At 62.8% G+C, this 57,017-nt stretch carries 50 protein-coding genes and 2 pseudogenes (1 of these 52 running past the window's edge); 25 read left to right on the forward strand and 27 right to left on the reverse strand.

The annotated features are described in order from the left end of the window. Positions 1-118 precede the first annotated feature (118 nt). Positions 119-259: pseudogene (locus tag AC5RUJ_RS00275) on the forward strand (PKD domain-containing protein); the annotation flags it as partial. Here the strand turns inward: AC5RUJ_RS00275 and AC5RUJ_RS00280 are convergent. Continuing rightward, complete coding sequence (locus AC5RUJ_RS00280; protein ID WP_494155539.1) at positions 250-399, reverse strand: hypothetical protein; 150 nt, start codon at positions 397-399, stop codon at positions 250-252. The pseudogene AC5RUJ_RS00275 and the gene AC5RUJ_RS00280 overlap by 10 nt on opposite strands. On the opposite strand from AC5RUJ_RS00280, the gene AC5RUJ_RS00285 reads away from it, so the two are divergent. Further along, positions 398-979, forward strand: coding sequence for a hypothetical protein (locus AC5RUJ_RS00285; RefSeq protein ID WP_494155540.1), 582 nt, complete (start codon positions 398-400; stop codon positions 977-979). The two genes, AC5RUJ_RS00280 and AC5RUJ_RS00285, sit on opposite strands and share 2 nt — an antisense overlap. A 52-nt stretch (positions 980-1,031) precedes the next feature. Here AC5RUJ_RS00285 and AC5RUJ_RS00290 read toward each other — a convergent pair whose 3' ends face one another. Then, positions 1,032-2,675, reverse strand: a complete 1,644-nt coding sequence (locus AC5RUJ_RS00290) for a RecQ family ATP-dependent DNA helicase (protein WP_494100708.1) — start codon at positions 2,673-2,675, stop codon at positions 1,032-1,034. Between the two features lie 248 nt (positions 2,676-2,923). On the opposite strand from AC5RUJ_RS00290, the gene AC5RUJ_RS00295 reads away from it, so the two are divergent. After that, on the forward strand, positions 2,924-3,517 hold the full coding sequence (locus AC5RUJ_RS00295; protein WP_494100707.1) for an arsenate reductase/protein-tyrosine-phosphatase family protein: 594 nt from the start codon (positions 2,924-2,926) through the stop codon (positions 3,515-3,517). Between the two features lie 207 nt (positions 3,518-3,724). Further along, a complete protein-coding gene (locus AC5RUJ_RS00300) occupies positions 3,725-5,110 on the forward strand; it encodes a sugar transferase (protein ID WP_494100706.1) in 1,386 nt (461 codons plus the stop codon). A gap of 54 nt (positions 5,111-5,164) precedes the next feature. Here AC5RUJ_RS00300 and AC5RUJ_RS00305 read toward each other — a convergent pair whose 3' ends face one another. Further along, on the reverse strand, positions 5,165-6,724 hold the full coding sequence (locus AC5RUJ_RS00305) for a tyrosine-protein kinase domain-containing protein (protein WP_494100705.1): 1,560 nt from the start codon (positions 6,722-6,724) through the stop codon (positions 5,165-5,167). A 321-nt stretch (positions 6,725-7,045) separates the two neighbouring features. Here AC5RUJ_RS00305 and AC5RUJ_RS00310 point away from each other — a divergent pair, with 321 nt between their 5' ends. Together AC5RUJ_RS00310 and sufU are read left to right on the forward strand one after the other, a co-directional pair. Continuing rightward, positions 7,046-8,362 carry a cysteine desulfurase gene (locus AC5RUJ_RS00310; protein WP_494127941.1) on the forward strand — a complete coding sequence of 439 codons (1,317 nt, stop codon included), beginning with the start codon at positions 7,046-7,048 and terminating at the stop codon, positions 8,360-8,362. A 1-nt stretch (position 8,363) separates the two neighbouring features. Beyond that, positions 8,364-8,825 carry a Fe-S cluster assembly sulfur transfer protein SufU gene (sufU, locus tag AC5RUJ_RS00315; RefSeq protein WP_494127942.1) on the forward strand — a complete coding sequence of 154 codons (462 nt, stop codon included), beginning with the start codon at positions 8,364-8,366 and terminating at the stop codon, positions 8,823-8,825. A 55-nt stretch (positions 8,826-8,880) separates the two neighbouring features. Here sufU and AC5RUJ_RS00320 read toward each other — a convergent pair whose 3' ends face one another. From AC5RUJ_RS00320 to AC5RUJ_RS00330, 3 genes are all read right to left on the reverse strand, one after another. After that, positions 8,881-9,819: a hypothetical protein gene (locus tag AC5RUJ_RS00320; protein WP_494127943.1), complete on the reverse strand. Its 939-nt coding sequence runs from the start codon at positions 9,817-9,819 to the stop codon at positions 8,881-8,883. A gap of 876 nt (positions 9,820-10,695) precedes the next feature. Beyond that, positions 10,696-10,917 carry an SCO4848 family membrane protein gene (locus AC5RUJ_RS00325; RefSeq protein ID WP_494001375.1) on the reverse strand — a complete coding sequence of 74 codons (222 nt, stop codon included), beginning with the start codon at positions 10,915-10,917 and terminating at the stop codon, positions 10,696-10,698. 16 nt (positions 10,918-10,933) lie between these two features. Further along, positions 10,934-11,434: a DUF2505 domain-containing protein gene (locus AC5RUJ_RS00330; protein ID WP_494127944.1), complete on the reverse strand. Its 501-nt coding sequence runs from the start codon at positions 11,432-11,434 to the stop codon at positions 10,934-10,936. 435 nt (positions 11,435-11,869) lie between these two features. Here AC5RUJ_RS00330 and mfd point away from each other — a divergent pair, with 435 nt between their 5' ends. From mfd to AC5RUJ_RS00355, 5 genes are all read left to right on the forward strand, one after another. Continuing rightward, on the forward strand, positions 11,870-15,484 hold the full coding sequence (mfd, locus tag AC5RUJ_RS00335) for a transcription-repair coupling factor (RefSeq protein ID WP_494127945.1): 3,615 nt from the start codon (positions 11,870-11,872) through the stop codon (positions 15,482-15,484). 901 nt (positions 15,485-16,385) lie between these two features. Further along, entirely contained in the window at positions 16,386-17,525 is a 1,140-nt protein-coding gene (locus AC5RUJ_RS00340; protein ID WP_494127947.1) for a DUF1972 domain-containing protein, read from the forward strand. After that, a complete protein-coding gene (locus tag AC5RUJ_RS00345) occupies positions 17,522-18,688 on the forward strand; it encodes a glycosyltransferase (protein WP_494155532.1) in 1,167 nt (388 codons plus the stop codon). The genes AC5RUJ_RS00340 and AC5RUJ_RS00345 overlap by 4 nt, the downstream gene beginning before the upstream one ends. A gap of 32 nt (positions 18,689-18,720) precedes the next feature. After that, on the forward strand, positions 18,721-20,607 hold the full coding sequence (locus tag AC5RUJ_RS00350; protein WP_494127949.1) for a glycosyltransferase: 1,887 nt from the start codon (positions 18,721-18,723) through the stop codon (positions 20,605-20,607). A gap of 301 nt (positions 20,608-20,908) precedes the next feature. Next, positions 20,909-21,556, forward strand: a complete 648-nt coding sequence (locus AC5RUJ_RS00355; protein WP_494155533.1) for a hypothetical protein — start codon at positions 20,909-20,911, stop codon at positions 21,554-21,556. Positions 21,557-21,651: 95 nt separating this feature from the next. On the opposite strand, the pseudogene AC5RUJ_RS00360 reads toward AC5RUJ_RS00355, so the two are convergent. Beyond that, a pseudogene (locus AC5RUJ_RS00360) lies at positions 21,652-22,009 on the reverse strand (transposase); the annotation flags it as partial. A gap of 645 nt (positions 22,010-22,654) precedes the next feature. Here AC5RUJ_RS00360 and AC5RUJ_RS00365 point away from each other — a divergent pair. Then, entirely contained in the window at positions 22,655-23,650 is a 996-nt protein-coding gene (locus tag AC5RUJ_RS00365) for a hypothetical protein (RefSeq protein WP_494155534.1), read from the forward strand. Positions 23,651-24,000: 350 nt separating this feature from the next. Further along, complete coding sequence (locus AC5RUJ_RS00370; protein ID WP_494127952.1) at positions 24,001-25,044, forward strand: acyltransferase family protein; 1,044 nt, start codon at positions 24,001-24,003, stop codon at positions 25,042-25,044. A gap of 530 nt (positions 25,045-25,574) precedes the next feature. Here AC5RUJ_RS00370 and AC5RUJ_RS00375 read toward each other — a convergent pair. Then, positions 25,575-25,745, reverse strand: a complete 171-nt coding sequence (locus AC5RUJ_RS00375) for a hypothetical protein (protein WP_494127953.1) — start codon at positions 25,743-25,745, stop codon at positions 25,575-25,577. Between the two features lie 207 nt (positions 25,746-25,952). Further along, positions 25,953-26,399: a hypothetical protein gene (locus AC5RUJ_RS00380; protein WP_494127954.1), complete on the reverse strand. Its 447-nt coding sequence runs from the start codon at positions 26,397-26,399 to the stop codon at positions 25,953-25,955. Positions 26,400-26,571: 172 nt separating this feature from the next. Between AC5RUJ_RS00380 and AC5RUJ_RS00385 the strand changes: the two genes are divergently transcribed. Further along, positions 26,572-27,219, forward strand: coding sequence for a CatB-related O-acetyltransferase (locus tag AC5RUJ_RS00385; protein ID WP_494127955.1), 648 nt, complete (start codon positions 26,572-26,574; stop codon positions 27,217-27,219). A 42-nt stretch (positions 27,220-27,261) separates the two neighbouring features. Here AC5RUJ_RS00385 and AC5RUJ_RS00390 read toward each other — a convergent pair whose 3' ends face one another. Beyond that, positions 27,262-28,278 carry an O-antigen ligase family protein gene (locus AC5RUJ_RS00390; RefSeq protein WP_494155535.1) on the reverse strand — a complete coding sequence of 339 codons (1,017 nt, stop codon included), beginning with the start codon at positions 28,276-28,278 and terminating at the stop codon, positions 27,262-27,264. Positions 28,279-28,582: 304 nt separating this feature from the next. On the opposite strand from AC5RUJ_RS00390, the gene AC5RUJ_RS00395 reads away from it, so the two are divergent. After that, entirely contained in the window at positions 28,583-28,762 is a 180-nt protein-coding gene (locus AC5RUJ_RS00395) for a hypothetical protein (protein WP_494127957.1), read from the forward strand. A gap of 649 nt (positions 28,763-29,411) precedes the next feature. Here AC5RUJ_RS00395 and AC5RUJ_RS00400 read toward each other — a convergent pair. Further along, positions 29,412-29,900 carry a hypothetical protein gene (locus tag AC5RUJ_RS00400; protein WP_494127959.1) on the reverse strand — a complete coding sequence of 163 codons (489 nt, stop codon included), beginning with the start codon at positions 29,898-29,900 and terminating at the stop codon, positions 29,412-29,414. Between the two features lie 69 nt (positions 29,901-29,969). Continuing rightward, positions 29,970-30,380 (reverse strand): hypothetical protein, encoded by a 411-nt coding sequence (locus AC5RUJ_RS00405; protein WP_494127960.1) that lies wholly within the window; start codon positions 30,378-30,380, stop codon positions 29,970-29,972. A gap of 345 nt (positions 30,381-30,725) precedes the next feature. Between AC5RUJ_RS00405 and rfbA the strand changes: the two genes are divergently transcribed. Further along, entirely contained in the window at positions 30,726-31,604 is an 879-nt protein-coding gene (gene rfbA, locus AC5RUJ_RS00410) for a glucose-1-phosphate thymidylyltransferase RfbA (RefSeq protein ID WP_494127961.1), read from the forward strand. Here rfbA and AC5RUJ_RS00415 read toward each other — a convergent pair whose 3' ends face one another. The 4 genes from AC5RUJ_RS00415 to AC5RUJ_RS00430 all read right to left on the reverse strand — a co-directional run bounded on the left by AC5RUJ_RS00415 (position 31,605) and on the right by AC5RUJ_RS00430 (position 37,702). Next, entirely contained in the window at positions 31,605-33,014 is a 1,410-nt protein-coding gene (locus AC5RUJ_RS00415) for a sugar nucleotide-binding protein (RefSeq protein ID WP_494127962.1), read from the reverse strand. 2 nt (positions 33,015-33,016) lie between these two features. Next, on the reverse strand, positions 33,017-34,015 hold the full coding sequence (gene rfbB / locus AC5RUJ_RS00420) for a dTDP-glucose 4,6-dehydratase (protein WP_494127963.1): 999 nt from the start codon (positions 34,013-34,015) through the stop codon (positions 33,017-33,019). A 776-nt stretch (positions 34,016-34,791) separates the two neighbouring features. Then, on the reverse strand, positions 34,792-35,802 hold the full coding sequence (locus AC5RUJ_RS00425) for an LCP family protein (RefSeq protein WP_494127964.1): 1,011 nt from the start codon (positions 35,800-35,802) through the stop codon (positions 34,792-34,794). A 55-nt stretch (positions 35,803-35,857) separates the two neighbouring features. Then, entirely contained in the window at positions 35,858-37,702 is a 1,845-nt protein-coding gene (locus tag AC5RUJ_RS00430) for an ABC transporter ATP-binding protein (RefSeq protein WP_494127965.1), read from the reverse strand. 127 nt (positions 37,703-37,829) lie between these two features. On the opposite strand from AC5RUJ_RS00430, the gene AC5RUJ_RS00435 reads away from it, so the two are divergent. Beyond that, complete coding sequence (locus AC5RUJ_RS00435; RefSeq protein ID WP_494100689.1) at positions 37,830-38,174, forward strand: MarR family winged helix-turn-helix transcriptional regulator; 345 nt, start codon at positions 37,830-37,832, stop codon at positions 38,172-38,174. A gap of 7 nt (positions 38,175-38,181) precedes the next feature. On the opposite strand, the gene AC5RUJ_RS00440 is transcribed toward AC5RUJ_RS00435, so the two are convergent. Next, positions 38,182-38,436: a hypothetical protein gene (locus AC5RUJ_RS00440; RefSeq protein ID WP_494155536.1), complete on the reverse strand. Its 255-nt coding sequence runs from the start codon at positions 38,434-38,436 to the stop codon at positions 38,182-38,184. Between the two features lie 328 nt (positions 38,437-38,764). On the opposite strand from AC5RUJ_RS00440, the gene AC5RUJ_RS00445 reads away from it, so the two are divergent. Further along, complete coding sequence (locus AC5RUJ_RS00445) at positions 38,765-39,229, forward strand: hypothetical protein (RefSeq protein WP_494100687.1); 465 nt, start codon at positions 38,765-38,767, stop codon at positions 39,227-39,229. Here AC5RUJ_RS00445 and AC5RUJ_RS00450 read toward each other — a convergent pair. After that, complete coding sequence (locus AC5RUJ_RS00450; protein WP_494127966.1) at positions 39,196-40,080, reverse strand: response regulator transcription factor; 885 nt, start codon at positions 40,078-40,080, stop codon at positions 39,196-39,198. The two genes, AC5RUJ_RS00445 and AC5RUJ_RS00450, sit on opposite strands and share 34 nt — an antisense overlap. A 375-nt stretch (positions 40,081-40,455) precedes the next feature. Here AC5RUJ_RS00450 and AC5RUJ_RS00455 point away from each other — a divergent pair, with 375 nt between their 5' ends. The 5 genes from AC5RUJ_RS00455 (at position 40,456) to AC5RUJ_RS00475 (ending at position 44,050) form a co-directional block, all read left to right on the forward strand. Continuing rightward, entirely contained in the window at positions 40,456-41,001 is a 546-nt protein-coding gene (locus AC5RUJ_RS00455; RefSeq protein WP_494127967.1) for an alternate-type signal peptide domain-containing protein, read from the forward strand. Between the two features lie 77 nt (positions 41,002-41,078). Then, positions 41,079-41,660 (forward strand): hypothetical protein, encoded by a 582-nt coding sequence (locus AC5RUJ_RS00460; protein ID WP_494127968.1) that lies wholly within the window; start codon positions 41,079-41,081, stop codon positions 41,658-41,660. Between the two features lie 11 nt (positions 41,661-41,671). Continuing rightward, positions 41,672-42,271: a signal peptidase I gene (locus tag AC5RUJ_RS00465; protein ID WP_494127969.1), complete on the forward strand. Its 600-nt coding sequence runs from the start codon at positions 41,672-41,674 to the stop codon at positions 42,269-42,271. A 64-nt stretch (positions 42,272-42,335) separates the two neighbouring features. Beyond that, entirely contained in the window at positions 42,336-43,085 is a 750-nt protein-coding gene (locus AC5RUJ_RS00470) for a hypothetical protein (RefSeq protein ID WP_494127970.1), read from the forward strand. A 281-nt stretch (positions 43,086-43,366) separates the two neighbouring features. Further along, positions 43,367-44,050 carry a hypothetical protein gene (locus AC5RUJ_RS00475; RefSeq protein WP_494155537.1) on the forward strand — a complete coding sequence of 228 codons (684 nt, stop codon included), beginning with the start codon at positions 43,367-43,369 and terminating at the stop codon, positions 44,048-44,050. A gap of 96 nt (positions 44,051-44,146) precedes the next feature. Here AC5RUJ_RS00475 and AC5RUJ_RS00480 read toward each other — a convergent pair whose 3' ends face one another. Continuing rightward, positions 44,147-46,315 carry an acyltransferase family protein gene (locus AC5RUJ_RS00480; protein ID WP_494127972.1) on the reverse strand — a complete coding sequence of 723 codons (2,169 nt, stop codon included), beginning with the start codon at positions 46,313-46,315 and terminating at the stop codon, positions 44,147-44,149. 223 nt (positions 46,316-46,538) lie between these two features. On the opposite strand from AC5RUJ_RS00480, the gene AC5RUJ_RS00485 reads away from it, so the two are divergent. Then, positions 46,539-46,799: an SHOCT domain-containing protein gene (locus AC5RUJ_RS00485; RefSeq protein ID WP_494100680.1), complete on the forward strand. Its 261-nt coding sequence runs from the start codon at positions 46,539-46,541 to the stop codon at positions 46,797-46,799. A gap of 58 nt (positions 46,800-46,857) precedes the next feature. Here the strand turns inward: AC5RUJ_RS00485 and AC5RUJ_RS00490 are convergent, their stop codons facing one another. The 3 genes from AC5RUJ_RS00490 to AC5RUJ_RS00500 form a co-directional block, all read right to left on the reverse strand. Then, positions 46,858-48,894 (reverse strand): M1 family aminopeptidase, encoded by a 2,037-nt coding sequence (locus AC5RUJ_RS00490; RefSeq protein ID WP_494127973.1) that lies wholly within the window; start codon positions 48,892-48,894, stop codon positions 46,858-46,860. Positions 48,895-49,072: 178 nt separating this feature from the next. Beyond that, a complete protein-coding gene (locus AC5RUJ_RS00495; RefSeq protein ID WP_494100678.1) occupies positions 49,073-50,386 on the reverse strand; it encodes a UDP-glucose dehydrogenase family protein in 1,314 nt (437 codons plus the stop codon). A gap of 83 nt (positions 50,387-50,469) precedes the next feature. Continuing rightward, complete coding sequence (locus AC5RUJ_RS00500; protein WP_494001350.1) at positions 50,470-50,913, reverse strand: VanZ family protein; 444 nt, start codon at positions 50,911-50,913, stop codon at positions 50,470-50,472. Positions 50,914-51,216: 303 nt separating this feature from the next. Between AC5RUJ_RS00500 and AC5RUJ_RS00505 the strand changes: the two genes are divergently transcribed. Continuing rightward, complete coding sequence (locus tag AC5RUJ_RS00505; RefSeq protein WP_494127974.1) at positions 51,217-52,731, forward strand: M20/M25/M40 family metallo-hydrolase; 1,515 nt, start codon at positions 51,217-51,219, stop codon at positions 52,729-52,731. A gap of 23 nt (positions 52,732-52,754) precedes the next feature. Here the strand turns inward: AC5RUJ_RS00505 and AC5RUJ_RS00510 are convergent, their stop codons facing one another. The 5 genes from AC5RUJ_RS00510 to AC5RUJ_RS00530 form a co-directional block, all read right to left on the reverse strand. Further along, positions 52,755-54,470 carry a sensor histidine kinase gene (locus AC5RUJ_RS00510; RefSeq protein ID WP_494127975.1) on the reverse strand — a complete coding sequence of 572 codons (1,716 nt, stop codon included), beginning with the start codon at positions 54,468-54,470 and terminating at the stop codon, positions 52,755-52,757. Between the two features lie 302 nt (positions 54,471-54,772). After that, complete coding sequence (locus AC5RUJ_RS00515) at positions 54,773-55,000, reverse strand: hypothetical protein (protein ID WP_494001347.1); 228 nt, start codon at positions 54,998-55,000, stop codon at positions 54,773-54,775. Positions 55,001-55,032: 32 nt separating this feature from the next. Further along, on the reverse strand, positions 55,033-55,755 hold the full coding sequence (gene deoC, locus AC5RUJ_RS00520; RefSeq protein ID WP_494127976.1) for a deoxyribose-phosphate aldolase: 723 nt from the start codon (positions 55,753-55,755) through the stop codon (positions 55,033-55,035). A gap of 122 nt (positions 55,756-55,877) precedes the next feature. Then, on the reverse strand, positions 55,878-56,102 hold the full coding sequence (locus AC5RUJ_RS00525) for a hypothetical protein (RefSeq protein WP_494026429.1): 225 nt from the start codon (positions 56,100-56,102) through the stop codon (positions 55,878-55,880). Between the two features lie 174 nt (positions 56,103-56,276). Further along, positions 56,277-57,017 carry part of the coding region annotated (locus AC5RUJ_RS00530) for a phospho-sugar mutase (protein WP_494155538.1) on the reverse strand (this coding region is incomplete at its 5' end). The annotated region continues 800 nt past the right edge of the window, so 741 of the 1,541 annotated nt are shown.

Raw genomic sequence — 57,017 nt, forward strand, 5'->3', positions numbered from 1 at the left:
CGGCCCGGGCCTGGACGGCGCCAACTGGGCCGCCCGGTCGCTGATCGCACGAACCAGCACGTCCGCTCCGCCGCAGAACCAGGCGCCGGTCGCGTCGTTCACGGCGGAGTGCAACGGGTTGAGCTGCGTCTTTGACGGCTCGGGGTCATCCGATCCTGACGGTACGATCGCATCTCATGCCTGGCGGGTCGCGGGCGGACCTTCGGCCACGGGCGAGGTGTTCTCGCACACCTTCACCGCGGCTGGCAGTTACGGGGTGACCCTGACGGTGACGGATGCCGCCGGTGCAACCGCGTCGGTGACCCGGACGGTGACCGTATCGGGTTCCTCGCAGCCGCCTCCCTCTGCCAGGGTTGCGTTCGTGGGTTCGGTGGCAAGCTCCAACACCGGATCGGCCATGAACCACAGCGTCCAGTTGCCGGCGCAGGTAGCGGCCGGCGACGTGCTGGTCGCGGCGTTCTCGGCGAACTCGGCCACGGTCGGCCTGACGCCGCCGGCCGGGTGGACCCTGGCTGCGGAGGTAGGGACGACGTCCATGCGCTCGGTGCTGTACTCGAAGGTTGCCACGGCGCAGGATGCCGGGGCGACGGTGACGGTACGCACCGCCGACTGGGCGCGTGGTTCGCTGGCGGTCTCGGCCTACCGCGGGGCACAGATCAGTGCCGCGTCCTTCGGGTTCGAGCGGGAAACCGTGAGCCGGGCAACCCACACCACTCCGGTGATGACTGCCGCGGCCGGTGACTGGGTTCTGTCGTACTGGGCGGATAAGACCGCTTCGACGACGTCCTGGACGGCACCTGCCGGTGTGACGGTCCGCCAGACCGGCGCCGGGACGGGCACCGGACACCTGAGCTGGCTGGTCGCCGACAGCAACGGCCCGGTGTCCGGTACCAGGGCCGGTGGCCTGACCGCTACCGCTGACAGCGCCACCGCCAACGCCGTCATGGGCACCATCGTCATCCGCCCGGCGACGCCGTAGCAACAACTGGCAGCAAACAGACCCCGCCGGCTCACCAGCCGGCGGGGTCTGCCTATGTCAATAGGCCGTCGTCCGCCTCGATGGCCGAAAGGGCGATGTCCTTGTAGCCGACCGATTCGAACAGGATCGTGATGCGGTCCGGCTGGGTGCCCATGACGATGCCGGGCCCCCACTCGCGGTGCTTCACCGGACGCTGGATCTCGTAGCCCTCCGGCATCTCCGCTTCCCGCGCTTCAACCTCCGTTTCGGACGTAGCCTCGCAGTTGTCGCAATTGCCGCAGTAGCCGTCCGTCTCCTCGCCGAAGTAGTTCAGCAACCAGTCGCGGCGGCAATGATCCGTCTCGGCGTAGCCGCGGGCCATTTCAATCCGCGACTCGTCGATCCGGTGCCGCGCGTCGGCTTCTGCCAGTGCCTTTTCCGCGGCGGAAGCGGGGTCCGCGCCGCCGACCGCCCGGTAGCCCTTGCGGTTCACGGTGATGCTGCCGCTGTGCTCCAGGAAGTTGAGCAGGCGGGATTGTTTCCGCTGCGACAGGCCGGTGTGTTCGCGCAGCGCCGCGGGCCGGAGGGGGCCGTGGTCCCGGACGGCGTTGAAGACACCCGCGAGCTCATCGGGGTCGGGGGCGCCGCCGGCGAAGAACCGCTGCAGGCCCAGGTCCTCGGACCGATAGTGCAAGATGGTCCGCGCCGGTTCGCCGTCCCGGCCTGCGCGGCCGATCTCCTGGTAGTAACTGTCCAGCGAATCCGGGATGTCGGCGTGAACCACGAACCGCACATCCGGCTTGTCGATACCCATGCCGAAGGCGGAGGTAGCCACGACCACGTCCACCCCGTTCGCCTGGAAACGCTCATGGATCGCCTCCCGGTCCGCGGCCGTCCGGCCCGCGTGGTAGGCGTCGGTCCGCAGGCCGCGCTCGGCCAGCTCGGCGGCGTATCTCTCGGTGTCCCTGCGGGTGGCCGTGTACAGCAGGCCGGGCCCGCCGAGTTCTGCCACCTGGTCCACCACGGCCCGCCGCTTGCCGCCGTCCTCGTGATGCCGCAGGACCTGAAGGTGCAGGTTCGGCCGGTCGAAACTCTGCACGTTGATGAACGGGTCGCGCATGCCCAGCCGGTCGACGATCTCCGTCCGCGTGTGCGGTGATGCGGTGGCGGTCAGCGCGACGACCGGCGGGTGCCCCAGCCGCTTCACCACCGAGGTCAGCATCAGGTAGTCGGGCCGGAAATCGTGTCCCCAGGACGAGATGCAGTGTGCCTCGTCCACCACCAACAGCGAGATGTCCTGTTCGGCCAACCGCCGCAGGGTCTCTTCGCGGGCCAGTTGTTCGGGCGCCAGGAACAGGAACTTCGCCTCCCCGCCGGCCACCGCGTCCCACGCCGCCCGTTCCGCGGAGGACCTCACGTGCGAATTCACCGCGAAGGCCCGCTGCGCGCCCAGATCGCCGTTGATGGCATCCACCTGGTCGTGCTGCAGCGCAATCAGCGGAGAAATCACGACGGCGGTGCCCGGCAACGCCACGGCAGGAACCTGATAGATGGCGGACTTTCCGTGCCCGGAGGGCATCACGGCCAGGACGTCCTCACCGCGGGCGGCCGCCGCCATGGCGTCCAACTGCCCCTCGCGGAGCAGGTCCCAGCCGAAGGATTCTTCGGCCACCCTGCGCAATTCGTCGTGGTCGGGCGTCTGGGAATGTTCGGGCATCAGGCTCCTAGTGACTCGGGCCGGCTGGCGGCCTGGCGTCTTTCCTTTGTACAGAGAGAGAGACCGGCTGCCAAGAGGGCACTCGGAGCAGACGAGGGGATGCCCGGTGTCGGGATTGGTTGCGATCGCGGAAGGTTTCCGTCAAATATGACGCAGGAACGGCTTAAGATTCACCAAAAAATCCTCGTCGCCGCCCAGGGGAGCGTTGCGTGAGCTTTGGCTCAGCCGTACCGGGTTAGAGTTCGAATATGATCCGGATCCTGACTGTCTGCACCGGCAACGTCTGCCGGTCGCCTCTGGCGGAGCGCCTGCTCCAAACCCGTCTCGACGCCGTCCGGCCCGGGATGTTTGAGGTCAGCAGTGCCGGCATCCAGGCGCTGGCGGGAGCTCCCATGGACGCCCGCGCCGCCGGGCTGCTGCACGTTTTCGGCGGCACCTCCCACGGCTTTGTTGCCCGACACCTGACGGAGCGTCATCTGGCCGATCCGGCGCTGGTGCTCGCTATGTCCACGGAACATCGTGACCGCGTACTCAAACTGGCTCCCCGTCTCCTGAAGCGCACCTTCACTCTACGGGAGCTGGCACGTATGCTCGATGCTGTCGATGCGGATCCCGAGCTGGAGATTCCGGGCGGCAGCAGCGTCGAGGACGTCCAGGCGCGCTGGAAACGGCTGCCGCACCTCGCGGCGCTGAAGCGTTTTGAGACCCGGCCCGAGGACCCCAGCGACGACGATATCGTGGATCCCTACCGCCGCGAAGACAGTATCTACCAGCAGATGGCCCGCGAACTCGTTCCGGCCGTCGACCGGCTGGTCGCGGTGGAGCAGTCGGAACTTTCCTAGGCGGCGATACGGCACTGGATCAGTCTGAGTAATACGAATTTGCGGGACAGTTTGCTGAACATGAAAGGCAATGGGGGTATGGCGATCGGCTTGCGCATCAAGGAGTTAATCGATCCACCAGACGCGCAACCCGGGGACCGGGCCGAGCCTGCCGGAGGCTCACCTCGCTTGCGGTCGTGGGGGCGGATAGTTCAGCGCCGCCTCGTCGTGACCGACCTTTTGGTGGTGGCCGGGGCCCTGCTTGCCGCCCAGATCATCCGCTTCGGTGTCACCGAAGCCGACCTGAATTTCAGCGGCGTGGCCGGCGCTTACTGGGGTGTTTCGTTTGTACTGGGCGCGTTGTGGATTTCCGCGCTGGCCATGACGCGCAGCCGGGCGCTTCCCGCTCTGGGGATCGGCAACGACGAGTATCGTCGCGTCATCAGCGCCACCATCGGAACCTTCGGGGTGTTTGCCATCGGCACCATGCTGGTCGATTTCCCCATCGCACGGGGATATCTGGCCATCGCCCTGCCCTTGGGCCTGGTCCTGCTGTTGCTCACCCGTCGCCTGTGGCGGCAGGAATTGCTCCGGCAACGCGGACGCGGCGAATACATGGAGCGGACCCTCATTGTCGGCGAGATGGCGGACGTCCGGTATGTAGCGCGGAAAGTTCTTAAGACTCCGGAGTCCGGCTACCTCCTGGCCGGTGCAGCGGTGAGGTCTGCTGTGGAGCGGGCAGTCGACCTGCCGGAGGGAGTGACCGTTCCCATCGTCGGTAGACCGGAGGACGTGGTTGCGCTCGTTAAGGAGCAGGATTTTGACACAGTGATCGTTGCCGGCGCCCCGGTCGAAAGCCAACGGTACGTTAAGGAACTCAGTTGGCAGCTCGAGGGCACGCAAGCCTCGCTGGTAGTGGCCAGCAAGCTGGTGGACGTGGCTGGTCCCCGGATTCATTGGCGGCCGGTGGAAGGCCTGCCGCTGATGAGCGTCGAGCTGCCCCACTATGAAGGGTCGAAGTTTGCCTGGAAGCGCCTGTTGGACGTGGTGGCCAGCGCACTCGCTCTGGTGTTCCTATCGCCGCTGATGCTGCTCATTGCGCTGGCCGTCCGTATGGACAGCAGCGGCCCGGTATTCTTCCACCAGGAGCGCGTCGGCGTCAGGGGCAGCCGGTTCCTGATGCATAAGTTCCGCTCCATGGTTCCCAACGCCGAAGAATGCCTGCACGAGCTCTCGGCCCGGAACGAGCACGACGGCGTGCTGTTCAAGATGAAGAGCGACCCCCGCATCACCAGGGTCGGGGCCTTTATCCGCCGCTATTCACTCGATGAGCTGCCCCAGCTGTGGAACGTGCTCGTCGGCGATATGTCCTTGGTAGGCCCCCGCCCGCCCCTCCCCAGCGAGGTGGAAGGCTACGAGCAGTACACGCACCGCAGGCTCCTCGTGCGGCCGGGCCTTACCGGTCTGTGGCAGGTCAGCGGCAGGTCCGACCTCTCGTGGGAAGACAGCGTCAGGCTGGACCTCTACTACGTGGAAAACTGGTCCTTTGCAGGGGACCTGACCATCATGATGAAGACAGTCAAGGCCGTCATCGGCAAGGATGGCGCCTACTAGCCGAAATGAGAGAAGCCCCTCGCACCGATTGGGTACGAGGGGCTTCCTATGCAATCAGCGCAGTCGAGAGGGCGACCGCTCGTCGCCGCTGAGCACGGCTTGGAAATCATCCGTCGCGCGGGCGTGCCGGACCGGACCGGCCTTTGCCCTGGAGCCGCGGCGTTTTTTGGCGGGCCGGCGTCCCGGAGCCGCCTCTTCCTGCTGGTAGTACTGGCCGTAGTAGCCGTACTGGGCGGCATCCGCGCCCTGCGTGGGAACACGGTTCAGAATGACGCCGAGAACGTGGGCCTCCACGCGGCGCAGGTTGCCCAGGGCCTTTCCTACTTCGTCCTCGGTGGTCTTGCCGGCGCTGATGACCACCAGCGAGCCATCGGCAATCTTGGACAGTACGGCAGCATCCGTGACCGGCAGCAGTGGCGGCGCGTCGATGAGCACAATGGCATGCTCGGCAAGGCGCTGGAGCAGCTCGTTCATGGCTTGGGACCCCAGCAGCTCGCTGGGATTGGGCGGCACGCGTCCCGAACCGAGGACGGCGAGGTTCGGTGCCGGGCCCCACAGCTGGAGCACGTCCTCGAGCTCCGCGCTGCCGGTGAGCACATCCGTGACACCGGCTCCCGGTACCAGGCCGAACATGTCCACGACCACCGGCCGGCGGAGGTCACCGTCCACTACCACCACACGGTGGCCCGAGGCGGCGATGGTGACCGCCAGGTTGGCAGTAACGCTCGATTTGCCTTCCGCCGGCACCGAGCTCGTGACCACGATGATCCGCGGCGGATTGTCCACATCCACGAAGGTGAGGTTGGTGCGCAGCTCGCGGAGCGCCTCGGACATCGCATGGGCGGCCCGGTCCCCGTTGGTCTCCAGCGAGCCCGTCTCTACCACCTTCCGGGACGAGGCCAGCCGCTTGTCTTCGGGAAGCGTGCCGATCACGGAAACGCCGAATTCGCGTTCCAGCCGTTCCGCCGACCGGATCCGGCGGTCCAGGTGGTTGCGGATCAAGGCGTACGCGAGCCCGAGCATGAGACCCAGGACCACGCCAATAGCCAGGGTGAGCTTGACGTTGGGGGAGGCCGGCGCCGTCGGCAAGCCCGCCTCAGCCAACGGTGCGACCCGGACCCCGGCCTCGGCCCCCGCATCCCCACCGGTTTCAATCTCCTCCACCTGCTCCGCCAGGGCCGAAACCCAGGCATCCGCCAGCTCCCGGGCTTCCACCGCATTCGGGGCGGCCGCCGTGATCCGCAGCTCCGCGGTATCCAACGGGGTCTCCACGGTGATTTCCTCGATGAGGTCCTCTGCGGTCACATTCAGCCCGAGTTGCTGAATGACGTTCTCGGCCACCGGACGGGACTCGGCCACGCTGGCATAGCTTTTGACCTTGGATTTGGCCAGATTGTCAGCGGCAAGTGCATCGATATCGGCGTCCGCCGCCGCAATGACCATACCGGTGGACTGCGCCTCGTAAACGGGCTTTTGCAGCAGGGTCCAGCCAAACGCCATCAGCGTGACCAGCATGGTGATCACAGATATTCCGCGCCAGTGCGTATGGAGGATGTGCAAGTAATCCCGGAGTTGCAGTCCTTGAGGCTGTTCCTCGGTGTAGTTGTGTTCCACGAGCCTGGTGTGGTCCTTCCCCTAGCCAACAAGCCTCAAACCCTGCAAGTCTAGCCGAGGACAGGGTTATATAGACCCCGTCGAGGGGCAAATGGTGAATCGTTCATTCAAAAAGGGTGGAACTTAGCTAAAAATGCGTTGTAAGCCTTTCCACCGGAGCCCTGAAAGCCGTTCCACGAGTCAGCGGTAAGGCTTGGCTCAGGTGACCGACGCCTGGTGAAGTGGGATGATTAGCGCAGACTTGTCTTGCGTATTGTCGGCCCGGCCGAGTAGCCGACGGGACAAGCTGGTTTCAGCCATCAATTCAAGGAGCACCCCCAGGTGTCTGTGGTTTCCACTCCCGCAACGCTCAAACATGCCGCCGGCATGATCGACAATGCCGAAGCGTGGCGCATCCGCAACGACTTCCCCATCCTTAACCAGCAGGTGAACGGCTCGCCGCTGGTCTACCTGGATTCGGGCGCCACGTCGCAGAATCCGCTCACCGTGCTGGAAGCGGAGCAGGAGTATTACGAACAGCGCAACGCCGCCGTCCACCGCGGCGCGCACATGCTGGCCGTCTCAGCCACCGATGCTTTCGAGAACGCGCGGGAAACGGTCGCCGGGTTCATCAATGCCGGGATCGACGAAGTGGTCTGGACGTCCAACGCCACCGAAGCCATCAACCTGGTCGCCTACGCCTTTTCCAACGCCAGCGCCGGCCGCGGCGGGGAGGCCGCATCGCGGTTTGCGCTGGGGCCCGGCGACGAGCTGGTGGTAACCGAGATGGAGCACCACGCGAACCTGATCCCCTGGCAGGAGCTCGCCTTCCGCACCGGCGCCACGTTGCGCTACATCCCGGTGGACGACGCCGGTGCGCTGCGCCTCGACGAGGCGGCGCAGGTCATTGGTCCGCGCACCAAGGTCGTGGCGTTTACCCATGCCTCCAATGTGCTGGGGACCATCAACCCGGTGGAGGAGTTGGTGCGGCTCGCCCGGGAGGCGGGGGCCGTCGTCGTGCTCGACGCCTGCCAATCGGTGCCGCACATGGCCGTGGACGTGAAATCGCTGGACGTGGACTTTGCCGCCTTCTCCGGCCACAAGATGCTGGGCCCCACCGGCATCGGCGCGCTGTACGGGAAGGCGGAGCTGCTCAACGCCATGCCGCCGTTCCTGACCGGTGGGTCCATGATCACCACCGTGACCATGGAGCAGGCTGAGTATCTGCCGCCCCCGCAACGATTCGAAGCCGGCACCCAACGCATCTCGCAGGCGGTGGCGCTGGCCGCGGCGGTCGACTACCTCCAGGAGACCGGGATGGACCGTATCCATGCCTGGGAGGCGGAACTGGGGCAGCGGCTGGTGGAAGGGCTCGCCGCGATCGACGGTGTCCGGGTGCTCGGCCCCGCCGCTGGTGCCGAACGGATCGGGCTGGCCGCCTTTGATGTCGAGGGCGTCCATGCCCACGATGTCGGCCAGTTTTTGGACGACAAGGGTATCGCCGTGCGTGTCGGCCACCACTGCGCGCAGCCGCTGCACCGGCGCCTTGGCCTGGTGGCGACCACCCGCGTCAGCACCTACCTGTACAACACCACGGACGACGTCGACGCCTTCCTGGCGGCTGTCGCCGGGGTCCGCCCGTTCTTTGGAGTTAACTGACGTGAGTGCTGAACTGCAGCAGCTGTACCAGCAGATCATCCTGGAGCACGCCAAGAAACGGCACGGCGCGCCCCTGGCCTATCCGCCGCCGGGAGACAAGTCGGGCGAGTCGCACATGCTCAATCCCACCTGTGGAGACGAAATCACGCTCCGGGCCGCCGTGCACAAGGACGGCGCCGCAACCGTGCTCTCCGGCGTCAGCTGGGACGGCCAGGGTTGCTCCATCTCGATGGCCTCCGCATCGGTGCTGAGCGACCTGGCGCAAGGCATGGAGCGGGAGGAACTGCTGAAGGTGGTGGACAACTTTCGCGAACTGATGCGCTCACGGGGCAGTGTCGAGGCCGACGAAGAAATCCTCGGAGATGCGGCCGCCTTCTCCGGCGTCTCCCGGTACCCCGCGCGGGTCAAGTGCGCCATGCTCGCCTGGGTGGCGCTGGAGGAAGCCTTGCTGGCGGCGAACTGAGCGGATCAAAAAGGGGTGACGGGCAGGCGCGAAGCGCGGACTCCTTGAGAGAGAATTAGTTCCGCACAGTTATGGCCGCGGAGGCTGAGGACTTAGCCTGGTAGTTCTTCTTGGTCCCGGTAACTTTCACCGCGATCTTGCGGCCCTTGTCGGCTACGGTGACGTTGTAGGTGGCTTTGGTGGCACCCTTGATCGCCTTTCCGTTCCGGTACCACTGGTAGGAGTATTTGCTGGGCGATCCGCCCCACTTGGCAAATTTCGCGGTCAACGTTCTCCCGGACGCGGCGGTGCCGGAAATCTGAATCTTGTGCGCCTTGAACCCGTATTGCCCCTTAGCGGTGGCCGTGAGCGTGACCGAGTATGGTGCGATTTTGATCCAAGGGTGGCTGGCTCGATCCGTGCGGTCAGTGGCCTTGACCGTAATTTTCTTGCCCAGGTCTGCCGTGGTCAACTTGTAGGTTTTCTTGCTCGCACCCTTGATGGCGACGCCGTTGCGGTACCACTGGTAGGCGTCAATGTAGGACTTGGACTTGTCGTTGAGACGTGCGGTGACCGTGTTGCCGATGAATGGGGCACCGGTGAGCTGTAATTTTGCCTTCTTGTCCCTGGCCCATTCGGAAAGACCTGAAACAATCAGATTGCGGTCGAACTCGATGCGGACTTCTTTCAGCTTTGGCTGAGCCGCGGTTGGTTTTGTGAAATGCAGATAGGAATTGAAGTCCCGTTCCTGGCCCATGTTGAAACGTATTCGTGACGTCTTGGCATCATAGTCGAATTCACGCTTCTGGAGATATTTCCCCAGCTTGTCATGTGCGCGGCCGTTGGGAGGCAGAATGGTCTGGCCGTTCAAACCTTTGGGGAAGGTGATCGAAGTCCACACCGATTCGGTAGCCCGGACATCGGGAAACGTGCCGGTGAGCATCAATAGTTCCAGGTGTTTTAGCTTTTCCAGCGGGGACGCATCAACGGCAGTTGTGTAGGGGGAGATGAGCAATGTCTTCAGCTTGGGGTTGCCGGCGGCGATGTTCGCGAACTTCAGCCCCTTCGTGGGGGAATTGATGCTGAGTCAGTCCAAGTTTTTGGCGCTGCCCAAGGCCGAGTAATCGGTCATCTTGGGTGCATTGAGCATGAGTGTTTTGAGTGATGCCGGGAGCATCGGCAGTTTGGTCATCGCACCGTTCGGCGGCCTGTCAGGCTCGACGCTGCCAATGTCGAGCCTGTCCAGCTTAATGAACTGCGTGAAGTTCGCACCATTGGCCGTCGTCCTGCATTCGAGGTGAGAGACTTCCTCTAGGGACGCTGAGGACAAAGCTGGCCCTCCTGCATACTCCACGGAAATGCAGCCTGCCGGGAGTGAGACGGCAGCGTGCGCCGGCGTCGCTGTGATAGCACCTGCCGCCAAAGTAAAAGCGGCAGCAACCGGCATCATTGCTCTTGCTAATTTCAAGGATCCCCCCGGCCGAAGCGTGTTCAAGACATACGCTTGAGCACGGTGATGTGCGGCATATCAGCCGCCGAGAATCAACCTAGCAGATTAGTAAGCCGTTCTTCAGGCTTTTCCCACATAAAGCAGGATTGTCACGTGCCAAGCGCTTTGTTTGGTCCAATGCCGGCGTTGCCTGCTGCAGTTAAGTGTTCGTGCTGCCGGCTTGGCTGCCTTGGCCAGTACCGATATCGATCGGTAGTTCTTGGCGTTGCAGTGCCCGGTCGACTCGTTTTCTGGCCTCAATACTGACGATGACTGATTCGGCCGTGACCGCCGTTGTTCCCGTGACAATGGGAACCTCGATCGATTGACTGGGCGCAGCACAAGGGGGCCGGGCGGCGCACTCGCGCGGCCCGGCCCCTTCTCTGGCCTGCTGGCGGCAGACTAGCCCGCGAGGCCGCGGGCGCCGATCACCAGCGTGGCGATGCCCAGGATCATGGAGGTGGTCGCCTTCATGAACTCCATGGTGAAGTAGCGGGTCATGGCGCCCTTCTCGTCTTTGGAGCGGGGGTCCTTTGACACCCGGACGAGATGCGGGGCCCAGACAAGCAAAGCCCAGACGCCGGCAAGGATCAGCACCCAGGCCAGGGCAGCCGGAATATTCACTGCAGTGGCTCCCGGGTCAGGCGCGGCCGGACAGCCAGGCCTCGGCCTGCTGCGCCTGGATGTTCAGGGCCTTGCCGAGCATCGGCTCGGCGGCGGCGGCGATCTTGCCGCCCAGGAACGGAATGGAAGACTTCACGTCTCCGCTGAGGTCCACCCGGGTGGAGTCTCCGTCGGCAACGAGCTGCTGTACGGCGTTGACGTCCACCGGCGCGCCCGCCACCTTCATGCTGACGTCGGCAGTGCGGGAACCATCGGCCGCCGGCGCCTGCCACCGTTCCGTCTGGGTGACGGTGAGCGAGTCGCCCAGCATTTTCTTCGCAATCTCCGGCAGCCGCGCGCTGGGAACCTTGCGGACCACGGTGATCGTGAAGGCGCCCGATACATCGCCGTCGCGCTGCACCGACTCCAAGGTGCCGCCGACCAACTCGCTGATGTGGCGCAGGAACGCCTCGTCGGTGAAGGCTTCGGTGACCTTGGCTGTTGGGTAGGGGAGGGTGGTGGAAGCGCTGAGCGCCATGAAGACTCCAGACGGTGGTTGGGAACAGAGACCAGCACTCATCTTACGCGGCTGCCACGCACAACGGCTGTATAACTTTTCACCTGTCCACGACCGTTTTGTAGAAAGGCCTTGTAGGTTCTTCACATTGGGTAAAGCCCGCCGCCTCGGGAAAGGCGGCGGCCGAACAGTGGGGGCTGTATGGCTTTGAATCGACTCACCCGCAGCTGGCGCCGGATGCCGGCCGAGAGGCAGCACCGGGTCGGCAACACGGTTGTTGCCATACTCGCCATTTGCGTAGTTGCGGTGCTCGTCTACGCTCTGGTCCGGTAGGAGGGCTGCATCCTTCCGGCGAAGGAACAGAGAGAGCTTTCGCGGTAAAGTTGAACGGTCGCCCCGGGGTTCTGAAGAACTTCGGGTGTTTGTGTTGCACGTCGACCGGGAGAATTTACCACCATGAGCCTGAACGGACTGCTGGCTGCCCTTGCCGAGGACCAATCGTTCGCGCGGGTACGGGTGCAAGCCGCCCGGCCGGTGAGCGAGCGCAGCGAGGACCTGCAGATCGGCGCACCGCCCGGGCTGCGGGCAGCGTTGCTGGCCGAAATGGTGCAGGGGCTCGAATCGGGCGCCAGGGAGGGAACCTCGGGCGGCGACGATTTCGGCGTCGGCGTGGTGCTGGCGGTGACGGCGACCGGGCGGGAGACCGAAGACTTGGCGGCGGCGCTGCGCAGCTATCTGCCGGATGAGTCGATCGAGGAGTTCCCCAGCTGGGAGACCTTGCCGCACGAGCGGCTCTCGCCGCGCTCGGACACGGTGGGGCGCAGGCTATCGGTGCTGCGCCGGCTGAAGCACGACGACGGGGCTGCGCCGCTGCGGGTGGTGGTGGCGCCGGTGCGCGCGGTGCTCCAGCCGTTGGTGCAGGGGTTGGGGGAGCTGCAACCGGTGTCGCTGACCGTGGGCGACGAGGTCGCTTTCACCGACGTGGTCCGGCGGCTGTCCGAAGCCGCCTATGCCCGCGTGGACATGGTGAGCCGACGCGGCGAGTTCGCCGTGCGCGGCGGAATCCTGGACGTCTTTTCGCCCACCGACGACCACCCCGTCCGGATCGAGTTCTTCGGTGACGAGGTTGAATCGATGCGCTGGTTTGCCGTCGCCGACCAGCGGTCCCTTGCCGGCGAGAACGTCAAGCACCCGTCCCGGCTGTTCGCTCCGCCGTGCCGGGAGCTGCTGATCACCCCCTCGGTCATGAGCCGCGCCGCAAAGCTGAAGGACCAGATGCCGGCGGCGGCCGACATGCTGGAGAAGATCGCCGGGGGCGTCGCCGTCGAAGGCATGGAATCGCTGTCGCCGGTGCTGGTGGACGCCATGGTGCCGTTCATCGGGGAGCTTCCGCCCGGTTCCATCGCCGTCGTCATTGAGCCGGAGAAGGTGCGCGGCCGCGCCCATGACCTCGAGACGACGAACGACGAGTTCCTGGCCGCCGCGTGGGCGACGGCCTCCGAGGGCGGGGACGCGCCGCTGGACCTGGCGCTGCAGGGGGATCTGGAGCAGGCCGGCTTCCGGTCGCTGGGGGACACCCGAGCCAAGGCCGCGGAACAGCAGGTGTCGTGGTGGTCCATCACCTCGTTCAATCCGGACGACGAAACCGTGCTGGACATCGACACGTTGACCATCGCGGCCAGGGAACCCAGGGGCTACCAGGGCGATGTGGCCGAAATGATGGAGTTCATCGGTTCCCGCGTGCGCGACCAATGGCGCGTAGTGGTGGCCACCGAAGGTCCCGGCCCCGCCGCCCGCATGGCCGAACTCTTCCACGATGCCCAAATCCCCGCCTCCCGCGTCGAATCGCTGGAGAACGAGCCGCAGCCCGGGATCATCGAAATCACCACGGCCAGCACGGGCAAGGGATTCGTCTTCGACGGGCTGAAGCTCGGCCTGCTGACCGAAGCCGACCTGCTGGGCCGGGCCACCGCACGCTCTACCAAGGACATGCGGAAGATGCCGTCGCGGCGGCGCAACGCCGTGGATCCGCTGCAGCTGACCGAGGGCGACTACGTGGTGCACGAGCAGCACGGCGTGGGCAAGTTCATTGAACTGGTGCAGCGCTCCACCGGCGCCGGACCCGCCAAGGCCATGCGCGAATACCTAGTGCTGGAATACGCCTCGTCCAAGCGCGGCGCCCCCGGGGACCGGCTGTTCGTGCCGACGGACCAGTTGGACCAGGTCACCCGGTACGTGGGTGGCGAGACCCCCGTCCTGTCCAAGATGGGCGGATCCGACTGGGCAAAGACCAAGAGCCAGGCCCGCAAGGCCGTCAAGGAGATCGCCGGGGAGCTGATCCGGCTGTACTCGGCCCGGATGGCCTCCCGGGGGCACGCCTTCGGACCGGACACCCCGTGGCAGCGCGAGTTGGAAGAAGCCTTCCCCTACATCGAAACGCCGGACCAGCTGACCACCATCAACGAGGTCAAGGCAGACATGGAGCGGGAAGTCCCGATGGACCGGCTGATCTCGGGCGACGTGGGCTACGGCAAGACCGAGATCGCGGTGCGGGCCGCGTTCAAGGCGGTCCAGGACGGCAAGCAGGTTGCCGTCTTGGTTCCCACCACCTTGCTGTCCCAGCAGCACTTCGAGACGTTCAGCGAACGCTTCTCCGGGTTCCCCGTCAGGGTCAAGGCGTTGTCCCGCTTCCAGACCCCCAAGGAAGCCAAAGACACGATGGAAGGCATCAAGAACGGCAGCATCGACGTCGTCATCGGAACGCACCGGCTGTTGTCCAAGGAGGTCCAGTTCAAGGACGTGGGCCTGGTCATCGTGGACGAGGAGCAGCGCTTCGGCGTCGAGCACAAGGAAGCGTTGAAGAAGATGCGCACCAACGTGGACGTCCTGGCCATGTCCGCGACGCCAATCCCGCGCACCCTGGAGATGTCCCTGACCGGCATCCGCGAGACCTCCACGCTGGCCACCCCGCCGGAAGAGCGCCATCCGGTGCTGACCTATGTCGGCCCGTACACCGACAAGCAGACGACCGCGGCCATCCGGCGCGAGCTGATGCGCGAGGGTCAGGTCTTCTTCGTGCACAATCGAGTGTCGTCCATCGAGCGCCAGGCGGCGCGGATCCGGGAGCTGGTGCCCGAGGCGCGGGTGGAAGTGGCGCACGGGCAGATGAGCGAGTCACGGCTGGAGCAGATCATTGTTGACTTCTGGGAGAAGCGCTTCGACGTCCTGGTCTGCACCACGATCATCGAGACCGGGCTGGACATTTCCAACGCGAACACCCTGATCGTTGACCGGGCGGACCGGTACGGCCTCTCCCAGCTGCACCAGCTGCGCGGGCGGGTGGGCCGCGGCCGGGAACGGGCCTACGCCTATTTCCTGTTCGACGCAGAGAAACCACTGGGCGAAGTTGCCCTCGAGCGGCTGAAAGCCGTGGCCGCGCACAACGAGCTGGGCGCCGGCATGCAGTTGGCCCTGAAGGATTTGGAGATCCGCGGCGCGGGCAACCTGCTGGGCGGAGAACAGTCCGGACATATTGCCGGCGTCGGCTTTGATCTGTACATCCGGCTGGTCGGCGAGGCGGTGGCCGACTTCCGCGGCGACGCCGAGCAAAAGGTCGCCGAGATGAAGATCGAGCTCCCGGTGAACGCGCACCTGCCGCACGATTACGTGCCGGGGGAGCGGCTGCGGCTGGAGGCGTATCGGAAGCTGGCGCAGGCGACCACCGGCGAAGCCATCGACGAAGTGGTGGCCGAGCTCACGGACCGCTACGGCGAGTTGCCGGAACCCGTGCAAAATTTGGTAGCCGTGGCACGCTTCCGGGTGCAGGCCCGTGCAGCCGGACTGACCGACGTGGCCGTGCAGGGCAACTTCATCAAGTTCGCGCCGGCATCGCTGCGGGAGTCCAAGGTGATGCGGCTGAACCGGATGTACCCGGGTTCCCAGGTGAAACCGGCGCTGGACTTTATCCTCATTCCTAAGCCCAAAACCGCCCGGATCGGCGGCAAGGACCTGGCCGACCTGGCCATCCTTGAGTGGGCGCAGGGCGTGATCGACGCGGTGTTCAAGGATTAGGAGCGTATGACCCCGTGCAGCGACTCTCCAGACCGTCACCGTACCTAGGCTCTACTAGATGGGTCTTGGGCTGGACTAAAGCGCCACGGTCGGTGAACCGCACCCTGTTCCGTTGGCTCCCGACATATGACGACTCATTCATTGCAGCAGGATGTTCCTCGCTCGAGCCCTACTACCCGCCGAGTTTGGCCGCAATTTCAGCGTAGCGCGGAAACATGAAGCCCCGCTGGCGCAGGTATCAAGGAGTTCGGCATCTCCCAGGTGGCCCTGCATTTCTGGCTAAAGAAGTGCGTCATCGAAGACGGCGTCCGGCCCTAGCCTAACGGAGAAGGGAAGCCTGAGCTACGCGACGAGAAGAAACGGATACGGCTGCTGCAGCAGGAAAACGATGCGCCGGGCCGCGGTGTTCTTCGCCCAGGAGTTGCTCCCAGAATTGAATTTACGTTGATCCTCGACCTTACCGTCGGACTGAGTCCCCCGTCGCGGCGGTCTGCCGGTGCTGGCTTGCTCCAAGGAGGCCTTCTACAAATGGAAGGCCAATCCGGTCCCCGATAGGGGATTGGGATGATCCACATCAAGCATCGCAGCACTGGACATTAATGTCGACGATCCGGCCTTCGTGTACCGGTTCATGGCCGACGATCGCGCCCTTGTGCATCAGCGCGGTGAGATTCGGGCGCAGCGATGTTCAGTTGGCGCACCTGGTCCATCTTCGTCAAGAAGAGGGGAATCAGCGGCAAGGCAGACAACTTGCAGATCGCGCGTGCATCATCGAATTTTTGCAGTCTTTCCCTTCTGTAGAATCTGGGAGGAGGCCAGCTGCGCCTAGGTCTCCGCTCGGGTGGGTCACAGGCATTGGTGTGCAAGCCGTGAACAAGAACTTTATGAAAAGGCTGGCTGAATGACGAAATCTGTCGCTATCATCGGAACGCGAGGCTATCCCAGCTACTATGGGGGCTTTGAAACCGCAGTGCGAAAGCTAGCGCCCTATTTGGCTGCACGTGGCTGGGACGTCACCGTTTATGGTCGAAACGGATCAACGTTGGAAGATGATCCCGACCGCGACCCAGCGGTGCGGACTGTTATAACTCGGGGTATCGAGAATAAATCCCTCAGCACTTTGTCTTTTGGTCTAACTTCTGTCATGCATGCCCTGATAGAAAAGCCCGATGTAGCACTGGTTATGAACGTTGCGAACGGTTTTTGGGTTCCATTGCTCACTATGCGCGGCATCCCAGTGGCCGTCATCGTGGACGGAATTGAATGGGAGCGGGCTAAGTGGGGTAAGTTAGCGAGGATGGTCTTCAAGCTTGGCGCTAAATTCACCGCCCGCTTCGCCAAGCAACTCATCACAGATTCCAAGGAGATACAGAGGGTCTGGCAGGCGGCGTTCAATAGAGAAAGCGTCTTTATACCATACGGCGCAGAATTCCCGGAGGACCTGCCTGTCGAAGACGGACTTGAACACAGGGGATACATACTCGCGGTAGCTAGATTTGTTCCAGAAAACACCATTCCTCAGTTTTTTGACGCAGTGCAAGATATGGCGCACGACTATAAGATTGTGATTGTCGGGTCGTCTGGATATGGTGGCGAACTGGATGAAAGAGCTCAGCAGCTACATGATGCTAACGAGAATGTCGTTTGGCTGGGGCACCTAAGCGACGACCGCCGCTTACTCTCGCTATGGCAGCATGCCGGTGCTTACTTCCATGGACACAGTGTGGGCGGAACAAATCCTGCTTTGGTTCAAGCCATGGCGTGTGGAGCTCCGATTGTGGCCCGGGACACGGTGTACAACCGTGAGGTTCTCGGTGCCGTTGCCGTGTACGTGCCACCGTTCTCGGACGCAATCCGAAGCGCCCTCCAGCGGACTATGATTGGAGCGGCGGAAGCCAGCAGTGAAGCATCGATTGAACGTGCACTGGAACAATATTCATGGGATGGCGTTTGTCAGAAATACGATCGCATCCTGGCGGACTTGGCTCGATGCGAAGCACGCAAAGAGGCAAGAACCTACGCGGATATCAAGCAACGGTGAAAGCTATCAGAAAGATTGGTCTTCGGGCAAACCGTGGAAAAGAAGAGCCGGACCCAACGATTTCCGTGCCAGTAATCGATGCCGAACATAGTATCCGCGTAATTCCCGAGCTTCGAGCAGCACACGTTGAGCACAATAGTCATTTCGCTGCTCCAGGCGAGTTATACTTCTTCGGCACAAAATTCGACCTCGCAGGAACGACCGTACCCAGCTGGGCAACGAGAGTGAGTCTAGTTGAGTGCCTCAGCATGCTCGCTAAATCTGATGCTGCGATTCTCGAACTGCCGGAGCCCCTGTGGGTGCGGTTCCTTCCGAGATCGATTTTGATGGCAATAGTGTGGAAGCTGAGCGCAGTCATGAGCTTCAAGCGCCGCCGCATTGTCTCCTTTGCTATTGAAAACAACAACCTCGAAACGCTTGTTTGCCCCAACCGCCGAATTGGTCAGCTACTGACCCGGCCATTTGGGTTGTTTCTCGGGGTCTACATCAGAGTATTCTTTGACCGTATCGCTTATGGCAGCAATGGTTCCATCGAGACTTACCATCGTATCCCGTTCGTCAGAAGCGTGCCTTGGCGCCTCATTCCGAGACTGCCAATATCAAAATATACTGGCGATCCAGAGGTTGGCGGGACTGATCTTCGCTTTTTGTTCGTTGGTCAACTGGAAGAGCGAAAAGGATTACGCGAATTAATGACAGCCTGGCCATCGGTAGAAATACAAATGCCGACGGCTAAATTGTCAATAGTCGGTTCCGGCTATCTTGAGCAGGAAGTTAAGCAGTGGGTGAGTGAGAACCCCTTGGCTCGCGATTACAGAGGTTTTTTGCCTCATGCCGAAACGGAGCATGTGATGCGCCGGTCTCACGTCCTAATTGCCCCTTCGAAACGCTACGGGCGGTGGCGTGAGCAAATCGGCCTTCCTATCACTGAAGCCCTTTCGCACGGACTGACAGTGGTGACAACAGACGAGACGGGATTAAGTCATTGGTTAAGCGACAACGGCCACGTTGTGGTTCCATCTTCCGCCACGGCGACTCAACTGGCCACAGCCATTGTGCTGGCTGGAAGGTCGGTAAGACCCAAATCTGAGGTCGTAGCTGTGTTACCCGATGTACCGGGAAGGATACAAGCCGACTTGTGGTTGCATGGGGTAGCCGAGTGAACCTGAATCACTGTTGAACGAGGGCAGGACGAATGACGTTGGAAAACACTGCAGCGGTTATTGTTCATTATCGCAACTATGCTGCCATTGCTAATACTGTGCAACGTTTGATAGAAGAAGGTATTGGTGCTGATAGGATTCTTGTCGTTGACAACAGCGAACAGCCTGAGCGGCGCACCGAATTCATTGAATCATTGCCAAACGGGGTGCTGATCGAGTTTAGCGAGAATATTGGGTACGGAGCAGCGGCGAACAAAGGATTTCAGTTCTGGAATAGAGCCATCGACTCTCCAGAATTCATTCTCGTCAGCACACACGAGTCTGTCCCGGAGATGGGAGCGATTCGGGAACTTCTCATGCATATGGAAAGTAGTCCCCGAGCCGCAGTAGCGGGACCAATGCTGGTAACGGGCGCAAGTTCCCAATGTGTTTGGTCTATGGGCGGTTACTTGACCCGACAATTAGGTTTACCACGTCATAAAATGCATATGTCGGACCGACGATTCGTAATGAAAGAGTCGCCGCGGCGCGCTGATTGGCTAGACGGTGCCTTTCTTCTTTTTCGGTCGTCTGTGGTATTCCGGAATGCTTTCGACGAAGACTTTTTCATGTACATGGAAGAAACATTCTTTCAAATGAAACTCGCCCGCTCCGGGTGGGAGTGCTGGCTTGTCCCCACTGCAGTTGTTTGGCAAAGTTCAAATGGCGTCCCACCGTATTTTCTGACCAGAAACCTTCTGATACTGAATCGAAAGCTGGGGCGCCCGATCCGGGGGCTCGCTGCATCGAGTTACTCCCTCCTTCGTGCGCTTCTTGCTGACACTTTGCACCGGCGTCCCAGGGACGGATGGGCGGACCTCTTTAAGGGATTCTGTGACGGGTTGCGGTTCAAGGAGGCTGAAGCGAGCCTCCCGAAAAGTGTAGTCTTAATCAATCCCCTGGGGGGTGCTCTCAAACATTATGCCGAGGCCTTGAGAGAAACCTTCATGGCACAAGGAACTGATGTTCGAGTCATATCCATGTATGAGCCATCTGTGTCGAAAGGTTCCCGCCTCCGATGGGTCATTGACTACTTTAGGAGCCTCCTTGAGGCTCGGGAAGAGGTAGCGCGCGGTCAGCCTACGGCCACGCTCATCACGTGGCCCGTATTGGGATTTATCGACCTTTTGCTCGTCAAGATGATTGTTCGCGGGCGAATAAGCGTAGTTATGCACGATCCTAAACCGTTAGTGCGTTCGCTCGGCTATGGGAAGAAGTGTGCATCGGCTGTTCGCCGTTTCAATCGGCGGGCCGGCATGATTGTTCACAGTGCAGCGGCCGCTGAGGAATTGAAACGCTCGGGCTGGGATGATTCCAGTTTTCACATTCTTCCTCATCCCGTTATGATGCCACTCGCATCAAAACTTGGGGATGGCCAGAAAAAAGCACGCCCCCTCATACGAGTGCTTGGCCAATACAAAGCGGATCGGGACCTGGATGCACTGCACGGAATCGCTGAAGCCTTCCGGAATAAAGCAGATCTCGAAATTTGGGGACGCGGATGGCCTCAACTGCCAGGATGGTTTGTGCAGTCTCGATTCGTTTCCGAGCATGAACTGGACAGGCTGATAGACACTAGCAGCGCGGTGGTAATTCCATATAGCCGCTTTTATCAAAGCGGAATTGCGTTCAGGTGTTTGGAGCGAGGAACTCCTTTCGTAGGACCTGCTGGAACCAATCTCGCGGAGATACTTGGAATCGGGTCTCGGCTGCTCGTCACGTCACCGCAAGCGGAAGATGAGGGATCATGGGTCGGGGCGCTGAGATTTGCCTGTTCAGGAGGAACCGAAGAGATTTTGAAAGCAGCCAAAATATGGCGTCTCGGCGCAGAAGATGCGTGGTCTGCATGGGTTGGTGGTAATCCCCGTGCAGGACACTAGGTATGTAATGTTGGTCCTAGGGGAGACCACCGCTGAAAGCGATGAAGCCTGGCTAAAGAGCTCGAAAGTTAGCCGAGTGGTTCGCCTCAATCATGTCAGCCAGGGTGGACGCAGATGCGGAAGCCGCATGCTCGGAATAGGCCTTGACGCCTTAAGGCTTGCCCTACGCGTCCGGTTGTCATGCATCCAAGGGCCCTTTTTAGCTACTAACCCCTGGATAGCGGCCGCACTGAAAGTGCTCGGTGAGTCCCGGTTTGTTGTTACTGGGATCTATTCCCACCGGGGAAGCCGAAGTTGGCAGTTGCTGCGCATGTTAATTGCAGATGCCCCTGTTATAACTCTATCTGCGGTTGAATCTAGTTTCTGGAACGAAGCCGGTGGAAACGCCCAATTTATGCGTTACGGAAATACTTTCGCTTATGATTATCCTGCAGTCAGAACCAGCGACCTTAGAATCTTTGTCGGCGGGTCTTCGGACCGCGACCTTGATATGGTTGCTGCTTTGGAAGATGAGATCAAACAAGCGTCAGAGCCCGTAAGTCTCGTTGTGTCGGCAGGGACCGAGAAACGTTCATGGCGCGCCGGTACGCGATCCATTGACCATAGCGGTCCGATAAGTCAGAGTGAGTTCGGGCAGCTAATGGGAGAAAGTTCTGTAGTGTTCTTGCCTCTTAGGGAGAATTATCGAGCTGCGGGGCACATGGTTCTAATTGGCGCACTTCAACTTGGCATTCCTGTAGTCACGACGCACACGACGGGCATGGCAGAGTATTGGGCCTGCACTGGCGTTAGGTTACTTGATCCCGAAGCGCCGCTCATCCCACAATTAAGGCAAGCGTCCGAAGCTGCATCACCGAATCATGAGGAGATTCGGAGGTATTGGAGTAGCGAATTGAGTCGTGAGTCCTATATCAAGCGGGTTAAAGCAGTTCTTGACTCTATTCAATAAGCAAAGCGTCAGAGGTTGTGCGCATATCGTGTGCCAGCAGCGGCGTGATCGGGTGCGGGAATTGGTAACGTGTCCCTATGTTCTTCGTCAAGGGGTCAGGCTGCCTTGATCGGGCGTGCTACGTAGAGGGTCATATCGCGGAGCATTGCGAAGAGGACATCGCACCGCTCTCGGGAGAGAGGTGAGCGAAGGCGGAGGGGAACAGGGCGCGTTTGAGGACTTTGTTGCCCTTCTTCGACGGATGGTCGCCGCGGATAGAGGTGCCCGATCTCCAGGTCACGGGGCGAAACCGGAGTAGGAGGTCAGATGTCCTGCGGAGGCGAGGTCTTTGCCGACGATCTCGGTGATGATTCGTGCTTCCGTCCTGACGCCGGCCGCCGGCATAAATGACAGGACGAGGTTAAGGGGGTGGGCCTTCACGAGTTCTTCCGTCCGGGCCAGCGCCTGGGCACGCTTGGCCGGCTGCGGGGGTTGCGGTCATTGGGAAAACGTCGACCGATGCTGGTATCGTCACCTTCAACTCTGATTTTTTCCAGCTCTGCGAAAAGACTGCATCGCGCTGAGTGAACTCGATCGGCTGGTTTTCTTGACAGAAATATTCAGAAACTTGAACTCATTAAGAACCTCGTGTATGAATTTCTGGGCCTCCACTTCCAGCGGAACGAGGGTACCGCGAAAGCACTGAATTAGGTATGGTATTGATGCACAGAGCCATTGTGATCGCAGTCTTAGAAGAGGACCGTCGCCGAGGGGTGGCTTCAATCGCTAAGGGCACTGCTTCACGTGCCCGCGCTCTCCGACATGTCATTTAGCGCGACAATCGATCGTGCCCGCGCAAAGTTTGTGCGCGGCGGCAGGCATCTAGGTGCACCCGCGCTGTCGTTGGCCTCTCAACTTTCCGGCCTCGTTCAGTTGGCAGCGCTTCTCTGGAGACATGGCCCGAGCAACGCAACGGATGCTTACTTTTATCTCTTCAACCTGGGTAATTTACCGACCCAGATTCTGATTGTTGGCGTTCTCTATCCTATGATGCTCAGCGCAAACCGCGTGACGCGAAGGGGGGCGGTTCGCTTCGGATGGTGCGTCCCGCTAGCAGCCTTGATTGCGGTGGCAGGCGGCGCCGGATGGTTATGGGCACAGGGCCGGGTAAGTGACGCGCTCCTACCCATACTAGTTCTCGCTGCGGTCAACGCCATCCTTCAGGCAAGGCTGTGGTACATGGCAGTAGCTGCAGAAGCAGAGGGAGATCCTCGGTGGGTGGCAGCCGTCGCCCTCCCGGCCAATGCGCTGGCCACGCTCGTTCTCCTAGTGCCCTGGTCCTCATCGGATGACACAGTGACCGCGATGATGGGGGCCCTTTGCTCAGCCAATGCGCTCTTTTTGGTCGTGATGACTAGGAAAAAAGTCGGACACACGGCACTAAACCGTTTGCCGGCCCAATCAGTACGTAGGCACACGGCGCACTGGTGGTTCCTCACGAAGTCATTCGTGGGCTACGGGGGCCTGATGATAGTGCAGTCGATCGCACTCGTGCTTCCACCAGCGGTACTTACTCTTCTGTCGTTGCCGATGAAGATCGTGGGGTCAGTCGCCGCTACCTTCGTAAACGCGGTGATGCCGCTGTTGGTTCATCAAGGCACTGAGTCCCCACAGGCTGCTCGGAGCTTCCTACGACAGTTGGGCGTGTTGCTTGGGACCGTTGCTCTGGTCGGCTCCGCGGGAGCTTACATCCTGTTCCCGCAATACTTCGTGATAGCGGCAATCGTAGCCCTCTGGCTCGTAGTTTCCGCAGCGTCCTCGGTGGCACAACGCATGACATTCAGGTTCCTCTCGCCGAGTGCTTCAAAGGTTACTATTATCGTCGTCCCCGTCATCGTGGTGGCCGTAGCACTTTCCGCACAGGCAGACAGGTTCGGCCTGGTGGCACTACTCTCCGCATACGCTCTTGTAGATGCTGCCTCGTCCTTTCTCCTCCTGCTGTTCCTTCGAGATCGGTTGATGGCTTTCGTAACTGGGCTAATCGCAGCCGTCCTGTCCCTCATTTGGGTAGCTAGCCTTCTCTTGCCAGTCACTGCATATGGGGTGGTGCAATAAGAACGCATGCCTCGAGTACTTGCTTGAGGAGCAGTTGGCACGTCGAAATGGGGATAGCCTGACTGGGTCCCGTCTCAGCCATCGCATCTGGACTGACTGATGGAGTTCGGTAGGAAAGGGCCTTCGCACGACGCCAGAGGCTTCTGGGCGAGTATCCCAGCTGTTTCGGGGCGAGCACCGGAGTATTTTGGCGGCGAGCATCTTTTCGCCCCTACGGTACATCCGCGACCACTTCCAAGAACTGGAACCCCGCCCTGTCGCGGCCATCCAACCGAGTGTCCTATTCCGTCGTTCGGTGAAACGTTGCCGCTAAACTGTGAGCTGTCCCAAATTCAGGCTCAGGGGGAATCATGGAAACCATCAACCAGCGGTTAAATACGCGCCATAATTCGCTGAACCTGCTTCGGCTTGCGTTTGCCACGGTGGTCATAGTTTCCCATGCATCATCTATCGGCGGATTCGATGCTGAACTGCAGGTTGGCGGGTTATCGATTGGCAGTCTTGCCGTGGGCGGATTCTTCGCCATCAGTGGCTACCTGATAACCAGAAGCCGTTTCAGGACGGACTTCGTTTCGTACATGTGGCGGCGGCTGCTGAGGATCATGCCCGGTTATTGGGGCTGCCTGTTTGCCGTGGGTTTTGGGTTCGCTGCCGTCTCGGGCTTGTTCCGTGGCGGGTGGACCCCGGAAATGGGCTTTTTCTATGTGGCGGGCAACGCCAGCATGGTCTTTGGCATGAACCCACTGGGGCCGACGCTGGCAGACGCACCGTTTCCCGACAACTGGAACGGCTCACTGTGGACCCTGCGCTACGAGTTGTTCTGCTATGTGGCGGTTGGGTTGGCACTTTTCATCCCGGCGCTGCGCAAGGTGAAGTCTTTAGCGTTGGCAGCCTTCGTATTCATGACTGTCGGCAGTTTCGTCGTTGACCTCTGCGACTTTGAAGGGATTCCAGGTGACTTGGCATTCCTTGTTCCATACTTCGCGGCTGGCGCGGTTATCTACCTTTATGCCGACCGCATACCCGTGAGTTGGCCGCTGGCAGGCACTTCGGTGGTCCTGTTGACCTGCGCCCTTGTTTTCGGGTTCGGACGCAGCCTCACTGCATTGCCCGTCGCCTACCTATGCCTATGGCTGGGCATCATGCTTCCTGCTTGGTGCCGCAAGGTCGGGGCTACAAACGATATTTCCTACGGCATGTACCTCTATGGCTTCCCGGTTCAGCAGACGCTCGTCCTTGCGAGCGCGCACCATCTGGGTCTGTTCGCATACACGGTGCTGGGCGTGCTGCTAACCATCCCAGTGGCGGCTGCTAGTTGGTTTATTATAGAGCGCCCGGCGTTGTCTCTGAAGGGCCTTCGCTGGGGGCGCCAGCCTGTTCCCGTTGGGCCGTGAGCAGATCTTCCCTGCTGTTAGACTCTGTGGTTGTGGGGATGATTCTTGATGCCGCACGCCGCATCTGAGCGGAGTCAAACTCGACCCGGCGTGCTGCGCCTGTGTTAGCGTCCCTTGTGTGTTGACTGCCAGTCCCACACTGCTCGCACCTTCCTACTAAGGCCACCAGTACGCCCGCGGAATATGACTAGCCAAATCGAGCTGACTCAGCGGTTGTTACATGCCCTGTTCGCCGCTGTGACCCTCCGTAACCGGCCTCGAACGGCACTGGCAAGCTGGCTCATGACCCTGTGCCTTCTACCGGTTTGGATCAGCCTCACCTTCATCACGAGCTGGTCCCCTGCAAGGTCTCGCGTTCTTCGTTATCCTCCCAGCCATCCTCCAGACGAAAAAGTCTCCGCAACGAAGTTGATTGGCTGCTGCTGGTAGTAATCTTTGCGGCGACCTGCGCAACAATGCTTCTTGGATACACCCGAGTATGCATATGCCGCCATCTTTAGGACATAGGGAGACGAGCTGCCTGCGGGCCCCTAACCATTGACATGGGTGATGACGCCTTCGAAGGTCGGCTTCTTTTTCGGGACGTCCCACCAATGGATGATGTCTTCCAGCACCTCGCGGGTGTGACCAAACAATGCTGGGACGTTCGCGGCCGTCGTGCAGGCCGGGAAGTTGTACTTGGCATTGTATTCGTATCCCATGGTGTTGCCTCCTCAGGCGGTGGTTTCGGGGCAGGAAAAATGCGCCCCGGTGAGGCGATAACGGTTTCCGGTGTAACCGGTCGTGGAGCGGGTGGTTTGACCCCGGGCAGGTGTTCCTCGATCACGCGAGCGCCTTAAACGCGGCCACAATGGCGGTGACGCGACAGCCGTCTAGCAGGGTGGAAGCGAGCGCGACTGCGATTTCGTTCATGCGCCGGGTTCATCCTTCCGCGGTGCTTCCCGCAACGCCTGCAACTGGGCGCGGGCGTCAATAGCGAGGTCCCGGGCTCTAACCCCGCATCCCAATCCGAAGAAGAGCAGCAGGATGATGACGAGCGTTGCCCGAGGGTTAGTCCCGGCGATCAGCGCGGTGACCCCGTACGGGGTGAAGGCCATGCTGGCGAGCCACATGCCGGATTGCTCCATGGAGGACGCCCAACGGTGGGACCAGCGGAGCAAGCCGCCAAGGATCAGTAGGCCGGCGGCCAGGAGCATGATGCGGTATCCGAGGCCGAGCAGTTCGGGCAGGTCTTGGATGCTCGACGGCATAGCATCGGGCTCGAACAGGATGATGCACGCCGCGGCCGCGACAAAGTCGAAGGGGTAGGCGTAGAGGACGGCTGGGAGGCGACGCCCCTGATACCTGATGGGCATGGGAGCCACCCTATGTAGTTGTGAGCGGTTGGCTCGCCAACGGCCCTCGTTGGCGGGTGCCGCTGCCATGGCTCCGTTAAACATCAAAATTCCTGGCGCGACGGACTGGCCTACTGATCGAAGCCGCGTAATCGACGCAGTTGAAGTCGGTCAATACGGTTAGGCTGCATTTATGAATGAGGAAGCGAAGTTCAAGGCCCGGTTGCTGGCGCGAAAAGTGTTGGCGAAAACACCGAAATTCATGACTCGGGCGCTTCCACTCCCCGGACGCCCGCCGACAGTGGCTGAGCTCATGCGTCAGGGGGTTATCACCGTTGGACGCCACACTTATCCGGCCACCCCGCCTGTTGCCTACTACAAGGGCGACACTGCTCGAGTAACTATTGGTTCGTTTACGAGCATCGCTGCTGGTGCAGAGATTCTTGCCGGCGGTGAGCATAACCCTGATTGGGTCACCACGTTCCCGATGCGCATCCGCATGGACCTGCCTGGCAAGCTGACGGACGGGCAACCCGGATCCAAGGGTGACATCACGATTGGCAACGATGTCTGGCTTGGCCGTCACAGCAGGATCATGAGCGGGGTGACCGTTGGCGACGGCGCGATTGTTGCCGCGGGTGCCGTCGTGACACGCGACGTTCCGCCATATGCCGTTGTCGGTGGCGTCGCCGCCAAGGTCCTCCGCTACCGGTTTACAGAGGAGCAAATCCGCGGATTGCTAGGCATGCGCTGGTGGGATTGGTCGGACGAGACTATCAGAGCAAGAGTCAATGACCTGTCGTCGCCGGACATCGATGCTTTTATAGCCAGGTACAGCTAGGGCAAGGCGCCAGCCGCCCTACACGAGGTGTGACGGGCCACTCTAATAAGCCCGCTCTAAAGTGCTGTCAATTCGGCAGGAGCCCTTCCTATGAAAGGCTCCTCTTGTCACGATTGTTTGAGTTGCAACAAGTGCCAAACCAAGTGCCAGCCACGTCACGGGGAAGTACAAGGCGTTGGAAAATAGGCTGTTGACCAAGATGAATAAGAGGGCCTTGCCGGGAATAGTGCGTATCATGCGAAATGCGAAATAAAGCAGGAATAAGGCGAGTGGCAAGGCGAGTAGCCCGCCATCGACCCACAACCCAAGTAGCCAATTGCTTGCCACATTGTTCTGAGAACTGTTGTGGCGGTCCACTTCACCCCACACACTGACTCGCCCTGCGGCACTTAGCCCGTGGCCGTAGAGGGGTGATGTTTGGGCTAACTCAAGGAGCCCGTTGATTTGTCGGATTCGCGCTTCACCGGAGATGTCGTCAGCTTCGGATTCGCCTACGAGTGTGAGCATGCGGTTGGTTAGGTCCTGCCGCAAATCAGGTATGGCAGCTAAGGCCACACCACCGATGGTTGCGGTAGCAACTACAGCTGCCTTGATGCCTCTTTGAGTGCGCGCCTTGCTACGCATAGTCACCTTGACAACCGTCGCCACAATAATGACAACGGCCAGAGCGACCCACGCCGCCCGAGCAAACGCCAGAACAAACACTGCCGCGTGGAGCGGAATGAGTATTGTCTTGACTTTGGGTTTCAGCTTCATTTGCCAGGCCACGAGCAGCCCGATCCCGGCGTATAGTCCAAGCCAGTCCGGCTCCGGGTAAATTCCAGTAGGGCGGCCAATCGAACTAACGCTGGCGTGCCACAGGTCAGAGGGGATTAGGCCGACGAGTTGCATCAGGGCAACGCTCGCGCCAACAGTTGTTGACGCTAGCAGTCCCGCTAGCATGGCGTAAGCATCTGCCAAGCTGGCCCGGAATGCGATGACTAAAGCTGAAGTCGATAACGCCAGGAGTTGTAGCGCCAAGGTTGGGCTATTTACTAGATCCCCGATCAAGGCGGTCATGGCCAGTAGGAGAGTGGCTGCACCCAGGTATAGGAGCTTTGGCACTAGGGCCGTCCTCTTTTCCCCTCCCGACCATATAGCCCATACGAGCGCCACTGCGGTGAAGATGTGCATGTTCCCGATCTGGATGCCCGTGAGCCCTCCGGCAACACCGACAAGGAAACTGAGGATGCGTCTACTATCCTTCGCTGTTCCTATGAGTGCTAGGAGGAGGAGCGCAGCCCCCGCGACCGCGACCATGATCAAATCCATGTGCCTCAGTCTAATGGCCGCGCATATATCGTTTCGCCCGTAGGCTTGCCCCATGTCTACTCTTCAAGCCAAGCGCACCACTATTTGCGAGAGCGCGATTCTCGGTGGCGTATTGGCGTTTTTTGGCTGCCTCACATTTGAAGCGAAACCGGTGACCACGGCGGTGACAATGACTGCCGCCGCCGTGGCTGGCGGCTTTGTCAATCGTGTGGACGCCAGATTCAAAGAGTGATGCTATTTGGCGTCCGCCGCTGACTGACCCCTTCTGGGAAAGTGCTTCTCTGAGCCTCCCGTTTTCTTCGGTGAGTGCGACGATTTGCCCGTACAGGTCGCTGTGTAGGGCGAGGATTGCTGAGGGGCTCGTTAGACGATCGCTCCTGATGCTAGGTTTTCCAGTTTGTGCCATCTGAAAAGATCATTTTATTGAGGGTGGAGTCGTGGCAGATGGCTCCCGCCATGGCGCTGGCCGCTGACATTCTGGTGGCGGTGGTGGTTGTCGGAACACCGAAAGCTTTGGCATTTTCGCACCGCTAATAGCGGGTCGGATGTGCGGGCGATGTCCGGGCCTGTGGACGCGAATTGGATGCCGGCGTAGCCGTTGGCCATCTGACCAAGTTTGACGCTGTTGGTTCCTTCCCGGGCGGTGAAGTCGGCGGACGATATGACAGCGCCGTCGTTGCCGACCCGGAACCGCCGATTGACGCCTACATAGTCGTACAGGGCGATGGGAGAATGCGGCCCCCGCCGTGTCCAGGGGTGCCCACACTTGTAGCGCGTTCTCCGCTTTGTTGCCGCTGATGATCTGCAGGTTGTCCGTCTTGGACTGTCCCGTCTTGACGAACAGGGCGTAGGATTCCCCGGCGTTCGGGGTGGGATCGCCCTCAATGTGCATCCCGTAGGACTTGCCTACTGTCGCCCCGGAGCGGTTGACATTGGCTTTGACGTGGTGGCCCATGACTACCCCAACGGTCGCACCAGTTGCGGACGCCTCCACCGCCACTTCTGAACTGCTGGCCCTTGATGGTGTTGAGCGTTGCACCCGGCGTGTAAAGTTGCACTTCCATCAGGCGCCCGAAGATGTTGTCTATGCCGTCAACGTCGCCGCTTGCCTTGCCCGTGGTCAAGAAGTCGTTAGCGCCGAACAGGAAGTTGTGGTCAGCAGCAAGAGTGCCAATGACCTGGGCGCCGGTTACGGTTGTGGAAGCAGGAACGCTCAGTGTCGCCTTCGTGTTGCTTTCGATGGAAACAATCTGTGCTTTGAGGTCTCCGCCGCCAGATGCTGCACCTTTGACCCAAACGGTGTATCCGACCTTCACCGGCAGGGTAAATGTTCCTGCGCTCAGGGTCAGTGCCGTTGACCCGCTGATCATGGCCGCGGTAAGGATGGATTTCAGGCCGGCGAAGCCGCCTTGAAAGGTGACGTTGATCTGGTGGCCTACCTAGTCGTCCCCGCCGCCGGAAGGTAGGTCGTTTGTGAGGTTCGAGCCGTTAATGATGCTGTTCTGGTAGAACGGCATTCGGTCGGCACCCTTGCCCGCGCCCAGCCCGAACCAGGTGGTCGAGCGGAGGCCTTCGGGGCTGGTGAAAGTTTCTGCGACATCAATGCTTTCGGTTGCGTTCTTCCCGCCTCCATATGTGTCTTTCAGTGCAGCTGCGGTGAGGCTGTCCGGGTCCTCGATGAGGTTCTTGTTCATCTGGTCGGTGGGGGCTTCGGCACGGTAGCCGCTGCCTTCGTCTCCGTCGCCTTCTGCATGGCGGTGTCGGCCCAGTTCTGCATCATCGGCGCCGTGGTTTCCGGCGGTGAACCGGGGGAGCTGCGTGTACGGGACCGCTCCCGTCCCGGCGGGCACGCCGATCAGTTCCGACTATCCCCGGCCGGACTGGTGATCACGGATGGTCACCTTGAAGCCCACGCCGGCTCCGCCCGTCCGGTAAGGTGCCGAGTGGAGCGATGCTTTGAACCGTTGGCGATACCGATCTTCGACGGCGTTCACTGAGCATTAAGTTTAGGTTTAGTCGTTGCTGCCGCTTTGGTTTCATTGATATGCCCGTAGTAATTTGGTGAAGAGGTTTTAGCTGACGCGTTCTCAGCGCTTGAGATATGCACAGTGAACCGCATAAGTGGAGCGTAGGCTCCGGTTATGCCCAGGGGCCACCGGTGGGAACCGATCCAGTTAACTAGGAGTCTTTGTCGCATGCGCGGAATCATTTTGGCCGGAGGCACGGGATCCCGTTTGCATCCGATTACCCAGGGCGTGAGCAAGCAGCTGATGCCGGTGTATGACAAGCCGATGATCTACTATCCGCTGTCCACGCTGATCCTGGCGGGCATCCGGGACATCCTGGTCATCACCACGCCGCATGATGCCGAGCACTTCAAGGCTCTGCTCGGTGACGGCTCCCGGTTCGGCATTTCGCTGTCCTACTCGACCCAGCCGAGCCCGGATGGGCTGGCGCAGGCGTTTCTGCTGGGCGAGGAGCATATTGGCTCTGAGCCGGCGGCGCTTATCCTGGGGGACAACATTTTCTACGGCCCCGGCCTGGGCACCCGGCTGCAGCGCTTCGCGCAGATCGACGGCGCGGCGGTGTTCGGGTATCAGGTCGCGGATCCTACCGCCTACGGTGTGGTGGAGTTCGACGAGTTTGGCAGGGCGCTGAGTTTGGAGGAGAAACCGACAGCGCCGAGAAGCAACTACGCCGTTCCGGGCCTCTATTTCTACGACAACGAGGTGGTGGAAATTGCGAAGGGCCTGAAGCCCTCGGCGCGCGGGGAGCTGGAAATCACGGACCTGAACCGGGTGTACCTGGACGCCGGCAAGCTCTCCGTGGACATCCTGCCGCGCGGGACGGCCTGGCTGGACACTGGAACATTCGAGTCGCTGTACGAGGCCTCGGGGTTTATCCGGGCGCTGGAGCACCGGCAGGGGCTGAAGGTCGGCTCACCGGAGGAAGTCGCCTGGCGCCAGGGGTTCCTCACGGACGAGGAGCTGCGCGAGCGGGCGGAGGCCCTAATCAAAAGCGGCTACGGGAGCTACCTGCTCGGCCTGCTGCAGCAGCCCGTCCTTCAGCGCTAGTTACTCCGCCAGATAGGCTTTGAGCCGATCCGACGATAGTGCCGGGTGGAACCCCAGGGCCTGGATCTTGGTCAGGTCAAAGTTGGAGTTCAGCGGCCTCGGTGCGGCCTTCTTGCCGGCGAAGTACTGGGCCGTCGTTACTCCCGTGACGTCCCCGGGGTCGTGACCGGTCTGCGCGTAGATGCGCCGCGCCACGGTCGCCCAGGATTCGAGTTCGCCGTCGTTGCTGAGGTTGTACGTGCCGTAGGGCGCGCCGGTCTCGAGCAGGTGCCGGATACCGGCGGCCAAATCCGCGGTGAAGGTGAGCCGGCCGACTTGGTCATCCACCACCGAGGGAGCGATGCCGCGTTCGGCCAAGGACGCCATGGTGCGCACGAAGTTGTTCCCATCGCCGACCACCCAGCTAGTCCGCACGATATAGTGTCGCGGCACCACGGAGACCACGGCGTCCCCGGCGGCCTTGGTCGCCCCGTAGACGCCGAGCGGGCTGAACGGCTCGTCCTCGGGGTGAACCCTTTCGATGCCGTCGAAGACGTAGTCGCTGGAGACATGGACCAGCGTGATGCCCTGCCCCGCGGCGACCTTGGCCAGTCCGGTCACGGCTCCGACGTTGACCGCCCATGCAGCGCGGCGCCCCTCAGCTGTCTCCGCCTGATCAACGTCAGTGTAGGCGGCGGCATTGATAATGGCCGAGTAGCCGCGCCAGTTCCGGCTTGCCCAGGAGGCCGGCGCAGTGAGGTCGAAGTCGGCGCGGGAGGCGAATTCTACATGGGCGGCATCGGCGTACTCGCCGCGCAATGCCCTGCCCAATTGACCGTTGGCCCCGAGGACTAGGATCTTCTTCGACGGCATCGGAGTCACCCCGGCCAGCCGGGGGTGGGCTCTATCCTTCTCTGACAGCTCCGCCTCGTCCAGAGGTATGGGCCAGGCGATGGCGGCGGTTTCGTCCGCCAGGTTCAGGAAGGTGTACTCATCCTGCGCATCCGCGCTCCAGTGATCGTTGACCAGGTAAGTGTACGCGGTGCCGTCCTGAAGGGTTTGGAAGGCGTTGCCGACGCCGCGCGGGACAAAGATGGCCTTGGAAGGATCCAGTTCGGCGGTGAACACCGTGCCGAAGCTCTGGCCCTCCCGCAGGTCCACCCAGGCGCCGAAGATCTTGCCGGTGGCCACGGATATGAACTTGTCCCACGGCTCGGCGTGGATGCCGCGGGTGGTTCCTGCTTTTTCGTTGAAGGAAATATTGTTCTGGACCGGGGAGAAGTCGGGCAGCCCCTGGGCAAGCATTTTCTCCCGCTGCCAGTTTTCCTTAAACCAGCCGCGGTTGTCCCCGTGCACAGGCAGGTCGAACAGCAGCATTCCGGGGATCGGGGTGTCCCTGGGACGCAGTGCCTTGGAGAATTCGATCGCCACGGTTATCGGCCCTGCTCCTGGTACCTGGCCTCCGTGGCGGACTTCTGCGGTCGCCACCAAGGCTCGTTGTCCAGATACCACTTGATGGTGTTCGCCAGGCCTTCCTCGAAGTTGGAATATAGCGGGGTCCAGCCCAGTTCGTTGCGCAGCTTAGTTGAGTCGATGGCGTAGCGCAGGTCGTGGCCGGGCCGGTCCACCACGTGCTCGTAAGCGTCGCGCGGCTGGCCCATGGCCTCGAGGATCAACTCCACCACGTCTCTGTTGTTCTTCTCGCTGTCGGCGCCGATCAGGTAGGTTTCGCCGATCCGACCCGTCTCCAAGATGGTTAGGACGGCGGAGGAATGGTCGTCGGCGTGGATCCAGTCCCGCACGTTTTCGCCCCGGCCGTAGAGTTTGGGCTTCACGCCGTCGATCACGTTGGTGACCTGCCGCGGGATGAACTTTTCCACGTGCTGGTAGGGACCGTAGTTGTTGGAGCAGTTACTGATGGTTGCCTGCACGCCGAAGGACCGCACCCAGGCGCGGACCAGCAGGTCCGAGCCGGCCTTGGTGGAGGAGTAGGGGCTCGAGGGGTTGTACGGCGTCGTCTCGGTGAACCGGTTAGGGTCATCCAGTTCCAGGTCTCCGTACACCTCGTCGGTGGAGATGTGGTGGAACCGCTTGCCGTAACGGCGGACGGCCTCCAGCAGTGTGTACGTTCCGATGATGTTGGTGTCCAGGAACGGGCGTGCGTCGTGCAGCGAGTTGTCGTTGTGTGACTCGGCCGCATAGTGGACTACGGCATCGGCTTCGGCCACCAGCGGATTGACAGCGTCGGCGTCCGCAATGTCCCCGCGCACCAGCCGGAACCGGTTCTCCGGCAGCCCTGCCAGCGACGCCTCATTGCCGGCGTAGGTCAGCTTGTCCAGGACCGTGACGCTCGCGTCTGTCTTCTCCAGCACATAGTGAACAAAGTTGGAACCGATAAAGCCGGCTCCGCCGGTCACCAAAAGTTTCTGCATGCAACCCACCCTACCGAGGTAGCTGTCGAATGCATGTAATCGTTTCATCCGAAAAGGCGCACTTATTTATGGACCGTCCACCCCGTGCGCGACGTCTATCAGTTGCACTGCAACTTGACGTACTTCGGCAACCAACGCAGGAATCTGCACATGGTACCGAGGCCGGGCGTGACGTCCTTGTCTAGACCGGCTGCTTCCCATCATTCTGATTATGTATCCCAAGAGGCAGCGGTGGTCGACTTACCTTTGCACGCGAAACTTCCCATTTGTCTAGGATGTGCGCTGTGCATTCTAGATACAGTCAGCAACGTAGTAGTCTTCACACTCTGCTGAGCACCATGGTCGCACTTTGCGGTCGGCAATAACCCGGCGGCATTGGATGCACTTGTTTCTGAACTTGCGCCACTTCTTCGTAAACATCTGACTCCTCCTCCGCGACAGACGTGAGACCGCTACTGCTCCTACCCCTCCTTGCGCTTTCATGGTGGTGTAGAGGCTAGTAAAGGTGACCTCTCTGCCCTAGGGCTTTAGGAAAGTCCAGTAGCACGATTCACAAGTCGAGTAGCCGGCACCGGGCGAGATGGGGACGACGGGCCCTCGTCAGGGGCACCGCAGGGTCACCGGGTGGGTGGAGATTTTCGAAAGCGGCCGGGCTGCGCTGCAGCCCGAGACGGGCAAGGCCTGCTTTTAATCGGGCGTTGGCGTAAGGGAGTCAACCCTGGCGCTGAGTGATGGAGCGGTAATTCGAGGACGCCCCTGGTCATCCGTTGTTGGGCTCAGTTGTCTGCGGGCAGTGCCTGCCAGTATTCGTCGATATTGCCGCTGCCTAGAGCCGCTGCGATCTCCTCAGCGGCCTGTTCGTCCTTGAGCACGATGGACTGGCCGTCGGCCGACGTTCCTGTGCCCTTGGTGGGCAGCGTGAACATGTGGATATCCTCCTTGCGAACGCTGTTGAGACTCAGGCCCAGCGATCCGATGGTTCCCGCATTCAGGCCCTCATCCACCGTGACGTAAGGGGCGAATTCATTGACTGTGGAGCCGATACGCGCCGGGTTGGTCAAGGTGCCCGCGGAAAGGAATTTGGAGATGACGGCACCGACGAAGGCGCGTTGGTTGCGGACGCGCTGGTAGTCGCCATCGGAGTAGGCGTAGCGTTCGCGGACGAAAGCAAGGGCTTCCTCGCCGTTCATGAGGGTGGGGCCAGCGGCGAAATGTTTGCCGCCCAGATGGGATGAGTTGAAGGCTGGATTGACATTGATTTCCACACCGCCGAGCGCGTCGGTCAGGCCACGGAAGCCTTCGAAGTCGATGATGGCCACGTGGTCGATCCTGGTGTCGAAGAGTCCCTCGACCGTCTGGACCGTCAAAGGGACCCCGCCCAGCGCGTAGGCCGCGTTAATTTTGCGCTCGCCGTGGCCCGGAATTTCCGTCCAGACGTCGCGCATGATGGACATGACGTAGACGCCGGAGCGGTCCGAGGGCACATGCAGCAGCATCAGCGCATCAGTGCGGGCGTCTGCCGAAACGCCTGCCAACGCGTCGGTGCCACCGTTGCCGGCGCGGGTGTCCGAGCCCATCAGCAAGATGTTGACGGAATCCATGGCTTCCGGCTTCTTTGTGGGGCGGGTTGCCTCGTCGGGAAACGCCGCGGCGATCTTCTCGCTCTTGGAATCAAACGAGCTCGCCAAGCTCCAGAGGTACCCTCCGGCCGTCAGGCCGGCCACGATGAGTAGGCCGACGAGGACGCAAACGGTGATCAGGGCGGGACGTTTCTTTAGACCGGACACCGCAACAGTCTATGGGCGCCCGGGCCCTAAGCCGTCCGACGTCACCTGGCTGTCCTCAGGCCGCCAGCGCCGCATACCGGCCGTCGGCATCGAGCAGGGACTCGTGCGTCCCTCGCTCCACAATTCGCCCGGCCTCGAGGACAGCGATTTGGTCGGCATTCCGGACTGTCGAGAGCCGGTGGGCGATGGTGATGGTGGTGCGGCCGGCGGCCAACCGGTCGAAGGCCTGCTGGACCGCGTGTTCGGTCTGGGTATCCAGCGCACTGGTGGCCTCGTCCAGCACCAGCACCGGGGGATTGCGCAGCAGGGTCCGGGCGATGGCAATCCGTTGCTTCTCGCCGCCCGAGAACCGGTGCCCGCGGGACCCGACGACGGTTTCGTAACCATCCGGCAGTGCCGCGATGTGGTCGTGGATTTGGGCGTCCCATGCGGCCTGTTCGATTTCGGCATCGCTGGCATCCGGCTTCGCATAGCGCAGGTTCTCGCGCACCGTGGTGTGCAGCAAATAGGTGTCCTGGCTGACCACTCCCACGATGGCCGCCAGGTCGGCCAGGCGCAGCGAGCGGAGGTCGACGCCGTCGATGGTGACGCGACCTTCCGTCGGATCCTGCAGGCGGGCCACCAGGGCGGCCAAGCTGCTCTTTCCGGATCCGGTCGGGCCGACCAGGGCCAGGCTGGAACCGGCAGGGACGGTCAGGTCCACATGCTCGATGGCCGGTGTCCCGCTGTCGGGATAGCTGAAGCTGACGTTCTCGAAGCGCACATGCCCGGCGACCTTGGACGGATCCACGGGGGCGGGGGAGGCCGGCTCCGCGATTTCCACCGGCAGGTCCAGATACTCGAAAATCCGGGCGAAGAGCGCCAACGAGCTGGTGACGGTGATCGTCACGTTCAACAGCCCGAGCAACGGCCGGAAGAGGCCGCCCTGCAGCGCCGTGAAGGCCACCACCGTGCCGATGCTGATGTTACCTGCGGCCCCCGGCAGGCCGGCGGCGAAGTAGATGACGGCGGGTACGGCGGCAAAGATGATGCTCATGGTGGCCATCCGCCAGCGCCCGGCCAATTCGGACCGAAGTTCCAGGTCGGTCAGCCGCTCCGACGACGCGGAGAACCGGGCGGCCAGGTCGTCGCCGGTGCCCAGGGTCTTGCTCAACTGGATCCCGCTGACCGAGAGCGATTCTTCGATCGTCACGTTCATGTCGGCCAGTTCCCGCTGGCGGCGGGCGGTCAGCTCCCGCCGCACTTTCGCCACCTTGCGGGTTAGCACGACGGCCGGCGGCATGACCAGCAGCGAGATCAGCGACAGCTGCCAGGACAGCGCGGCCATGGCCACCGCCGTGGCGACGACGGTGGTGAGGTTGGTGGCGATGCCTGTTGCGGTCGAGGTGACCACCGACTGCATGCCGCCGATATCGTGTGTGATGCGCGACTGGATTTCCCCGCTGCGTGTCCGTGTGAAGAATCCGACGGACTGGCGCTGCAGGTGCGCGAAGACCTCGGTCCGCAGGCTGTGCATTACCCGTTGGCCCACCTTGGTGGCGATCCAGGTCTGCAAGACCCCGAACAGGGCGGTGACGGCAGCGACAAACAGCATTCCTGCGGTCAGCCAGGCCAGCAGCGGGAGTTGCTGGCTGGGCAGGGCCGTGTCGATCACGGCCCGCAGGAGGAACGGCGAGGCCATCGCGACGGCCGAGGACGCGACGATGATGCCGGTAACGAGGGCCAGTTGTCCCCGGTACGGGCGGAAGAGGGCGGCGATGCGCTTCAGCGGTACGTGCCGGGCTTGTTCTTTTTCTACGGCCGTCGGTTCCCTTACGGGACCGCGGCCGGGGGTTATTCCGAAGGTTTCCGTCGGAACCACCTCGATCCGTGATGAAGGGGCAACGTGCGCCGCCCGCATTGCTGAGGTTGCCTCAATATGAGGTTACAACAGGAAAACTTGGTAGCCTATTCCCGTGACAGATGAAAGTTTACTTGACGCGTTCTGGGCCGTTACGCGTCAACTCAGGAGGGGCGCCCGGGAGGGAATGGCCCCGCTCGGCGTCGCCCCGTCACAAGCGAGGGCGCTGCGCATGCTCCGCCAGCACGGCCCGCTGCGGTTGGGTGAACTTTCCGAGCGGCTTCGGATAGCGCCGCGATCGGCGACCGACATCGTCGATGGCTTGCAGGAGAGGGGTTGGTGCTCGCGGGAGCCTGATCCCGCGGACCGCAGGGCCACGGTGGTCGTCCTGAGCGAGGCGGGGCAGGAGATAGGACCGGCCATCCGGGAGGTCCAGGTGAGGCATGCGGAGAAGTATTTTGGCGCCCTGTCTGCAGCCGAGCGTTCCGAACTGGCTGCGCTCCTGGCCAAGCTCACCTCGGGGGAGGACTAAGGCGGGCCTACCGCAGGAACGCGAACCACACGGCAGCGACGGCAGCAAGCACGACGACGGTGCTCACCACCCAGGCGGTCGTGGCCGTCTTTCGGGGCGCTGTGGCACGCTGCGCGGCGCGGGAGGAGCCGGACTGCGGCTTTTCGATGCGAACATACTGGGTTGGCCCCGCAGCTTGACCGGCCGCGGGTGCCACTACTTGAATGAGGCCCGTGCGCAACTCCCGCCGGGCCGGGTACGGATCGCCGGACGGCTTAGCCACGAGAGGGGTCACCGGAATCATGCCCGTTGGCGGCGCGGGGTCGGCTGCCCCCGTGCGAACGTCGCGCCGGCTCGGCAGTGTGTTGTCTTGGGCAGGATGGGGCATTAACTGGCCTTTCAGCCAACAGGAACGGGTGTCGCACGCACAGACGTGGCATAGCCATCTTAGGTAGACGGCGCGGAAATCCAGTGATCTTCCCTTGTCGTGTCGCGAAGTCCGGCGGTTCGCCCGCGGTGTGAACGGTCTTCCGCCGCGTTCAGCTTTCCTTTGGCCGATCTTCGGGCTGCGCAGCCAGGCTTCCTGAGCCGCCGGGGCCAGACTGGCACCTATGAGTTTCCCTGACCAGTCCTGCCTGCGGGAGACAGACCCGGGCACTCGCGCAGTGTCCCTCGTCCTGGCCGCCTGCGACCTGCCTGTGGTCTCGCTGCCGGTGCTGCATACCCTGGCGATGGACCTGAGGGATGACCTTGCCTGCCGAAGGTTCGTGGCCGACTACATCGACATGTGGGATGTTCGAAGGACTCGGCTAATCCAGGCGGTTCACGAGCAGGATGTGGACAAGGTCATGGATGTTTCCCTGAGCCTTAAGACCGCCAGCAGCGTGGCCGGGGCGCTGCGGCTGTCGTTTTATGGACGGCAGGTTCAAAGCCTGACCACCGAAGTTGCGGAGGGGCACCCGCATGCCATGGCGACCGTCCAGGATCTGCTTATCCCGATCGGAAGCTGCGGCGACGAGACCATGCGGCGCCTTGCCACCGATTACCTGGCTGCGGTCGATGGAGCCATTCGATAACCGAAACCACGAACGGTCTCCAGCCACCGGGGCGCACGCGGATTGTCTCCGAGTTTGCGGCGCAGATTGGCCATGTGGACCTCGACGGCGCGTTCGTCCGCCTCCGACACGAAGGAGCCGGTATCAAATTCCTCAAACCGCAGGCGCCGCACCAGGTCCTGCTTGCTGCGCACGGTCCGGCCGCCGTCCAAGAGGGTCAGCAGCAATTCGAATTCCGTCCGGGTCAAGTGCTTTTGGGCACCGTCTGCCGTCACAGTCCTGGTGGGGTAGTCCAGGCACAGGCCGTTGTGGATATAGGTGGCCTCTGGTTCCTTCGGGGCAAGGGTAGAAAGCTGGCCATTTTCGGGGGCCTCGCTTACGACCGCTACCGGGAAGGTTGTGGTGGGAGAACCGGAGAAGTTATCGGACCCCGCTGTCGACCCGGGAGAGGTGCGTTGCGCCACCCCGAGCGGCGCCCCGCCGTCGTGAATCGATTCACTAACTCGGGAACGACGCAGCATTGCCGCCACCCGCGCCCGCAGTTCGAAGGTACGGAACGGCTTGATGATGTAGTCGTCGGCGCCGGACTTGAAGCCCAGCACGGCGTCGATTTCCTCGGCTCGAGCGGTCAGCATGAGGATGTAGGCATCGCTGAAGAGCCGGATCTGGCGGGCGGTCTCAAACCCGTCGATGTCAGGGAGTCCCACGTCCAGGGTAACGATTGAGGGACGGTGCTCTCGAACGGCGGCGACTCCGGCTTTTCCATTCCGGGCTGAATGGACCTCAAATCCGGACTGTCTTAAGACGTTTCCGACCAGCGCACAGATGTCTTCGTCATCTTCAATGACCACCGCTACCCGCGAAGGATCCACAAATGCCTCACCTTTCTGCCGGCGGCTTTGAAGAACGGTCACGTCCGAACCCAAATTATAGTGCGCTTGCTTCACATTTGACGGAACTTGAGCTTGGCGATCGGCGGAGGAGTCGCGGGAAGGCAAGCAGGAGAGAACATTTGCCCGTTATCGATGCTAACCGTTGGGTGTAATGGGCGTGTTGAAGGTTGTCTACGCCAATCTGTTTCGGCCGGTCTTTGGTTTCTCTAGAGGTTGAAGTTTGGCGCAGTTCCCCACTGGCCATTTCTTCCGGAACGTTTGGGAAATAGAACCGTTCATCTTCAGGTGGGTTGGCGAGATTGGATATATCGGCGAGAACGAGGTGCCGAGTCAGCCAAAAACAAAGGGTCAAAGATGAACAACATGCTCAAGGGAACTCTGGCAATCGGTGTCGGCGCGGCGCTGCTGCTCGGCGGCGGCGGATCGCTGGCCATCTGGAATGCCGAGAAGAATGCCAGTATGGGCACCGTGGCCGCCGGAAACCTGGACCTGAAGGTCAAGCCTGGCGACTGGTCCAGCAACCTCACCCCGGGCACCATCAATATCAAAAGCCACAAGATTGTCCCTGGCGAGTCCCTGACCTACACACAGAAAGTGGATGTCATCCTCGATGGCGCCAACATCAAGGCCGTCCTGAAGGCCACCGACGCCACGGATCCCAACAGCTCGTTCAATCCTGCCAACATCACTGTGTCCCCCGTGGAGTTGAAGAGCGACGGCAAGGTTCTGGCTGAACCGCTCACCACGACGGTCAAGGACATCACGGCCACGGTGACCTTCGAGTTCAGAGCCGATACCGCAGGCCGTGACAGCGCCAGCGCCAAGTACGACTTCAGCAATGTAGCATTCAAGCTTGAGCAGCAGACTCCGGAGCCCGTCAACGCTGCATCGGGCAGCTGACAGCTGTCCACATTCTCAAGACCAGTGGTGCGCGCCTGACCCCGACGCGCACCACTGCAGCCAGGCGGAGGCCCACGATGCGAACCCGGCAAGCGCTCAAAGCCGCTGCTTTGCTGGCTGCTGCCGTGGTGCTGGGGATGCTGACCGTCCAGGGGTCATATGCCCTGTGGAAGGCGACCTCCCCGCTGGGCGCCGGCACCGTCCAAGCCGCGGACTTCCGAGTGAGCCTCGGCTCTGGCGACACCAGCGTGGACATGACGATGGAAGACGGCACGCCGGCAACTCTGGCCCTCGAAACGGCGCCGGCCGGAAAGCTCGTGCCGGGCAGCGCGGTGCGGGCCGGAGTCAAGCTCACCAACCTTACCGACGCCGGTGGGGAGTTCACCATCAGGGCGCACATAACGTCGGCGCCCACCATCGCGTCCGCGAGTCTCGCCGAGTACCTAAACATCGCGGCAACCGGAGCCGGGAGCCTTGAGGAGTGCGAGAATCCCGCCCTTTTCACCGCGGCCGCAACAGGCACCCTGCCTTCAATTGATCTGGCCAAGGGTGAATCGGGCGTCATCTGCCTCCAGGCGACCCTTTCCCAGCACACGCCCCCCTCTCTGCATGACACCACGACGACCATTTCCATTCCGCTCGCCGCTGAGCAGATCTGAGAGGAATGTTGGTGAACGTTTTGCGCCTTGTCGGCCGCGGGATCGCCTACCTGGCCTTTCTCACTGTCACGCTGGCGGCCTTGGTCCTGGTGGTTGTACCCCTCGTTACCGGTTCCCAGACGTACACCGTTCTGACTAGTTCAATGGCACCGAAATACGCGCCGGGCACCTTCCTGGTGGTCAAACCGACCCCCTTCGAGGAACTGCGTACCGGGGACATCATCACTTACCAAGCCGCGTCCAACAGCCCGGTGGTGATTACTCACCGGATCACCTCGATCATTGCTTCGCAACAGGGGGAGCGGCTGCTGGTGACCCAAGGGGATAACAACAGCGTGGCAGACGAGCTTCCTGTCCGGGAGCTGCAGGTCCGCGGGAAGCTTTTCTACGCGGTCCCGAGCGTGGGATTCCTGGCTAATGCGCTGGGGCAGGGGGACCGCGGTTTGGTCCTCAAGGTCGCGGCTATTGCGCTCATCGGATACGGCGCTTACTCCCTCGTCAAGGGTGCACGCCAGCGGAAGGCGAAGAAGGGAAACCCAGCCTCGGAGACGCGCACGGATTCGGCCGAGTTTCCGACCCGGCGGTCGCTGCGGCAGCGGTCAGAGCGGTGATCCGGCCATGACCGGTCATCATCAACAGTCATCCGCGGGAATGATCTGCCGCGTAGGCGCCTTATTGTTGCTGCTGCTGGTTTTGTGGGTGCCTGCCCAACCGGCCCAGGCCTCCGACGATCGATTGCAGCTGAGCATGGACGGGCACCACTATGCGGCCGAGCTGCCACGGCCATTGTTTGGCCGGTCCGGCCCACTGGTCCCCGGCGGATCCATCGCAACCGAGTTGTGGGTGCGCAACAACAGCAGCGACAGGGCTGCACTTTCGGTGGCCGGGGTGGTGGGGGAAGCCGACGTCGAAATTTCGGGGAACCTCGTGCTGAGCGTTGCGCAAGCCGGTGGTGTCAGCGAAACCGTGCCTTTAAGCGGTCCCTGGTCCTGCTCAGCTCTAGCGCAAACGTGGACGTTGTCACCCGGGGAAGCAATCCTTCTCAACCTCAAGCTGCGGTTGGCGCCCGGCGCGGCAAACGAGACCAGGCGTCAACGGGCCGAGGTTGACGTCGCGTTCATGTTGCAGACTGCAGCCGAGGGACTCGCCGTCGCCGGCGCTTGTCCAAAGGACAGCGAGGTTAGCATGCCCGCGGGGACGGACAGCCCGCCCGCTGACGGTGAAGCCCGGAACCCGGTTTTCCTGCCGGAGCAGCCCGCGCCGGGTGACGCCACCGCGCCTGAGGGCAGCGGAGGAGCACCGAAGCAGGCAGGCTGGATCGAGGGCAACGTCTTCGCCGACAACCGTACGTGGCTGGCCGTTCCCTTTTCGGTCCTTGGCATTATCTTCCTGGCTCTGACCAAACGACGAAAGAAAAATCAGTGATGAACGACGTTGGGAGGACGGCGCGACCCGGGATGTGGAGGCGCTTCCGGTCCCTGCCGGGGTTTATGGGGGCCGCCATTGCCTTTTTCCTGGTGGTGTTGATGGGAGTGGGCACGCCTGTTGCTGTGGCGAAGTGGCGCCAAAGTGCTACAGCAACCATGAGCGTCACGGTCGGGTCCCCGGCGACACCGCCCTCCGGCTCCGCCGATGCACGGCTTATCGCCGGTGCCCAGCTGAAGACGCGTCCGGAAGGACCAAGAAAGGATTCCGCCCAGTGCAGGGTGGCCAAGTCAACCGCCCAGCTGGAGAATCTAGACAAGCTGGACGTCAGCTTTACGTGGGCCCCCGCACAGAATGTCACGCATTACGTTGTGACACTTTCCTCCGGCGACCCGCGGTACGCCCACGCGGCCGACGCGAAGGGCGAACAAGTTACCTTCACCATGCCCCGGACTCCTTCGGACCGCCTGGGCAATCCGCTCAAAGGCGCCGGCACCGACGCGGCGTACTACGCGAAATACAGCCTGAGGGTTCAGCCGATGAACGGTGCCACCGCCGGCGACGCCATCTATCTGGTGTACAAATACGAGCACTATTCGGTGGCCAACTGCTTCCGCGACGCGAAGGCATACCCGCCGCTGGGGCTGGTGACGACGGTCAATTACAACGTCAGCACACCGGTCGACGACAAGAAGCACGTGGCGTTTTCCTGGAAGGCGTCCTCCGGAGCTACTTCCTACGAAGTGTCTTTGGCCAGTTCCGCCGGTTGGGGCGCCGAGGCGACGGTCAAGCAGCCTTCCGCCGTATTCGAATTGCCGTTCTCCACGTCAGGCGGCGCGTTCTTCACCGATTACCGCCTCCGAATCCAACCCATGAACGGAACCGTTGCCGGCGACCCCGTCTACAAGACTTTCCAGTACGGCCGCTGGAACACCGACCTCTACTACGCGGCACCCCCGCCATAGCACACTCCGCGGAGGCGGCTGCTTCCACGCCGAGCATCCATGCCGCGGCTGCCCGAATGACGGAATGCGACTGTCCAGGAACGCCTCAGCGCCACGTCAAGGTGCAGAGGGAACTGTCCTGATACCCAGGGACGTCAGCTCACCGCGCGCCACCAGGGCCAGGCTTTCCGCGAAGGCATTGGTGAGGTGTCCGGTGTCTGTACGCACGATGTACTCGCCGATGATCGGCGGGCATACGCCGCCGGGCGTGCAAAACCAGTCGTGGACCGCAATATAGTCAACTCCGTCCACGCCCGCGGTGGCTCCGCGTTCAGCCTCGGTGCGCCGCTCCCAGTTCTTGCTTGTCTTGGCATGGCAATCGTCCAGGCCATGTAGCCGCGAGGGGCAGATCCTCATGTCCGCGCCGCTCGGCGGCTTTCCGATGACGACGACTCGCGCCCCTGTCGAGGCGAAGCGCTCCACCGCTTGACGGACGCCCTCCTGCCATTCCTGTGCCGCCTTCTGACCGGTGGCCCGGCTGGCCATGGCCTCGTGGTTGGCGCTGAGCACTATCAGATCAGGGCGTAGCTCTTCGGCCGCACGGAACATCCGCTTCCTGCTTTCCGCGCAGTCAGCGGCGAACGCCGAGTCGGCCAGCCGGGGACGTGTTTCCACCAGGTAGGCGGGGCAGTTGGCGAAGCCCAGGCCGGTCACCTTCCAGCCGCCGTCGGACAACGCTCCGGTGATGGTTGGCATCCAGCTCATGGCGATCGAGTCACCCATCACGAGCGCCGAAAGCTTGCCTTCGCCCGGTCCAAACGTGCAGAAGTTGGGCCGGTCCGCTCCGGCTTCATTCCGGCATCCCGACTCCGGGTTCATCGCTGCGGGCTGCTGTGAAGGGCCAAGGACGTCCAGTGAGGGAGTCAGTCTGGCCGGGTCCGGCTGCCGTGCCGTGGCCGATTGGACTGCGGCAGCCAGCTCGCCCGCGTCGGCAAACGGTTGGGCGGCTCCGGCCGGCGGCCTGCCGTCGATGAGCGCGGCCGCTTCGGTGGAATCGCGGACGAATGACGGTCCTGCCAGCTGCACGGCGCTGAGGCTGAGGACGGCTATGGCGACGGCCCCCGCCCCCAACAGTTGCCTGCTTCGCCGGCCGGGACGGTCGTGCATGGGCGCGGATTCCCAGGACCGGAGCCAGGACGAGCGACGCACAGGCTCTTCGATGAACCTGTGCGAGAGCGCTGCACTAAGCACCATGGCCGCCCCAGCCAAGGCCGCCGTGACGGGCGAGCCGGAAGGATCCAACGCGGCGGCGAAGATAATCAGCGGGAAGTGCCAGAGATAGAGCGAATAGGAGATCCGCCCTAGGTAGCGCATGGCAGGATTGGTCAGCAGTACCGTGCCAAAACCTGGCCGTGATTCGTTGCCGGCAATGACCAACAGGGCACCGGCGACCGGGACGACTGCCCACGGGCCCGGGAAAGCCGAGTTTTCGGTGAGCAAAAGGGAGCCGCCCACAATAACCAGCAGACCGGCCGGCGCCAGCAGCCCGCGCCACATGACGGGACGGACGGACTCCCTGCGCGGGACGAGCGCAGCCAAGGCGCCGAGGCCGAATTCCCAAGCCCGGCTGACCGTATCGAAGTAGGCCAGCGAGGGCCGCCAGCCGGTCATGAACAGCGACCATGCGAACGAAGCGGCGACGGCGGCGACAATGCCGACCGCCAAGGCGCGGCGGACGGTCAGGCCCGTGAACCGGGGAAGCACATAGGCCAGCCCCAGCAGCAGCCACGGCCAGAACACGTAGAACTGTTCTTCAACCGACAGGGACCAATAATGCTGGAAGGCAGATACTGGGCCGGAGGCCTGCAGATAGTCCGTTCCGATGGCGGCAAAGTGCCAGTTGGAGACCCACAACATGGCACTGAGACCGTCCAGGGCGGTTTGGCTGGCCCGGGGCACATACCAGAGGCAAAAGCCGGCGGCGGTGGTGACGGCCGCTACCACCCCGGCAGCCGGCAGGATCCTGCGAAGCCTGCGGGCGTAGAACGCGGACAACGAGATCCAGCCGGTCTTGGCCTGCTCGCGGACCAGCTGGCCGGTGATGAGGTAACCGGAAATCACGAAAAAGATGTCGACTCCGATGTAACCGCCGGCAGGCCTGCCCGTCAGATGGTTCAGAACCACCAAGCCGACGGCCACGGCGCGCAGGCCCTCGATATCGGCACGGAAATGCTGCCTGGTGGTTTGTCGCTGCCGCAGGGCAGGGCGCAGTGATGCCTCAAGCATGGAAGGGTCCCCCGGGTATAGTCGCTCGGTCCAGTTCAGGCGCGCACGCTGCGATCCCGCATGAAGACCGGGAACATCCTAGTCCACCGGGTGGCACTCAGGGTCGAAGGAGCCCTCTTGTGTTGGCTTGCCCTGTATGTTCCCGGAGCCGACGCGTATTCTGGCCCTAGGGAACGGAGTAGAAAAGCCGTCGTTCCGTCGTGATCGAAGGGGTGCTTTCATCATGGTAGATATGGGCTTGGCATGGCTGTTTGGGCTGCTGTTGTTGGCGATTGTGGCGTTGCTGGCGGTCTTGGTGATACGTGCGTTCATGGGGCTGAGACCGCGCGAAGTCGAAGATGCTCTGGCGGCGGCAGGCGGTCAAATACAGCAGTCGCATCGGCGGAGTACGGCCCGACAGATCCTTGACCAGAGGTTCGCGCGCGGCGAGCTGACGGCAGATGCCTACCGCGAGGGCCTGCGGGTCCTCGGTGAAGACCGCTAGCCGGTAGGGGATTCGCTGACGGGTATCTCCGGACCCGTCTGCGCGCACGGACCGGCCGCTACAGGGCCCCCGGTTTCCCACCCGTGGACACATAGGCCTTGAAGAGTGCAGTCAGGTCTTCGCCCGTCACGTCCTCGGCCAGCTCTTGGAAATCGCTGGGCTTGCCTGATCCGTCCCGGACCCAGGTCTTCAGGATGCTGAAAAAGTCCTCGTCGCCCACTTTGTCGCGCAGGGCGTGCAGCGCCATGGCTGCCCGGGTCTGGACATTGCCGGCGAACAGTTGATCGGCCCCCGGATCCGACACCCGCACCTGCCAGAAGTCGTCGTCGGCCGGGATGCCGGCGTAGAAATCGAAGGTGTCATCGGCGCTGCCCAGGTTTTGCTGTTCGTTCCAGAGCCACTCGGCATAGGTAGCAAGGCCTTGGTTGAGCCAGCTGTCCTGCCACCGCGGTGGAGGCAATTGCGAGTCGGTCCACTGGTGCGCCAACTCCCGGGCGATCATGGCATTTCCGCTGGCCTCGCTGTAGAAGCCGTCCATCGGATAGACGGGCCGGCCCTGCATTTGAACGGCGAAGCCAAGGTCCTCGGCACGGTCAATGATGCCGCCGGCGCTCTTGAGCGGATACTTGCCGAACACGGTGGACAGGAACTGCATGATCTGCGGCTGCCTATCCAGCGACTGCTGGATCCTGTATGCCTGCGACGGCGGAGCAGCGGACCCGGCCGTCCAGCCGTTCGCGTTCTCCGGGCTGCCGTCGGGTGCAGGCTGCGCTTTCCAGCCGTCCCAGCGGTCGCCGTCGCTGTCGAAGGAGGTGGACCCTCCGCCGCCCGGCACCTTGATGTCCTCCACGAAGACCCCGTCGTTCTGTCCCGTGATGTCGCTGGCGTAGGTGATGGACAGCTCCACATCCTGGCCGGCGTAATCTGCCAGGTCGAACTCCCAGTGCTCCCAGCCGTCGCTGGCGCCGGTGGCCGCCCACCATTGACCGGTGGCGCCTTCTGCGGTGCAGGAACCGCCGCCGTCGTCCGTCTGGTAGTGCTTCAGGAAGGGGTGCACGTGATGCCACGCCGGGCAGGAATTACCCGTGGACTCCCGCGCGTGTCCGGTGGTGTCCTTGAGCGTGGTCCAATCGTCCTTGCCGGGTGTCCTGGCCTCCACGAAGGCATAGTCCCAGCCGGGTTCGGTGTCGCGCAGCATCCAGAAAGAAAGGTCACCGCCGGCATCCGGCACCCTGACGGTGCGGGCGAGCCGCTTGTAACTGGCGTTGTCGCTCTGCGACCAGGCAAGCCCGTCGCCGTTGCGCGGGACCACCGCCCTCTTTAGCGCCGGATCCATCGCGTCCACGTAGCTGATGCCGCCCTTGGTGCGCTCCGCCACGTCAAAGTGCCCGACGGCGATGGTCGCCAAATGCGGCGACAGCGGCTCGTCGGCCTTCCAGGTGAAGACGGTGCGGCCGTACTCGGCTTCCGTGCCGTCCGGCAAGCCGTTGGCCACCGCCTGCCAGCCATCGGGCACCGAGATGTTGAAGGTATAGCCGGCACGGTCGCTGGGATGGTTGTTCACCGGAAACCAGGTTGGCGCACTATCCGGATGGCCGGTGACGAGGGCGCCGTCGTCGGTATGGATGAACCCGGCGGGACCGGGGAGGGCGAGGGTTCGGGGGATGCCCGAGTACGCCACGACCACGGTGAAGCGGTCGCCGTCCGGTACACCCCGGGTGGGGGTGACGGTGAGCTTGGTGCCGGTCAGGGCAAAACGTGCTTCCCGCCCGTCGACGCTGACGGAATCGACGTCCAGGCCATCCAGGTCCAAACTGAACGCGGAAAGGTTTTGCGTGGCCTGTGCCGTGATTGTGGCGGTGCCGTCCAGCCGGTCCGTGGGCGGGTCGTACAGCAGATCCAGTCCATAGTGGGACACCTGGTAGCCGCCGTTCCCGGCGTCAGGGAAATACGGATCATGCAGGGTGGCGGAGCCGGGTTCGAAGATGTGCCGGCCCGGATCGGGTGCTGCGGCGGCCCGGGCGACCGGCAACCCCAGTCCGGACACACCAACGAGCGCGGCCGCAGCCAGGGCAAGACCCCTCCAAGGCATCATGCAACGTTCCCCCCATCGGCCAAGGCTGCCCGGACCCGTGGATGTGCGGGGCGGCGGCTCACGCGCTGGCCATCTACATAAGATGCTCCTGTTCGGGGCCACTGTCAACGGATACGACTATGGGCCCGCACAACCTGGCTGTACGGGCCCATTCTGGAAAGCCGAACTTGGGAAAACGCTAGGGGCGGCCGATGCCCTTGAAGGTCCAGCCCGCCTGGCGCCACGCTGCCGGGTCCAGCACGTTGCGTCCGTCCAGGATGTTCTTTTCGTCCACCAGGTTTCCGACGGCGACCGGATCCAACTCTCGGTATTCATTCCACTCGGTCACCAGCACCAGCGCGTGGGCGCGGGCGATAGCCGTTTTGGCATCCGGTTCATAGCTGAGTTCCGGGAATCGCTGCTTGGCGTTGGCCAGGGCCTCCGGATCGGTGACGGTGACCGTGGCTCCCTGCAGTTGAAGTTGGGCGGCAACGGACAGCGCGGGAGAATCACGGACGTCGTCGGACTGCGGTTTGAACGCGGCTCCGAGCACGGTAATGCGCTTGCCGATCAGTGACCCGCCGCAGAGCTCTCGGGTCAGTTCCACCACCCGGGTGCGGCGGCGCATGTTGATGGCGTCCACCTCACGCAGGAAGGTCAGGGCCTGGTCCGCCCCGAGTTCGCCCGCCCGGGCCATGAAGGCGCGGATATCCTTGGGCAGGCAGCCGCCGCCGAAGCCCACTCCGGCGTTGAGGAACTTGCGCCCGATCCGTTCGTCCATGCCGATGGCGTCGGCCAGGGCGGTGACGTCGGCCCCGGCGGCTTCGCAAACTTCCGCCATGGCGTTGATGAAGGAGATCTTCGTGGCCAGGAACGAGTTCGCCGCGGCCTTGACCAGTTCCGCGGTGGCATAGTCGACCACCAGCCGCGGCGTCCCGTCGGCCAGCGGCGTCGCATAGACCTCGTCCATGGCCGCGGTGGCCGCTTCACCGGGTGCACCCGCAGGCACGCCGTAGACAAACCTGTCCGGGGTCAACGTGTCTTTGACGGCGTGGCCTTCGCGCAGGAACTCGGGGTTCCACGCCAGAATGGCTGCCGGGGCGATTTCCCGGATCTCCTCTGCCAGCCGTGACGCCGTTCCCACCGGCACGGTGGACTTGCCGACCACCACGTCGCCCGGGCGCAGGTGCATGGCGAGAGACGTGAAGGCGGCATCGACATAGCGCAGGTCGGCGGCGTTCTCGCCCTTGCGCTGCGGGGTGCCCACGCACACGAAGTGCACGGCGGCCCCGGCGGCGTCGGCCATCTCGGTGCTGAACGTCAGCCGGCCGGTCTGCTGGACCTCGGCGAGCAGGTCGGGAAGGCCGGGCTCGAAGAACGGGGCGCGGCCGGCCTGCAGTTCGGCGACCTTGCGTTCGTCCACGTCGATACCGACCACGTCATGCCCAAGCTTGGCCATGGCCGCGGCATGCACGGCCCCCAAGTAGCCGCAGCCGATGACGGAAATTCGCATAGTGGTCCTTTGCACGTGCCTTGAGTAGCGATTACTTCTGACTTTAGCGCGTTACCGGTGCCGCTTTTGTCGGCTGTAGCGCGTTACCGATGCCGGTTTTGCCGGTATTCCAGCCACGCGTAGGCCAGGACGGTGCCGAGGGCCGCGCCCAGGGTGTTTGTCCAAACATCCTGCAGCGAGGCGTAACGGCCCGGGAGGAATGTCTGTTGCGCCCACTCCACGGCTCCGGCGAGCAGGAAGGCTCCGGCCGGTGTCAACCAGCGCCACCCGGTCGGCAGCAGAAGAGCGGCCAGCAGGCCCAACGGCACGAACATCAACACGTTGGCCCCGGATTCGACCAGGTTGTAGTCAATCCAGTGCGGCGCGCCTGCTTCATGCAGAGCCGCGAGAACTGCCTGGATGGTGCTGTTGGCGCCGGCATCCACCGGGGTAGGCCACAACACGGCAACGGCGACCAGGAGGGCGTAGCCGGCCAACAGCCAAAAATGCAGCAGGCGGGCCCGCTCCCGGGACGTGCGAAGCCGCATTGATCTTCCTCTCCGGTGTGGGCGGCCGCGCGCCGATGCGCAGGCGACCGAAGGCCCATGGTACCGGTGCGCCACCAAGGTCGGGCGCGTAGCGGCTCCGGCACGGGGGTTGCGTGCCGGTCCCCGGGTCCCTCAGCGACCCGGAGACCGGCAATTGCAAGGTTGAAATGGTTCTTTCAGGTGTTTGTGAGAGATATCACGAGCTGGCTCTGTCGCTTTCCGGTGCCATGGGGTAGCTTCCGGGCAGGATCCTGCTGCGGGGACAGCGGGATTCTTTCATCCACACCTCATGGAGGAACCAGCATGCAGACCCACAGTTTCAGGCGGGGTGCAGCCATCGCTGCCGCCACCGCATTGGCGTTCGGAACCGGGTTGCCCGCCCAAGCCGCTATCGGGACAGACACCAGCACCCTGCGGGACGCGGTCACCGTCGAGAACATCGTCAGCCACTTGCAGGCCCTGCAGGACGCGGCCAATGCCAACGGCGGCAACCGCGCTGCGGGCACGGCGGGCTACGAGGCATCGGCCCAATACATCGAGGCCCAATTGTCGGCCGCCGGCTATACGCCCATTCGGCAGGCGTTCTCCTACGAACGGTTCGTGCTCCACGGCGCAGAGTTCGAGCAGGTCGCCCCGACGCCGACGGCGTACGCGGCAGGGGAGGAGTTCCTGGCCATGGACTACTCTGGCTCCGGCGACGTCACGGCACCCGTGACCGCGGTGGATATCAACCTCGCCGGCGACAGGGCATCCACCAGCGGCTGCGAGGCGACCGACTTCGCAAGCTTCCCCGCCGGCAACATCGCCCTGATCCAGCGCGGTACGTGCGATTTCGCCACGAAGGTCTCGAATGCCGCGGCAGCAGGCGCCGCCGGCGTGGTCATCTTCAACCAGGGCAACGGAGGAACACCGGACCGGACGGACCTGTTCGGCGGCACGTTGGGGACGCCGCAAGCCATCCCGGCCGTCAGCACCAGCTTCGACCTGGGGGCCGAGCTCGCCGGGACCGCCGGCCTGGAACTGCGGATCGCGGTGGACGCCGAGATCGTCGTAACGGAGACGTTTAACATCCTCGCCGACACGGCCGGGCGCGAGGACCGCACCGTCGTCGTCGGTGCGCACCTGGATTCGGTATCGGAGGGTCCGGGCATCAACGACAACGGTTCCGGCAGCGCGGCGATCCTGGAAACGGCGCTTCAGATTGCGGCATCGGGTGACGCCCCGGAAAACCGGGTGCGGTTCGCATTCTGGGGCGGTGAAGAGGATGGGCTGCTCGGCTCCGACTACTACGTGTCCCAGTTGAGCAAGCGCGAGATCAAGCAGCATGCGCTCAACCTGAATTTCGACATGGTCGGTTCGCCCAATGCCGTTCGCTTTGTTTACGACGGCAACGGCGACGCGTTTGGGCTGACCGGGCCGAAGGGTTCGGATACCATCGAGCGCGTCTTCGAGGACTACTTCGCTTCGCAGGGACTCGCCACGGAACCGACGGCGTTCGACGGGCGCTCGGACTACTTCGGCTTCATCAACAACGGCATTCCCGCCGGCGGCCTGTTCACCGGTGCCGAGGAAATCAAGACCGAAGAGCAGGCGGCAATCTACGGCGGCACGGCGGGCGTGGCCTACGATCCCTGCTACCACGAGGCCTGCGACACGCTTGCCAATGTGGACCTTGTGGTACTCGATCAGATGGCTGATGCGATTGCGCATGCCACGCTGACCTTCGCCGAAACGACCTCAGCGGTCAACGGCACGGCCAAGGGCAAGGGAACGGGCAGCACCAAGATGCCGTTCAAGGGGCCGCACGCCGTTCGCTGACCCCACCGGACCGGCGCTGTCTCCTACGGCAGCAGTTGGCCCAGGGAGGCCGTCTCCGGACGGCCTCCCTCTTCGCTGCGCTGCGGAATCGCGACGCTGAAGGTCGTGCCCGCTCCCAGGACGCTCGAGAAGGTTAGCGTGCCGCCGTGGGCTTCCACGATCGACTTGCTGATGGCCAGCCCCAGCCCCAGCCCTGGAATGGCCGCCTGACGGACGGCACTGGTGCGGAAGAACTTGGTGAAGATTTCAGCCTGATCCGCTTCCGACATGCCCATGCCGGTGTCGCTGACCTCCAGGAGGACGGCGCCGTCGGCCGCCAGGGTCCGTACCGTGACGCGTCCGCCGTCGGGGGAGTACTTGATGGCATTGGACAGCAAATTGTCCAGCACCTGGCCCATCCGGTTGGGATCGATCTCTGCTTCCAGCCCGCCGGCGGCGTCGATGACCAACTCCACGCCCGCGTGTTCTGCCCGCGGCATGGCCGACGCAACGCTGGTAGCGACGAGGTCGGCCAGCGCCGTGCGGCGGGGCTCGATGCTCAGCGTGCCGGAGGCGGTGACGAGCAGGTCTTCCACCAGTTGCAGGAGGCGTTCGGAATTGCGCATGGCGATGCCGAGGGAGGCGGTGACGTGTTGCGGCAACTGGTCGGCGTCCTCGAGCGCGAGGTCCAGGTAGCCCATGATGGACGTCAGGGGAGTGCGGAGCTCGTGGGAGACGCCGGCGACGAACTCTTCCTTCACCGTCAACGCATTGACCAGGTCGGTGACGTCGCTGAAGGCCATCACGGTGCCGTCGAACTGGCCGAGGTCATTCTGCATGGGGCGTGCCGTGCACAACATGGCCCGTTGCCTGTCTCCGTCGCCGATCCACACCAGCCGGTCGGAAAAAGACTCCCCCTGAATGGCACGGCGAATGGGGCGGTCTTCGGGGACCACCGGGGTCACCCGGTCCGGTTCGAAGACCAGCAAATCGGCCTCGTCCGGATTGTCGATGCCTTGGGGCATGGCCAGCAAACGGTCCCGATCCTGTTGCACGTTGCTCAGGATGTCACGGCCGTCTGCATCGGTGACGAGCACCCCCACCGCGACGGCGTTCAGGACGGTGTCCAGCCGCCGCACATGGACCTTGCTTTCTTCCAGCAAGGCCCGCAGTTCGCGGTCTTTGCCGGCCAGGGCTTGCTGCTGCGCCGTCATGCTCAAGGAGAAAACGGACGCGGTGATGGAGACCCCCAGGGTCACGATGGGGATCAGGATCGGGCCAAACAGGGTTTCCGGAGTTACCGGTTCCGGGCCGGTGAACACCGGAATCCAAACGATAAGCAGCGGCGCGGCGAAGCTGACGATGCGCGCGGCGGCGGGGGCGATCTCCGACCAGGCCATCCAGAACACCGGGAAGACCGCCAACAGGGCGACGCCGGCCAGTTGTGTCCCGGCGCCCTGGTGAAGGGCCCCGATGGCGACGAAATCCAGCAGCGGGATCACCCAGTACGACGGATAGGGCAGCCGGTCCCACGGAATGGCGGCGCCGAGGATCCACAACACGGCAATGCCGATGAGTCCGCCGGTGAATTGCGCGTTGCCCAGCAGTTGGGGGAAGAATGCGGCGGCGATCACCGCCGTCAGCGTCACCGAAATGCAGAGCGGCAGATGGCTGAGGAAAACGCGTGCGCGCAGGGGCAGCTCATGGAACTGACGGCGTCCGGTCAGCCAGGACAACAACGGGCTTGGTGCGGCAGACATGATCGAAGGTCCCCTTACTCCGGGCAGCCCTCGTTGTCGGTTGCGTTGCGGAGCCGGGCTGGCCATGACTGGTTTAGTATGGCACGCGTGTTGGCCCGCGCCGTGGAACTATGCGGTCTGTGACGCAAGTCGCAGCGGTGCGGGGTGGGTGTGGTGCAGACGGGTTGGCGGATCAGTCCGCTGGGCGCGGGTTCCGTTCGGGCCCGGAACGGGTTTGCCCTTAACTGCGCAGGGCGCCCCGCCATGGGAAACAGGACCTGCCTGCCTCCTGGCTGAGCGCCCGCGAAAGCCCGCGAAAAACGTCAGGCGTTGTGGTGCGTGTCGGAACGGCCCAGGAACTGCTTGGGAATGAAGAACGCCAGCGTGAACAGGCCGAGCCCGATGGCGAAGGCCGGGATGGGGCCGATGACCGGCTCCAGGCTGAAGGCGTACAGGGAACCGAAGAACATCAGCATGATGACCGCGAAGGTGACCAGATTGCCGACCAGGTGTCCCTCGCCCGAATGGGTGCGCTGCTTGGGGTGGGCCATGGGGTGTTTCTCCTCAATAGTGCGATGCGGCGTCAGTAGCCGCCGGCGGCTTGCTCGCCTTTAACAATAGCCACTGATGAGCTGGCGCCAATTCGTGTTGCGCCGGCGCGGAGCATGGCGCGCGCGTCGTCGAGGGATCGCACGCCGCCCGAGGCCTTCACGCCCAGGCGCGCCCCGACGGCGTCCCGCATCAGGGCGATGTCCTCGACGGTGGCGCCGCCACCGCTGAAGCCAGTGGAAGTCTTGACGAAGTCCGCCCCGGCCTCGGCGGCGGCTTCGCAGACCATCCGCTTTTGCTCGTCGGTCAGGAAATGGGTTTCCAGGATGACTTTGAGGATGGCTCCGCCGGCGTGGACGGCTTCGGCCACCGCCGCGATGTCATCGATGATCGCGGCGCGGTCGTTGGCCCGGGCCGCGGCGATATTGATCACCATGTCGATTTCGTCGGCGCCGTCCAGGGTGGCGCCGCGGGCCTCGTGTACCTTCACATCGGTGGGAGTGGCGCCGAACGGGAAACCGACGACCGCGCAGGTCTTGACCCCGGAGCCCTTTAGCGTGCTGTGGACCAACGCCGTCCAGACAGGATTCGCACACACGGCGGCAAAGCGGTACTCGACCGCCTCCCGGCAGACCTTGAGGATGTCTTCGCGGGAAGCTTCCGGCTTCAGCAGCGTGTGGTCGATGACCGAAGCGATCGACGTCGGATCGTGATAGGTCGCGCTCGGAGCGGATCCGGATGTGATGTCTTCAGACATAGCCATCCCTTTCATCTGCTGGGGTTCGAAGGAACTTCTATCCTTGCATACCGGTCAGGCGGCGACAGGACCGGCGCACCGGCCTGCACGGCCGCCGGAAGCGTCGCCGGACCGGGCAGGAGTCAGTGCGGGCCGCCAGTGGAGTGGCCCTCTTCCTCGGCCGCACGGCGGTGCTCCTCGAGCTTCTCCTCGGCCTCCTGCCGGCGGCGCGCGATGGCCCGGGGGTCGTCGGCCGGAATGTGCTCCTCCGAGGCCTTGTGCGCCGGCTCTTCGTCAGGGCTTTGATGCCTCGCCCCTGCGGAACGGGGCAGCTGTTCTTCGATGCCCATGGCTGCATCGTCCCACATGGCACCGGCGTCGAAAAGGTGCGGAAGGTGATCAATCAGCGGAGGTTGTGCCCCTCCGGCCCGGCCCTTCCCGCGGAGGCCGCCCGGCCGGCCGGCGCCCCGGCCAGGGGGGTTTTGTTAGGCCCGCGGTGCCTCGCCCGCCGAACGATTCCGGGCGGCGGTGATCTGCGCCGGTTATCCGGGCACCCCGAGGGTGGTGCGGATGTCGGTTTTGATGGCCTCCAGCAGCCGGGCCGCTTCCGCGCGTTCCTCCGCCAGCCGGTCCACGCCGGCAACCGGCCGGATGACCTCCAGGTAGCACTTGAGCTTTGGCTCCGTGCCGCTCGGCCGCACGATGACGCGGGTATCGTCCTGGCCCAGGAACAGCAGTCCGTCGGTCGGCGGCAACGCTTCGCTGCCGAGGGACAAGTCCGTGCTCGTCACCACCGGGGACCCGGCCAGCGACGACGGCGGCCGCTCCCGGAGCCGGTACATCATCGTTCCCATCAGGGCGAGGTTGTCCACCCTGATGCTCAGCTGGTCCGTAGCGTGGAGCCCGTACTTCAGCGCGAGGTCATCGAGGACGTCGAAGACCGTCCGGCCCGCGGCTTTGACGTCGGCGGCGAGCTCTGCGAGCAGCAGGGCGGCGGACATCCCGTCCTTGTCCCGGACCAGATGCGGTGCCACGCAATAGCCCAGGGCCTCTTCATACCCGTAGGCGAGGCCGGGGACGCGGGAAATCCACTTGAAGCCGGTCAGTGTCTCCACGTGGGCTACCCCTGCGTCGGCCGCGATCTTGCCCAGCAGCCGGGAAGAGACGATCGAGTTGGCGAAGACCCGGGACGCAGCCGGGCTCTCGCCCGCGCCTGCATCGATCGGATCGGTTGGGGCGTCCTGGTCCGCGCGCAGCCGGTCCTGGCCTTCGAAACGAGCCGC

It is taken from the genome of Arthrobacter sp. Y3223164 (assembly GCF_059091005.1).

What these genes read in the sequence shown, in the direction of transcription:
- AC5RUJ_RS00285 (WP_494155540.1), top strand. Translation starts at nt 398, where the DNA reads ATGAACCACAGCGTCCAGTTGCCGGCGCAGGTAGCGGCCGGCGACGTG.
- AC5RUJ_RS00280 (WP_494155539.1), bottom strand. Translation starts at nt 399, where the DNA reads ATGGCCGATCCGGTGTTGGAGCTTGCCACCGAACCCACGAACGCAACC.
- AC5RUJ_RS00290 (WP_494100708.1), bottom strand. Translation starts at nt 2,675, where the DNA reads ATGCCCGAACATTCCCAGACGCCCGACCACGACGAATTGCGCAGGGTG.
- AC5RUJ_RS00295 (WP_494100707.1), top strand. Translation starts at nt 2,924, where the DNA reads ATGATCCGGATCCTGACTGTCTGCACCGGCAACGTCTGCCGGTCGCCT.
- AC5RUJ_RS00330 (WP_494127944.1), bottom strand. Translation starts at nt 11,434, where the DNA reads ATGGCGCTCAGCGCTTCCACCACCCTCCCCTACCCAACAGCCAAGGTC.
- mfd (WP_494127945.1), top strand. Translation starts at nt 11,870, where the DNA reads ATGAGCCTGAACGGACTGCTGGCTGCCCTTGCCGAGGACCAATCGTTC.
- AC5RUJ_RS00340 (WP_494127947.1), top strand. Translation starts at nt 16,386, where the DNA reads ATGACGAAATCTGTCGCTATCATCGGAACGCGAGGCTATCCCAGCTAC.
- AC5RUJ_RS00350 (WP_494127949.1), top strand. Translation starts at nt 18,721, where the DNA reads ATGACGTTGGAAAACACTGCAGCGGTTATTGTTCATTATCGCAACTAT.
- AC5RUJ_RS00370 (WP_494127952.1), top strand. Translation starts at nt 24,001, where the DNA reads ATGGAAACCATCAACCAGCGGTTAAATACGCGCCATAATTCGCTGAAC.
- AC5RUJ_RS00375 (WP_494127953.1), bottom strand. Translation starts at nt 25,745, where the DNA reads ATGGGATACGAATACAATGCCAAGTACAACTTCCCGGCCTGCACGACG.
- AC5RUJ_RS00380 (WP_494127954.1), bottom strand. Translation starts at nt 26,399, where the DNA reads ATGCCCATCAGGTATCAGGGGCGTCGCCTCCCAGCCGTCCTCTACGCC.
- AC5RUJ_RS00385 (WP_494127955.1), top strand. Translation starts at nt 26,572, where the DNA reads ATGAATGAGGAAGCGAAGTTCAAGGCCCGGTTGCTGGCGCGAAAAGTG.
- AC5RUJ_RS00390 (WP_494155535.1), bottom strand. Translation starts at nt 28,278, where the DNA reads ATGACCGCCTTGATCGGGGATCTAGTAAATAGCCCAACCTTGGCGCTA.
- AC5RUJ_RS00395 (WP_494127957.1), top strand. Translation starts at nt 28,583, where the DNA reads ATGTCTACTCTTCAAGCCAAGCGCACCACTATTTGCGAGAGCGCGATT.
- AC5RUJ_RS00400 (WP_494127959.1), bottom strand. Translation starts at nt 29,900, where the DNA reads ATGATCAGCGGGTCAACGGCACTGACCCTGAGCGCAGGAACATTTACC.
- rfbA (WP_494127961.1), top strand. Translation starts at nt 30,726, where the DNA reads ATGCGCGGAATCATTTTGGCCGGAGGCACGGGATCCCGTTTGCATCCG.
- rfbB (WP_494127963.1), bottom strand. Translation starts at nt 34,015, where the DNA reads ATGCAGAAACTTTTGGTGACCGGCGGAGCCGGCTTTATCGGTTCCAAC.
- AC5RUJ_RS00430 (WP_494127965.1), bottom strand. Translation starts at nt 37,702, where the DNA reads ATGCGGGCGGCGCACGTTGCCCCTTCATCACGGATCGAGGTGGTTCCG.
- AC5RUJ_RS00435 (WP_494100689.1), top strand. Translation starts at nt 37,830, where the DNA reads ATGGCCCCGCTCGGCGTCGCCCCGTCACAAGCGAGGGCGCTGCGCATG.
- AC5RUJ_RS00445 (WP_494100687.1), top strand. Translation starts at nt 38,765, where the DNA reads ATGAGTTTCCCTGACCAGTCCTGCCTGCGGGAGACAGACCCGGGCACT.
- AC5RUJ_RS00455 (WP_494127967.1), top strand. Translation starts at nt 40,456, where the DNA reads ATGAACAACATGCTCAAGGGAACTCTGGCAATCGGTGTCGGCGCGGCG.
- AC5RUJ_RS00460 (WP_494127968.1), top strand. Translation starts at nt 41,079, where the DNA reads ATGCGAACCCGGCAAGCGCTCAAAGCCGCTGCTTTGCTGGCTGCTGCC.
- AC5RUJ_RS00480 (WP_494127972.1), bottom strand. Translation starts at nt 46,315, where the DNA reads ATGCTTGAGGCATCACTGCGCCCTGCCCTGCGGCAGCGACAAACCACC.
- AC5RUJ_RS00485 (WP_494100680.1), top strand. Translation starts at nt 46,539, where the DNA reads ATGGTAGATATGGGCTTGGCATGGCTGTTTGGGCTGCTGTTGTTGGCG.
- AC5RUJ_RS00490 (WP_494127973.1), bottom strand. Translation starts at nt 48,894, where the DNA reads ATGATGCCTTGGAGGGGTCTTGCCCTGGCTGCGGCCGCGCTCGTTGGT.
- AC5RUJ_RS00495 (WP_494100678.1), bottom strand. Translation starts at nt 50,386, where the DNA reads ATGCGAATTTCCGTCATCGGCTGCGGCTACTTGGGGGCCGTGCATGCC.
- AC5RUJ_RS00500 (WP_494001350.1), bottom strand. Translation starts at nt 50,913, where the DNA reads ATGCGGCTTCGCACGTCCCGGGAGCGGGCCCGCCTGCTGCATTTTTGG.
- AC5RUJ_RS00505 (WP_494127974.1), top strand. Translation starts at nt 51,217, where the DNA reads ATGCAGACCCACAGTTTCAGGCGGGGTGCAGCCATCGCTGCCGCCACC.
- AC5RUJ_RS00510 (WP_494127975.1), bottom strand. Translation starts at nt 54,470, where the DNA reads ATGTCTGCCGCACCAAGCCCGTTGTTGTCCTGGCTGACCGGACGCCGT.
- AC5RUJ_RS00515 (WP_494001347.1), bottom strand. Translation starts at nt 55,000, where the DNA reads ATGGCCCACCCCAAGCAGCGCACCCATTCGGGCGAGGGACACCTGGTC.
- deoC (WP_494127976.1), bottom strand. Translation starts at nt 55,755, where the DNA reads ATGTCTGAAGACATCACATCCGGATCCGCTCCGAGCGCGACCTATCAC.
- AC5RUJ_RS00525 (WP_494026429.1), bottom strand. Translation starts at nt 56,102, where the DNA reads ATGTGGGACGATGCAGCCATGGGCATCGAAGAACAGCTGCCCCGTTCC.